Annotated in this window: 53 protein-coding genes and 7 tRNA genes; 28 read left to right on the forward strand and 32 right to left on the reverse strand. The window is 37.6% G+C overall.

What is annotated here, in order from left to right; all coding sequences use genetic code 11:
* Positions 1 to 1,040, forward strand: a 1,040-nt coding sequence (locus tag LC419_RS21020) for a PDZ domain-containing protein (RefSeq protein WP_223609182.1), incomplete at its 5' end; no start/stop codon positions are given.
* Between the two features lie 61 nt (positions 1,041 to 1,101).
* On the opposite strand, the gene blaIND is transcribed toward LC419_RS21020, so the two are convergent.
* The 6 genes from blaIND to pepE form a co-directional block, all read right to left on the reverse strand.
* The gene (gene blaIND / locus LC419_RS21025) at positions 1,102 to 1,836 is read right to left on the reverse strand and encodes an IND family subclass B1 metallo-beta-lactamase (protein WP_223609183.1); all 735 of its coding nucleotides are present in this window, start codon (positions 1,834 to 1,836) and stop codon (positions 1,102 to 1,104) included.
* Between the two features lie 273 nt (positions 1,837 to 2,109).
* Positions 2,110 to 2,997: a hypothetical protein gene (locus LC419_RS21030; protein WP_223609184.1), complete on the reverse strand. Its 888-nt coding sequence runs from the start codon at positions 2,995 to 2,997 to the stop codon at positions 2,110 to 2,112.
* The gene (locus tag LC419_RS21035; RefSeq protein WP_223609185.1) at positions 2,997 to 4,148 is read right to left on the reverse strand and encodes a HAMP domain-containing sensor histidine kinase; all 1,152 of its coding nucleotides are present in this window, start codon (positions 4,146 to 4,148) and stop codon (positions 2,997 to 2,999) included. The genes LC419_RS21030 and LC419_RS21035 overlap by 1 nt, the downstream gene beginning before the upstream one ends.
* 6 nt (positions 4,149 to 4,154) lie before the next feature.
* On the reverse strand, positions 4,155 to 5,525 hold the full coding sequence (gene dacB / locus LC419_RS21040) for a D-alanyl-D-alanine carboxypeptidase/D-alanyl-D-alanine-endopeptidase (RefSeq protein WP_223609186.1): 1,371 nt from the start codon (positions 5,523 to 5,525) through the stop codon (positions 4,155 to 4,157).
* Between the two features lie 56 nt (positions 5,526 to 5,581).
* Complete coding sequence (locus LC419_RS21045) at positions 5,582 to 6,142, reverse strand: hypothetical protein (protein ID WP_223609187.1); 561 nt, start codon at positions 6,140 to 6,142, stop codon at positions 5,582 to 5,584.
* Between the two features lie 19 nt (positions 6,143 to 6,161).
* Positions 6,162 to 6,854 carry a dipeptidase PepE gene (pepE, locus tag LC419_RS21050; RefSeq protein WP_223609188.1) on the reverse strand — a complete coding sequence of 231 codons (693 nt, stop codon included), beginning with the start codon at positions 6,852 to 6,854 and terminating at the stop codon, positions 6,162 to 6,164.
* Positions 6,855 to 7,052: 198 nt separating this feature from the next.
* Between pepE and LC419_RS21055 the strand changes: the two genes are divergently transcribed.
* Positions 7,053 to 7,619 carry a hypothetical protein gene (locus tag LC419_RS21055; RefSeq protein ID WP_223609189.1) on the forward strand — a complete coding sequence of 189 codons (567 nt, stop codon included), beginning with the start codon at positions 7,053 to 7,055 and terminating at the stop codon, positions 7,617 to 7,619.
* Between the two features lie 575 nt (positions 7,620 to 8,194).
* Here LC419_RS21055 and LC419_RS21060 read toward each other — a convergent pair.
* The gene (locus LC419_RS21060) at positions 8,195 to 8,683 is read right to left on the reverse strand and encodes a YdeI/OmpD-associated family protein (RefSeq protein ID WP_223609190.1); all 489 of its coding nucleotides are present in this window, start codon (positions 8,681 to 8,683) and stop codon (positions 8,195 to 8,197) included.
* A 140-nt stretch (positions 8,684 to 8,823) separates the two neighbouring features.
* Here LC419_RS21060 and fsa point away from each other — a divergent pair, with 140 nt between their 5' ends.
* Entirely contained in the window at positions 8,824 to 9,477 is a 654-nt protein-coding gene (gene fsa / locus LC419_RS21065) for a fructose-6-phosphate aldolase (protein WP_223609191.1), read from the forward strand.
* Positions 9,478 to 9,539: 62 nt separating this feature from the next.
* Here fsa and LC419_RS21070 read toward each other — a convergent pair whose 3' ends face one another.
* The 5 genes from LC419_RS21070 to LC419_RS21090 form a co-directional block, all read right to left on the reverse strand.
* On the reverse strand, positions 9,540 to 10,301 hold the full coding sequence (locus tag LC419_RS21070; RefSeq protein WP_223609192.1) for a TlpA disulfide reductase family protein: 762 nt from the start codon (positions 10,299 to 10,301) through the stop codon (positions 9,540 to 9,542).
* A gap of 246 nt (positions 10,302 to 10,547) precedes the next feature.
* Positions 10,548 to 11,102 (reverse strand): sugar O-acetyltransferase, encoded by a 555-nt coding sequence (locus LC419_RS21075; protein WP_223609193.1) that lies wholly within the window; start codon positions 11,100 to 11,102, stop codon positions 10,548 to 10,550.
* Between the two features lie 256 nt (positions 11,103 to 11,358).
* Positions 11,359 to 12,249 (reverse strand): GLPGLI family protein, encoded by an 891-nt coding sequence (locus LC419_RS21080; RefSeq protein WP_223609194.1) that lies wholly within the window; start codon positions 12,247 to 12,249, stop codon positions 11,359 to 11,361.
* A gap of 68 nt (positions 12,250 to 12,317) precedes the next feature.
* Positions 12,318 to 14,297 (reverse strand): M56 family metallopeptidase, encoded by a 1,980-nt coding sequence (locus LC419_RS21085; protein ID WP_223609195.1) that lies wholly within the window; start codon positions 14,295 to 14,297, stop codon positions 12,318 to 12,320.
* A gap of 6 nt (positions 14,298 to 14,303) precedes the next feature.
* The gene (locus LC419_RS21090; RefSeq protein ID WP_223609196.1) at positions 14,304 to 14,669 is read right to left on the reverse strand and encodes a BlaI/MecI/CopY family transcriptional regulator; all 366 of its coding nucleotides are present in this window, start codon (positions 14,667 to 14,669) and stop codon (positions 14,304 to 14,306) included.
* 421 nt (positions 14,670 to 15,090) lie between these two features.
* Here LC419_RS21090 and LC419_RS21095 point away from each other — a divergent pair, with 421 nt between their 5' ends.
* From LC419_RS21095 to LC419_RS21110, 4 genes are all read left to right on the forward strand, one after another.
* Complete coding sequence (locus LC419_RS21095) at positions 15,091 to 15,960, forward strand: RimK family alpha-L-glutamate ligase (RefSeq protein ID WP_223609197.1); 870 nt, start codon at positions 15,091 to 15,093, stop codon at positions 15,958 to 15,960.
* 460 nt (positions 15,961 to 16,420) lie between these two features.
* Positions 16,421 to 17,002: a hypothetical protein gene (locus LC419_RS21100; protein ID WP_223609198.1), complete on the forward strand. Its 582-nt coding sequence runs from the start codon at positions 16,421 to 16,423 to the stop codon at positions 17,000 to 17,002.
* A gap of 80 nt (positions 17,003 to 17,082) precedes the next feature.
* Entirely contained in the window at positions 17,083 to 17,682 is a 600-nt protein-coding gene (locus tag LC419_RS21105) for a Crp/Fnr family transcriptional regulator (protein ID WP_223609199.1), read from the forward strand.
* A 90-nt stretch (positions 17,683 to 17,772) separates the two neighbouring features.
* On the forward strand, positions 17,773 to 18,921 hold the full coding sequence (locus LC419_RS21110) for a PHB depolymerase family esterase (protein WP_223609200.1): 1,149 nt from the start codon (positions 17,773 to 17,775) through the stop codon (positions 18,919 to 18,921).
* Positions 18,922 to 19,002: 81 nt separating this feature from the next.
* Here LC419_RS21110 and LC419_RS21115 read toward each other — a convergent pair whose 3' ends face one another.
* Together LC419_RS21115 and LC419_RS21120 are read right to left on the reverse strand one after the other, a co-directional pair.
* On the reverse strand, positions 19,003 to 19,569 hold the full coding sequence (locus LC419_RS21115) for a hypothetical protein (RefSeq protein WP_223609201.1): 567 nt from the start codon (positions 19,567 to 19,569) through the stop codon (positions 19,003 to 19,005).
* Positions 19,570 to 20,073: 504 nt separating this feature from the next.
* Entirely contained in the window at positions 20,074 to 20,523 is a 450-nt protein-coding gene (locus LC419_RS21120) for a GNAT family N-acetyltransferase (RefSeq protein ID WP_223609202.1), read from the reverse strand.
* A gap of 89 nt (positions 20,524 to 20,612) precedes the next feature.
* Between LC419_RS21120 and LC419_RS21125 the strand changes: the two genes are divergently transcribed.
* The 3 genes from LC419_RS21125 (at position 20,613) to LC419_RS21135 (ending at position 23,221) form a co-directional block, all read left to right on the forward strand.
* Entirely contained in the window at positions 20,613 to 22,061 is a 1,449-nt protein-coding gene (locus tag LC419_RS21125; RefSeq protein ID WP_223609203.1) for a PLP-dependent aminotransferase family protein, read from the forward strand.
* Positions 22,062 to 22,132: 71 nt separating this feature from the next.
* Entirely contained in the window at positions 22,133 to 22,384 is a 252-nt protein-coding gene (locus tag LC419_RS21130) for an Ada metal-binding domain-containing protein (protein ID WP_223609204.1), read from the forward strand.
* A gap of 72 nt (positions 22,385 to 22,456) precedes the next feature.
* Positions 22,457 to 23,221, forward strand: a complete 765-nt coding sequence (locus LC419_RS21135) for a GLPGLI family protein (protein ID WP_223609205.1) — start codon at positions 22,457 to 22,459, stop codon at positions 23,219 to 23,221.
* A 288-nt stretch (positions 23,222 to 23,509) separates the two neighbouring features.
* Here LC419_RS21135 and LC419_RS21140 read toward each other — a convergent pair.
* From LC419_RS21140 to LC419_RS21170, 7 genes are all read right to left on the reverse strand, one after another.
* A tRNA-Met gene (locus tag LC419_RS21140) sits at positions 23,510 to 23,582 on the reverse strand.
* A gap of 39 nt (positions 23,583 to 23,621) precedes the next feature.
* A tRNA-Met gene (locus LC419_RS21145) sits at positions 23,622 to 23,694 on the reverse strand.
* A gap of 39 nt (positions 23,695 to 23,733) precedes the next feature.
* Positions 23,734 to 23,806, reverse strand: a tRNA-Met gene (locus LC419_RS21150).
* Positions 23,807 to 23,844: 38 nt separating this feature from the next.
* A tRNA-Met gene (locus tag LC419_RS21155) sits at positions 23,845 to 23,917 on the reverse strand.
* Positions 23,918 to 23,956: 39 nt separating this feature from the next.
* Positions 23,957 to 24,029, reverse strand: a tRNA-Met gene (locus tag LC419_RS21160).
* 39 nt (positions 24,030 to 24,068) lie between these two features.
* Positions 24,069 to 24,141, reverse strand: a tRNA-Met gene (locus LC419_RS21165).
* 39 nt (positions 24,142 to 24,180) lie between these two features.
* Positions 24,181 to 24,253: transfer RNA gene (locus tag LC419_RS21170), tRNA-Met, on the reverse strand.
* 101 nt (positions 24,254 to 24,354) lie between these two features.
* On the opposite strand from LC419_RS21170, the gene LC419_RS21175 reads away from it, so the two are divergent.
* The 8 genes from LC419_RS21175 (at position 24,355) to LC419_RS21210 (ending at position 31,606) form a co-directional block, all read left to right on the forward strand.
* Complete coding sequence (locus LC419_RS21175) at positions 24,355 to 24,966, forward strand: L-threonylcarbamoyladenylate synthase (RefSeq protein ID WP_223609206.1); 612 nt, start codon at positions 24,355 to 24,357, stop codon at positions 24,964 to 24,966.
* Between the two features lie 36 nt (positions 24,967 to 25,002).
* On the forward strand, positions 25,003 to 25,704 hold the full coding sequence (locus LC419_RS21180; protein WP_223609207.1) for a CPBP family intramembrane glutamic endopeptidase: 702 nt from the start codon (positions 25,003 to 25,005) through the stop codon (positions 25,702 to 25,704).
* 5 nt (positions 25,705 to 25,709) lie between these two features.
* Positions 25,710 to 26,468, forward strand: coding sequence for a peroxide stress protein YaaA (gene yaaA / locus LC419_RS21185; protein WP_223609208.1), 759 nt, complete (start codon positions 25,710 to 25,712; stop codon positions 26,466 to 26,468).
* The gene (prmC, locus tag LC419_RS21190; protein WP_223609209.1) at positions 26,469 to 27,320 is read left to right on the forward strand and encodes a peptide chain release factor N(5)-glutamine methyltransferase; all 852 of its coding nucleotides are present in this window, start codon (positions 26,469 to 26,471) and stop codon (positions 27,318 to 27,320) included.
* Between the two features lie 28 nt (positions 27,321 to 27,348).
* Positions 27,349 to 28,815 carry a two-component regulator propeller domain-containing protein gene (locus LC419_RS21195; protein ID WP_223609210.1) on the forward strand — a complete coding sequence of 489 codons (1,467 nt, stop codon included), beginning with the start codon at positions 27,349 to 27,351 and terminating at the stop codon, positions 28,813 to 28,815.
* Positions 28,816 to 28,886: 71 nt separating this feature from the next.
* The gene (locus LC419_RS21200; protein ID WP_223609211.1) at positions 28,887 to 29,912 is read left to right on the forward strand and encodes a serine hydrolase; all 1,026 of its coding nucleotides are present in this window, start codon (positions 28,887 to 28,889) and stop codon (positions 29,910 to 29,912) included.
* Between the two features lie 6 nt (positions 29,913 to 29,918).
* Positions 29,919 to 30,278, forward strand: coding sequence for a DUF4180 domain-containing protein (locus tag LC419_RS21205; RefSeq protein ID WP_223609212.1), 360 nt, complete (start codon positions 29,919 to 29,921; stop codon positions 30,276 to 30,278).
* Positions 30,279 to 30,358: 80 nt separating this feature from the next.
* Complete coding sequence (locus LC419_RS21210) at positions 30,359 to 31,606, forward strand: hypothetical protein (protein WP_223609213.1); 1,248 nt, start codon at positions 30,359 to 30,361, stop codon at positions 31,604 to 31,606.
* Positions 31,607 to 31,755: 149 nt separating this feature from the next.
* Here the strand turns inward: LC419_RS21210 and LC419_RS21215 are convergent, their stop codons facing one another.
* The 7 genes from LC419_RS21215 to LC419_RS21245 all read right to left on the reverse strand — a co-directional run bounded on the left by LC419_RS21215 (position 31,756) and on the right by LC419_RS21245 (position 40,469).
* Entirely contained in the window at positions 31,756 to 32,748 is a 993-nt protein-coding gene (locus tag LC419_RS21215) for an NAD-dependent epimerase/dehydratase family protein (RefSeq protein WP_223609214.1), read from the reverse strand.
* Positions 32,745 to 33,530, reverse strand: coding sequence for an SDR family oxidoreductase (locus LC419_RS21220; protein WP_223609215.1), 786 nt, complete (start codon positions 33,528 to 33,530; stop codon positions 32,745 to 32,747). Before LC419_RS21220 ends, LC419_RS21215 begins: the two co-directional genes overlap by 4 nt.
* Before the next feature lie 142 nt (positions 33,531 to 33,672).
* Entirely contained in the window at positions 33,673 to 34,782 is a 1,110-nt protein-coding gene (locus tag LC419_RS21225; RefSeq protein ID WP_223609216.1) for an AraC family transcriptional regulator, read from the reverse strand.
* A gap of 30 nt (positions 34,783 to 34,812) precedes the next feature.
* A complete protein-coding gene (locus tag LC419_RS21230; protein ID WP_223609217.1) occupies positions 34,813 to 35,466 on the reverse strand; it encodes a rhomboid family intramembrane serine protease in 654 nt (217 codons plus the stop codon).
* Between the two features lie 11 nt (positions 35,467 to 35,477).
* Complete coding sequence (locus LC419_RS21235) at positions 35,478 to 38,066, reverse strand: DNA gyrase/topoisomerase IV subunit A (protein ID WP_223609218.1); 2,589 nt, start codon at positions 38,064 to 38,066, stop codon at positions 35,478 to 35,480.
* Positions 38,067 to 38,072: 6 nt separating this feature from the next.
* Positions 38,073 to 38,549, reverse strand: coding sequence for a hypothetical protein (locus LC419_RS21240; protein WP_223609219.1), 477 nt, complete (start codon positions 38,547 to 38,549; stop codon positions 38,073 to 38,075).
* Positions 38,550 to 38,585: 36 nt separating this feature from the next.
* On the reverse strand, positions 38,586 to 40,469 hold the full coding sequence (locus LC419_RS21245) for a DNA topoisomerase IV subunit B (protein ID WP_223609220.1): 1,884 nt from the start codon (positions 40,467 to 40,469) through the stop codon (positions 38,586 to 38,588).
* A 160-nt stretch (positions 40,470 to 40,629) separates the two neighbouring features.
* Between LC419_RS21245 and LC419_RS21250 the strand changes: the two genes are divergently transcribed.
* From LC419_RS21250 to LC419_RS21280, 7 genes are all read left to right on the forward strand, one after another.
* Positions 40,630 to 43,542 (forward strand): histidine kinase, encoded by a 2,913-nt coding sequence (locus LC419_RS21250; protein ID WP_223609221.1) that lies wholly within the window; start codon positions 40,630 to 40,632, stop codon positions 43,540 to 43,542.
* Positions 43,511 to 44,242 carry a LytTR family DNA-binding domain-containing protein gene (locus LC419_RS21255; RefSeq protein WP_223609222.1) on the forward strand — a complete coding sequence of 244 codons (732 nt, stop codon included), beginning with the start codon at positions 43,511 to 43,513 and terminating at the stop codon, positions 44,240 to 44,242. Before LC419_RS21250 ends, LC419_RS21255 begins: the two co-directional genes overlap by 32 nt.
* A 108-nt stretch (positions 44,243 to 44,350) precedes the next feature.
* Positions 44,351 to 44,554: a hypothetical protein gene (locus tag LC419_RS21260; protein WP_223609223.1), complete on the forward strand. Its 204-nt coding sequence runs from the start codon at positions 44,351 to 44,353 to the stop codon at positions 44,552 to 44,554.
* 170 nt (positions 44,555 to 44,724) lie between these two features.
* Entirely contained in the window at positions 44,725 to 45,960 is a 1,236-nt protein-coding gene (locus tag LC419_RS21265; RefSeq protein WP_223609224.1) for a T9SS type A sorting domain-containing protein, read from the forward strand.
* Positions 45,961 to 46,002: 42 nt separating this feature from the next.
* Complete coding sequence (locus LC419_RS21270; RefSeq protein ID WP_223609225.1) at positions 46,003 to 47,067, forward strand: hypothetical protein; 1,065 nt, start codon at positions 46,003 to 46,005, stop codon at positions 47,065 to 47,067.
* A 206-nt stretch (positions 47,068 to 47,273) separates the two neighbouring features.
* A complete protein-coding gene (locus tag LC419_RS21275) occupies positions 47,274 to 50,180 on the forward strand; it encodes a histidine kinase (RefSeq protein ID WP_223609226.1) in 2,907 nt (968 codons plus the stop codon).
* Positions 50,149 to 50,880, forward strand: a complete 732-nt coding sequence (locus tag LC419_RS21280) for a LytTR family DNA-binding domain-containing protein (protein ID WP_223609227.1) — start codon at positions 50,149 to 50,151, stop codon at positions 50,878 to 50,880. The genes LC419_RS21275 and LC419_RS21280 overlap by 32 nt, the downstream gene beginning before the upstream one ends.
* 3 nt (positions 50,881 to 50,883) lie before the next feature.
* Here the strand turns inward: LC419_RS21280 and LC419_RS21285 are convergent, their stop codons facing one another.
* Complete coding sequence (locus LC419_RS21285; RefSeq protein ID WP_223609228.1) at positions 50,884 to 51,429, reverse strand: DUF2867 domain-containing protein; 546 nt, start codon at positions 51,427 to 51,429, stop codon at positions 50,884 to 50,886.
* A 310-nt stretch (positions 51,430 to 51,739) separates the two neighbouring features.
* On the opposite strand from LC419_RS21285, the gene LC419_RS21290 reads away from it, so the two are divergent.
* Both LC419_RS21290 and LC419_RS21295 read left to right on the forward strand, forming a co-directional pair.
* The gene (locus tag LC419_RS21290) at positions 51,740 to 52,546 is read left to right on the forward strand and encodes a hypothetical protein (RefSeq protein WP_223609229.1); all 807 of its coding nucleotides are present in this window, start codon (positions 51,740 to 51,742) and stop codon (positions 52,544 to 52,546) included.
* A gap of 111 nt (positions 52,547 to 52,657) precedes the next feature.
* Positions 52,658 to 53,806, forward strand: a complete 1,149-nt coding sequence (locus LC419_RS21295) for a methionine aminotransferase (RefSeq protein ID WP_223609230.1) — start codon at positions 52,658 to 52,660, stop codon at positions 53,804 to 53,806.
* Between the two features lie 3 nt (positions 53,807 to 53,809).
* Here the strand turns inward: LC419_RS21295 and cls are convergent, their stop codons facing one another.
* From cls to LC419_RS21310, 3 genes are all read right to left on the reverse strand, one after another.
* Positions 53,810 to 55,234 (reverse strand): cardiolipin synthase, encoded by a 1,425-nt coding sequence (gene cls, locus LC419_RS21300; protein ID WP_223609231.1) that lies wholly within the window; start codon positions 55,232 to 55,234, stop codon positions 53,810 to 53,812.
* A gap of 221 nt (positions 55,235 to 55,455) precedes the next feature.
* Positions 55,456 to 56,220, reverse strand: a complete 765-nt coding sequence (locus tag LC419_RS21305) for an SDR family NAD(P)-dependent oxidoreductase (RefSeq protein ID WP_223609232.1) — start codon at positions 56,218 to 56,220, stop codon at positions 55,456 to 55,458.
* Positions 56,221 to 56,319: 99 nt separating this feature from the next.
* Entirely contained in the window at positions 56,320 to 57,258 is a 939-nt protein-coding gene (locus LC419_RS21310) for an AraC family transcriptional regulator (protein ID WP_223609233.1), read from the reverse strand.
* A 132-nt stretch (positions 57,259 to 57,390) separates the two neighbouring features.
* On the opposite strand from LC419_RS21310, the gene LC419_RS21315 reads away from it, so the two are divergent.
* The gene (locus tag LC419_RS21315) at positions 57,391 to 57,552 is read left to right on the forward strand and encodes a bacteriocin (RefSeq protein WP_223609234.1); all 162 of its coding nucleotides are present in this window, start codon (positions 57,391 to 57,393) and stop codon (positions 57,550 to 57,552) included.
* The last annotated feature ends 119 nt before the right edge of the window (positions 57,553 to 57,671 follow it).

The following is a 57,671-nucleotide window of genomic DNA, read 5'->3' on the forward strand; positions in this document are numbered from 1 at the left end:
GAGCATTGGAGCACCATGAATCTACCAGTGTGGTACTTCCTGAAATGATGCCGAAAGAAGCGATCGACAAAACGATTACAGATGTTGTTTCGCATGAATTCTTCCACACGGTGAATCCTTTGAAAACACATTCTGAAGAGATCCATTATTTTGATTATGCAGATCCGAAAATGTCTCAGCACTTATGGATGTATGAAGGAGGAACAGAATATTTTGCCAATCTTTTCCAGATTCAGGAAGGTTTGATCAATAAGGATGAATTCCTTCAGAGAATGAACGAAAAGATCACCAATTCCAAGAATTACGATGATACGATGCCGTTTACGGTGATGAGTAAAAATGTCCTGCAGGACCAATATAAAGATCAGTACAGAAACGTATACGAAAAAGGAGCTTTGCTGGCTATGTGTCTGGATATTGAACTTAGAAAACTATCTAACGGGGAAATGGGCTATCGCGATATGATCAGAAAGCTGTCCCAGAGGTTCGGGGAAAATAAACCTTTCAAAGATGACAAACTGATCGATGAACTGGTAACCGTAACCGGGTATCCTCAAGTAAAGGATTTCTATAACAAATATATCGCAGGAAACCAGCCTACACCCTATGCAGAATATCTGAATATGGTAGGCGTAGAAGCGAAAAAGAAGGATACACCTCCATTGTTCTGGTTCATTAAAGACCCGAATCAGACAGGTTATAATGATAAGAACAATACGTTTATCTTTGATGAAAGCTCAGCATTATCCCCTTTTGCGAAAAGCGTAGGATTCAAGATTACAGATGAGATTCTTGCTCTTGATGGAAAAACAATCGATATTCAGAAAATGCAGGATTTTATCAATTATGCTAAATCAATTAAGGAAGGGCAGAATGTTACCGTTACCATCCTTAGAAAAAATGGTGATAAGACTGATAAAATAGAACTTAAAGGAAAAGCTATTTTAGACAAAATGACGATTGAAAGTCTTCAGTATAAAGCCAATCCTACCCCGGCAGAACTGAAACTGCAAACTCAGTGGCTGATAGGAAAGAAATAACACATTGAAAAATTAATAGTTAATAAAAAAGCGGAGAAAATTTCTCCGCTTTTTGTATTTCTTATTTACCGCTTTGCTTTTCTAAGAGTTCTAGCGTATGCTTTACATGGTCGTTGCCTTTCCACTCATCATGGCCTGGAATTACTTTGGCGCTGGCCGGATATTTAGCTTTCAGATTTTGCATCGTCGTTGGCCATTGCTGAACATTGGCTTCTCCTGTGTAACCAAGATCAACTGCAGAACTGCTTTTTACTAAGCACCCACCGTCCAGAACATTATATTTGGGAAACCATACCACTACATTATCCGCAGTATGTCCTTCTCCAAGGAAATCAACTGTAAATTCCTCGCCTCCGATTTTATATTTCTTTCCAACTTTTATCAGTTGAGTTGAAGTGATTTTACCTTCTTTCTTCAACAGTTCATTCGTTTTTGCTGTTGCATAAGTGCTGATTCCCTTATTATTGTAAAAACTCAGGTCTCCGGCTCTGTCAGAATGCGAATGGGTTGCAAATACAGCAATCACCGGTAAATCATGACGTTTCTTGATGGTATCCATAAGACTTTGATATTGGGATTTCTGCCATGGAACATCAAATAACACGACCCCTTTCTTTGTAATCAGATAAAGCGCGTTGGTTGAGTATTCTTTACCCCCAAAAACTCCGAATGTTTTGTATAAATACAGGTTGGGACTAAGAGGTGGCTCGATCTCAAAATCGCGTACCTGCTGCGCATTAAAAAAATTAATTAAGAATAAAAACAACATTGTAAAGACCTTAACACTTTTCTTCATAATTTTTTATAGTATTAAATTGATTTGTAATGTGATATAAGATTTAAGAACCAAGAGCCAAGATTTTAGACATCAGATTTCAGATATGTTTCGGGATACGGGTTCCGAGATTTGAACAAGCAACTAAGTTACTTTTAAACTCTAAAACATTCCGATTCTCAAACCTAGACCTCGAATTGAACGAACCGCGAAACTAATTATAATTTCGATAAAATGAGGAGAATGAAAAGGGGTTTAACTTTTTTTTAATAGAAGACAGCAATTATGAAGACTCTATCTCTTTAAATTTGCTTCCTTTTCGTATTTTAACCTGCATTTATTATCCTTCAAAAGACTTTCAAAGAGGCTTAATTGTGCCCTAGAGCCTTTTAAGGTTTCAAAAATTTTATAAATAAGACTATTAGATTTAGGATCTTTACAAAACCTAGCGGCTAAAGATAAATATTCATGGTCTAAATTTTCTATTTTTACCAGCGATTCTAAGAAAGGAATAAATTGTTCATCAGGAAACACCTGAATGGCAGCAAAAGAATTAATTCCAAAACTTTTAATAAGATCAATATCTTTTTCATTTTTAAGTGAAGCAATAAAACTTAGCAGAAGGACCGATCTGTTCTCAATTGTTAATTTTCGGACCTTCTTATAATACTTATCTGTACTTGGAATTTTATGTTGAATATTTTCAATTAAAGATAAATTTAAGGGCTCTGATCTAAAAACATACTCTACTAAGTCCTCTGATAATTCGGAACTAGTTTCATCATAAGTTAATTTATCAAAGAAAATACATTGAATCGGGTAAAGTTCCTCTCCCGGAAGTAATTTAATTTCATCTGTAAAATGCACCGTTTCTTTAAATAGCTTTAGCTTATCAATTTGATTTCTATTGAAAATTTCTTTTAAAACTTCAATTTTGATAAGAGGTCTGGAATCATTTTTATAGATATAGACTAATTCATGATCTTTAGCCTTTAGTGCAAGATCCGATCTGAATCTCTGAAGTTGGTTGATATCTTTACTATTTTTTTCTGAGATGTGATGTGTGGGTATTTTATTGTAAGCTTCACATATACTGTCCGTAATACTATAAATTTCCTGCCTTACTTGAGAATTAATTACAAGGAAGAATAAAAAAAACAATACAAACAAAACACGATTCATTACGCTTTTTTAACCGTTATTCTAAATGTACTTCCCTTTCCTACCTCAGTCTGGGAAATTTTAATATCTCCGTTGTGGTATTCGTGAATAACCCTTCTAGCAAGGGAAAGTCCTAATCCCCAACCTCTCTTCTTTGTTGAGTAGCCTGGTTTAAAAGCATTTCTTGCCTGCTGCTTGGTCATTCCGCTTCCAGTATCTTTGACTTCGATCAGTATATTTTTGTTTCTTTCAAAAACGTACATATCCAGTGTTCCTTCTCCTTTCATGGCATCTACCGCATTTTTCACAAGGTTTTCGATCACCCAGCTCATCAGGATCTTGTTATGGGGAACCAAAATGGTATAGGTGGGAAGATGGAGCGTGAAATTGATCTTCTTTGAAATTCTTGTCTTAAGATAGTCGTAATTTTCTGAGATGGTTTCATTAAAATTCAAATCATTAAGTTCAGGAACAGAACCGATTTTTGAAAAACGTTCGGAAATCGTCCTGAGTCTTTCAATATCTCTTTCAATTTCGTGTATGCCTTCAGATTCCGGGTTATCCAGCTTCATAATCTCCATCCAACCGATCATCGAGGAAAGCGGAGTTCCGATTTGGTGTGCCGTTTCTTTCGCCAGTCCGGCCCAGAGATAGCCTTCATCCGTTTTTTTGATCGTTCTTAAAAACCAGAATGAAAACAGGAAATAACATAAAATAAAAAAACCTAATATATAAGGTGAATACCGTAAATTATTAAGTATCTGCGAGTTGTCGTAATACACAAACTGATTATTACCGTCAGGCACCTTAATTTCAATAGGCGGATAGCTTTTCGCCATTTTCTTGGCCAGAATGGTAACCTGTAAAGGATCACTTTCAATCTCCTGAGGAATATTTTTATGAACCATCGGTCGGTCATCCCTGTCCAGGACAACCATGGGAATGGTGGTATTCGAGCTGTATATTTTGAGGATCAATTCCTGAACTTCAAGACTCGGTGTCACTTCCTGCTGAAATTTCAGGGCACTTACCAGAATATCTACCCTTTTGATCTCTTCTTTTCTCAGAAAGTTGATCAGAATCGTTGAGGCCACTACAATGGTCACCACCACAATGGTCATCAATAAAAATATAATCCAGTTATTCAGTCTGGCCAGTATGGATTTCCTCAAAGCTTTTTATTTTAAGACATTCAGAATTTTCTGCAGTTCTGCACCCCCGCTTCCCTGATAGTTATTAATAATGATTGAAAATACATATTTTTTGCCATCTTTCGCGGTATGGTAGCCTGCAAAAGATTTGGTATCTCTCATGGTTCCGCTTTTCATCTTCATTCCATTGTCCTGAACCGGAAAACCGTCATAATAGGCATCAAACCAAGCTTGTTTTTTGGCATAGATCAAGGCCTGAACTTCAGCTTTGGCAGCTACGTAATTTTGAGGAGACAGTCCGCTTCCGTCTGCAAAATTGATCATATTCGGATTGATCCCTTTTGATTTCCAGAATTCTTTCAGATAAGCTACTCCGCTTTTAAAGCTGGAATTCCCTTTTTTTTCTTTTCCTAAGGTTTTAATGAAAGTTTCACCGTAAAGATTAACACTTTTTCTCAAAAACCAATAGACCATTTTATCTAAAGTTGGCGATTCGTAGGTAAGAATTGTATTTTTAGGAGCTCCCGGGATCGTTTTTCCTTCTAATTGCAGTTGTGAACCTGTGATTGCTTTTCCGGAGATTTCAACCCCTGATTCTTTAAGCCATTGTAATGCCTCAGTTCCCAACTGCAGTGGCGGATTGGGTAAAGCACCGGAAACCGTGACTGTTTTTCCGGCTGGCAGCGTTCCATTGATCAAAGCAACGTCAGAATAAGGTGCCGTAAAAATGAGACTTTGATCTGAGCTTCCACCGGCTTTGAGGTCATTCAGCCATTTTATATGGTCAAGCGGATAGGAAAACCCTTTGAATTCTGTGCCATTAATATTGATGTCAAACTGATTTTCTCTCCAGTTGATTCCCCAGACTCCCGCTCCGTAATAGTTCCCCAGATCATCCCAGGGCCATCCTCCCGGAATGGTCTGATGGTCAAAATAGGAATCATCAATCACCAGATTCCCTGCAATCTTTTTTATGCCTGAATTTTTAAGCGCTTCAATGAATTTCTTCTTAAAACTTTCCGGTTTATATGCTTCATACCGCCAGCTTCCAAGGGTTGGATCACCATTGGAACCGATGATCAGATCTCCGTTCAGCGTTCCTGATGAAAGATTCCCTGAATAACCGGCCGTTGTTTTATAGGTGTAATTTTTTCCTAATATTTCAAGAGCAGCCCCAGCTGTAAATATTTTCTGGGTAGAAGCCGTTGAAAGCCCTTTATTCCCCTGATATTCGTAGATCAAAGTACCGCTTTCGTCTGTTACGTAAAACGATAAACCGGATGAAACAGCACCAGAAGAATCCATCAGGTCTTTGGTAGCTTTATCCAGTTTCTGCGCCATATTCTGAGCAGATAATATCTGAACCGACAGTATAAGAACTGCAAGTGTTTTTTTCATTACAAGCTTATTTATTCAAATATAGAAAAGATTCTGCCTTAATTCAAATCTCCCCATTAACTTATGAAACCTGACAATTTTCTTTCTAAAGTCCAGGTTCCGTTTACTTTTTTTAACAATACTCTTTCTCCGTTTCCGCATAAACCACCACAGTAATGACCATAACTTACGATTACTTTAGATTTATCAGATGAAAATAAAGGTTTACCAACAAACATAAAAGATGTCTTTCCATGCTTTTTATTAAACTCATCCCAAAAATGTTTCCCTTCTGATTTGTATGCCAACAATTTTGCTTTATGAACGATCCTTAAATTCTGAATATATTTTGGGTTAAGAACGAACCCTTCAGAATCTTCGTACTGTTGCTTTATTGATTTAATATCTTTTTGATTAAAGTCATTTTTTAATATTTTAATGTCTAAAAAGTAATCATCACTTTGATGAGTTTTATAATTTACATCTTCCGTAATAACTTTTATATTTTTAATATGTTCGGTTTTTACTTTAATGACATAATTAATAACATCATATATCTCTTCATCTGAAATTGTTGGAACCTGTGATCTACAAGTTCCAAAAAATAAAACAAAACAGATGAGTAATCTTTTAATCATGAAAATAATTTTAGAATTACTAAATTGAAGTCCCCGCCTCTATTTCATATGGTTCTTTCCCTTTTTCAAAGATTCTGGTCAATTCACTGCCTTCTACGGTGATCGTATTTCCAATTCTTCTGATCCAGTTTCCTTCACGAAGGCCAACGACCTTCAGATCATTTTGAGTCAGGAATTCTCTGATCCTTGTTTCTCTGGTTTCGCCATTGTGCTTCAATTCAGGATTTGGGTCAAGATAATGCGGATTGAGATTGAACGGAACAAGTCCCATACATTCAAAACTTGGCGGATATACGATAGGCATGTCATTCGTTGTCTTCATATTCTGGCCTCCGATATTGCTTCCGGCGCTGCATCCCAGATAGGCTTTCCCGTTTTCTACATTATCTTTAAGAACAGACATCAGGCCTTCTTCATGCAAAGTTTTCACCAGTAAAAATGTATTTCCACCTCCTGTAAAATATCCCTGAGCATTATTTAAGGCTCCTTCTTTATTGTCAAATTCGTGAAGACCTCTTACTTTAATATTAATAGTTTCAAAAAAAGAACCGGCTTTTGCCGTGTAATCGTCATGGGAAATTCCACCAGGTCTGGCGAAAGGAACGAAAATGATCTCATCTATTCCTTTATATAGCTGTATTAATTCTTCTCTTAAGTATTCCAGATATTCACCACCGAAAATAGTGGATGTTGAGGCTAATATGATATTCATTGAAGTAAGGAAATTATAGTGATTATTAAAAAATGTTTGAATCACAAAGATAAACTCAATCATCAACGAATCAAAAATTAAGCTAAAAAAAAACAATTATCCGTTAATATTTTCCAAAAAACCTTAAAGCTTCTAAAATTTGAGACTTTGTGGAATTATTATTGAATTTTAGAATGTAGAATTTAAAAATGTAAGATTATGAAAATGACTAAAATCAATATCAAAAACCTATTTTTAGGATTGATCCTTGCAGGAAGTGCAAGTTTTGTAAATGCACAAACGACTCAAACAGATACAGCAACTGCCACAACGGCGACGACAGCTGCAACCACCACTACACAATCAAACCCAGCCATTGACGCTCTTAAAAAGCAAATTGAAGCCAATCCAAAAGATACGGATGCTTTAGCAAAATTAGCGACAGCTTATCAGGATGCCTCAGATTGGACCAATGCCATAGATACCTGGAAAAAGATATCCGCTTTACTACCGGATTGGGCTCCATCTTATTACAGTCAGGCCTACGCGTATCAGTCTGCTAAAGACGATGCCAATGCAAAACTGGCTTATGAAAAATATATTGCTACCGTAAAACCTGCAGAAGTAGATCAGAATAAGAAAAACCTTGCTTATGCCTATTTCTATATTGCTTTTGCAGAACAGAAAAGTGATCCTGCCAAAGCAAAAGAGCATATTGCCAAATCTATACAGTATGATCCAACCAATCAGGATGCTGTAAAACTTAGTAAAGTTTTAAACTCATAATAAAAACAAAATCCCAAATATATGGGTTGCCCCTAAAAGTTAGACTTTTAGGGGCATTTTATTTAAATATATAGTAAAGTGGCCGCTTAATCAAATCAATGAAATTGAATCCCTCATTGTACCCGTCACAATCAACGATATTAAATCAAACTTCGCATTTAAACAAACTCTAATGAATTGCACATCTTCATAAATTAAGCTATGTATTATTTTTTACCACGCAAAGAAAACAAAGAACTGATAAACAAAGGCGTTTCACTTATTTACATACAGAATTTTCACTAAAAATCAGAAAATCTAATTTTTGAGGTTTTCCAGACATTTTTTGTTTTACTTTTTTAAATGGCGCTATTTCAAAAACCTTTGTTTATCCTTGCGATTATTAAACGTTTAAAACGATCACACGATCAACGCAAATTCTACCTTTTACCTATTCCTTTTCCAATAATTTAAATGAATATTTTTATTCGATGAAGCGTATGGAGAAAATGTTTGCTTTTTAAGTGGCGCAGTCTCGTTCTTCTCATCTTAAAACCAGTTCATATTGTTTTGAATGCTGAAAATGATGATTTATTCTAATCAATTCTTTTCCCAAAGAAGTCTGTTTCTCCATGAAGATGGCGAATAATTTTTTCAATATTCCTTTCGATGCTGGCTTCCGTTTTCAGGTTGTTGATGTAGCGGATCAGCTCGTTTCTTCTTGATGGAATCAGGTTTTCAAAATTATGGGAGGCTACCGTACTACCTTTAATCGCTTCATCCAGCTTGGGATGAATGGGTATACTTCTGTCCGAGTCATCAAATTCTATGACAATTTCGAGCGTTTCTCCTATTCTTTTGGGTGAGTTTTTCAGCATCACCAAATTGACATACAGCCGCCATTCCCCCAAATATTTCATCAGGTTCTGCTGAAATTCCTTTCCATTGACCGTTCCCTTCACCGGAATCGGGCTTTTATCCTTACCTGAAGCCTTGAAAATTTCATTCAAAATCTCTTCAGGAACGAAAACAAAAGGATTAATACCTATAATTTCCAGTATGGCTGTAAAACTGTTGTTTTTCATGTTTAACAAAGATAATATTTTATGGTGATCTAGCTTATGGCTTCTGGCATCTGGCATCTGGCATCTGGCATCTGGCAAAATTAAAATTTTCCACTCACGAAGGGAATCATTATCTTTGCAGGAATAAATCTATCAACGAAATGAAATTTTTTATTGACACAGCTAATCTGGAACAGATCAAAGAAGCAAGAGACCTTGGAATTTTAGATGGGGTAACCACTAATCCTTCACTAATGGCTAAAGAAGGAATTCAGGGAAATGAAGCGATCAAAAACCATTATAAGGCGATCTGCGAGATTGTAGACGGAGATATTTCTGCTGAAGTACTTTCTACTACGTACGAAGAAATGATCAAAGAAGGGGAAGAATTGGCAGCTATCCACCCGAATATCGTGGTAAAAATCCCAATGATCAAAGACGGGATCAAAGCATTAAAATATTTCTCTGATAAAGGGATCAGAACGAACTGTACACTTATTTTCTCTGCAGGACAGGCGCTTTTAGCGGCTAAAGCAGGAGCTACTTACGTTTCTCCTTTCTTAGGAAGACTGGATGATATTTCTACAGACGGACTGGGTCTTATTCAGGAGATCAGATTGATTTTTGATAACTATATGTATGAGACTGAAATCCTGGCAGCATCTATCCGTCACTCTATGCACATCATCGACTGTGCTAAAATCGGGGCAGACGTCATCACTTCTCCACTTGCTCCGATCTTGAGCTTATTAAAGCACCCATTAACGGACAGCGGACTGGCTCAGTTTATTGCCGATTCTCAGAAACTGGCTTAAATCAGCGTTTTTTTAAAATATAAATCCGCCTTACAATTTAATGTGAGGCGGATTTATTATACTTACTTTAAAAGTTTTTCAATCGTATCATCTACTTCATGCACTGCTTGTGATGACAAACCATTGATAGAAAAAGCAACTTTTGAGTCTTTATCAATGACAATATGTGTCGGATAGCTGTTTACTTTATAATCATCAATAATCTTTTTAGCATTCGGTACCAAATGGTATTTAAATTCTTTTTTAGTTAAAAACTTCTGTAAAGCTTTTTGATTATCAAAAGTAATTCCCAGAAAGACAACATCTTTTCCTGAATATTTATCTACAAGTTTATTAAGTTCAGGGATTTCCACCAGACAAGGCTTGCAGCTTGTAAACCAAAAATTGATCACAACTATCTTTCCTTTCAGTTCTTTCAGACTGAAACGTTTTTTCTCAAAATCTACAGCAGTAAAATCTTTTGCAGGAGTTCTGGGCTGCTCCGGCTTTTCACTTCTGGCCTTCGCAATATATTCTTTTTGTTTAGCTTTTTCTTCTTCTGATAATTGTTTCAGATAAATGGCCTTTATTTCTCCAGCTGTATTTTTATAGAATTCAACATTATAATCATCACTTTGAATAGCCTGCATCATTTCCATTCCCTTTACCCTTGTTCCTTCCGGTAAATAAACCGGGATACTTTCACCATCAAACTGAAGTTCTTTACTTCTTAATTTTAATTCATTTTTATCCAATTTAGTTAATCCTTTCAAAACATCATTTCCTGACGACTGACCCATACAATACAGAGGAGCAAGACCGACAAGAAGAATTAAGATTTTCATTGTGTTTTTAAATTTTCCCATTTTCGTTTTTATATCTATTAATAATTACATTTAAACAAATCAATTACCTTAGAATCAATTTGATGTAAAATTATTAATTTTATTCCATATATTTTACGTTTTGTATTTATTACTACATATTACCTAATTATAGAAAAACAATTAGATGTAATTGAAATTTTATTTAATAATATAAATATTAACACTGTTTTAAAAGATCAATTTTAATAGGACTAAATAGCTTTCTTATAACTTTTTAATGACTTTACATGGATTCCCCACCGCAACGGCATGGTCAGGAATGTTTTTGGTAACTACACTTCCCGCTCCAATTACTACATTACTTCCGATCGTCACTCCTGGAAGAACCACTACATTTCCTCCCAGCCATACATTATCTCCTAATGTGATAGGATGGGCGTATTCAAGGCCTTCGTTTCTCTGTTTGGCATCAAGCGGATGTCCGGCGGTATAAAAACTGCAGTTGGGTCCGATGAAAACGTTATCTCCGAACGTTACCTTTGCACAGTCTAAAATGGTCAGATTATGATTGGCATAAAAGTTTTCTCCAACTTCAATATTATAACCGTAATCACACCAGCAACTAGGTTCAATACAAATATGTTCCCTGGTTTTTCCGAGAATCTTTTTGATTAATTGATTCCTGTTTTCGGCATCAGAGTTCTTCAGCTGATTATATTCCAGACATAGGTCTTTAACAGCAATTCTTTCGTTGATGAGTTCCTGATCATAATTAGCATTATATAAAAGTCCCGCCTCACATTTTTCCTTTTCTGTCATATTTTTAGGATTCAAAGTTTAGGGGTTGAAGATACGATAATACCAAAAAAAACAGGATAGTCATTAATAACCATTCTTTTCTGTATTAACAATTACATAAACTACTTTATCAGCTCATGTTTTTAACGACAATTCATTGACATTTTTCTTTCTCTGTTATGATTTAAGTTTAAATTTTAAGCATTCAGGATCATAAAAGAAAACAGGATGATTAGAAAAATCACCCTGCTTTCTTTTACCATTGGAAACCAGTTTATTACTTATAAAGTTCCGGTTCTATTTTATTGTTGTTTTTTAGTATTTCCTCCTTAGCTCTTTTTTCAATATTCCTGTACATTTCATTCATATCAATGCTTTTCCCATCCGCATTTTTCATATTGACTACTGCGCCTGCGGGCAATGTACTCATCGTTTGCTTCATATCTTTTGTAGGATCTGTAACGTAGTCTTTCCATGCTTTTTTAAACTGTTTTTTATTGACCTCGATTTCTTTTCCTCCTAAGCCAATCATGGTAAGCCCTGGTATCTGCAGGTCTTCTTCAGAAGCTGCTTCCGTTTTCTTATTGCCTATTAAAGTCATAATGTGAGATCCGGTTTTATCTTCAATTTTTACGATAAGCCCAGGGAGTCCATAAAATTTATATGGCCCGTCCTGAATGGGAATATCTGTTGCAAACCATGCAGTCCAGCTTCTTCCTCCATAGTTGGTCGTGGCCTTCTGGGTATTGTACTCTCCTATTTTTTCCTTATCCGGAAGAATTTTCCATTCCGGTTTCTGATCTTCTGCCACTTTATAGGTAGTATTCCCTACTTTTTCAGAAAACGATACACTATAGTCCGGATACTTTTTTGTAACGCTTGAAAAAATAGTTCCCGGCTTTATATTTTTCTTGATATTGATGCTTCCTCCAAATCCGCCTTTCATCTGTTTGGCAATATCTGCTTTTGTGGCAGAATCTGAAATAAATTTTTCACGGCTATAATATTTAGATCCGCTTTTGTCTATATCTAAAAGCATGATATCACTTTTCACTTCCGCCTTATTGGTAGAATCCGCGATGTATTTGTAGTCATAAAAGAATCTGTTGACCTGTGCATTGGCGAACACACTCAGAAATGCCAATACAATAAAATAATTTCTTTTCATAATTGATGTATTTTTCCTCTAATTAAAAAAGCTTTGCCAATCAATCATTGACAAAGCTTTAGGGTACTTTATTTCTTTGTCTGAATTCTTATCTCGTCGCTTTTGTTTTTTGAGGAGTCTTTATTAATGATGATCGCTTGTATTTTTTCGGGTTTCAGTGCATCCAGCTCACTTTTACTGATCTCTTTTCCGTCCAGAAATATTTTCATATCCTCTGAACCACTCACTTTAAATTTTTTTACTCCATTCATCGCAATGCTTCCGTTGGAATCTCGCTTGATGTAATCGGCCTCCATGATCATTGTTCTCGCCTTTGAATTGAGATTATTCAAGTCCGTTCCGTTATAAAAATAAACGTTTGCACCTCCATTTTCTGCCAGCCTTTTGGTCACTTCCAGTCTGATTTTTTCACCCATTTGTCTCGCTTTTTCACCATCTATTCTGGATCCTTCTCCGGCTATTCTTAAAGCTTCCCCCTGAATCCTGGCAATTTCGCCGTTCTGTCTGGCTTTCTCACCTGCTCTTCTTGCAACTTCTCCCTGCAGCCTTGCTTCTTCCCCTTTTTGTCTGGCTTTTTCACCTAACTCCATGGCTTCAATTCTTGCTTTTTCAGCTTTTTTTCTGGCTGCTTTTCCTTCTTTCATAGCCTTTCTGGCTTCTTTTTCTGTAACCGGGCCCCAGTTCTGATAACCGGCCGTATTATTAAATCTGAATACTCTCACTCCATTAGCTTTGGGTGGCATAGGAGGTGATGTTGGAGCTTCTGGAAACTCTATCCTAAGATTGGATAAATCCGGGATTTCTACCCCCATATTCTCAAGAGCTTTGGTTTTGTTTTTCCATTCGTCCGATTTGAAAAAATCATTTACTCTTTTGGCTTCTGCCGCAGAAGTCGTCATCGCTATTTTAAAGTCATCGGAACTGGTAATGGCTCCTAATTCTCCTGAAAGTTCACTGATCTCATCGATCTTTTGTTGGAATTCTTTGCTTTCAGGTTTCAGATTTTTTAAAGCCTTGCTTTTTTCTTCAATTTTCTTTCCAAGCTCTGTCAATTTTTTCTCGCTGGAAGACTGTCTTGAATATTTAGGCTCTATAACTTCTTTTCTTTCGATTTTTTCAGGTCGTACCGTATCTTTTTTGATCTGTGCAACGGCATCTTCAATTGCTATATTGGTTTCCTTAATTTCTTTGTTCTTGGCATTCACCATATAGGCAAAAGCCACTGAAAATAAAACCGGTAATGCAAAAATTCTACGCGCATATCCGAATTTGGTTTTGGGTTTTTGTAACATTTTGAGTCGTTTTTTTAGATTTGAACTTAGAAACGGACTGGCTGCAGGCAACTGTGTTCCGGAAAAGTGGCTTGCTAAAAGCATCTGCGCAAATGCTTTGGTGTCCGATTGTCTGACGGCTTTTTTATCCGCCAGGTATTCGTGGATCAGGCTGATCTCTTTTTTAATGATATGAAAAAACGGATTGAACCAGAAAACAGAAGTGATGATCTCAATAAATATCTTATCGAAAGAGTGTTTCTGCTCAATATGGACCATTTCATGTTTTAAAATCTGTTCTCCTACCTCAGAATTCAATGTGATGGTATTTTTCCAGAATAGATTTTTAAAGTATGAAAACGGAGCTTCAGTCAGGTCTGTACGGTAAAAATTGATCCCGTCAAAACTTTCTTTTTGAAACTGTTTCTTAAGTTGCTGGATCTTAATGACTCCAAAAATCAACTTCCCTAAAAAATAGAGAGAAACCAGTCCCAAAGCTGAAAAAATAATTCTAAAATAAGTGTGGCCATTGTCTATGTTTTTTTCTGAATTAAAATTCTGTATCTTATCAAGAAGCATATAGAGGTCACTATTCACTTCTATCGTAAAATCATCCACCCTGATGAGGGGCAGCAGCAGCGATATCACCATCGCACCCAACAGATAAAATCTGTTATAATGATGGAATGTCTTGTCTTTTAAAGACAACTGATAATACAAAAACATTACACCGGAGCTTAGAATTACTTTTCCAAAGTATAGAAGTACAGTTTCCATAGTCTGCTAATTTTTCTTTTTGAGTTCATCCAAAAGCATTTCAAGGTCTTCCACGGTCATTTCATTCTTTTCCACCAGAAAGGAAACCGCACTTTTATAGGAACCTTTGAAATAATTTTTCACGAGACTTTTCATCGTTTTCCCGGAATACTGTTCTTTGGTGACCAACGGGAAATACTCATGCTGTCTTCCGTATACATGATAGTCTACGAATTCTTTATCCTTCAATACCTTTAAAATCGTGGAGACTGTATTTGTATGCGGCTTCGGTTCGGGAAATAAATCCAGAACATCTTTCAGAAATCCTTTTTCCAGTTTCCATAAATACTGCATTACCTGCTCTTCCGCTTTCGTTAAATTCTGAATTATCATATCCTTTTCATTTATCATTATAATGATGTAGAATTTTCATAGAATTCTATATCACTAAGAAATTAGTTATACAAATGTAGAAATAAATATGAATCAAACAACTAATTTTTTAGTGATAAAAGATAGCCAATTATAACACATTGAAAATCAGAAAGATAAATTTTATTAAAATATGTTAAATTTTTAATACTCTTATTTATTACCTGTTTAATAGGCATGAAAAGCTCCGATTAAGCTATACATTCTTAAAACTTGGTTAAAAAAAATACGGGTTAGATAATTTATATTCCGATTCAAACAATCTGATCTCATACAAACTTCTTTTACTTTTATAAAACGATCTGTATCTATCCAAATAGCCCAAACTGTAACTATTTAGATTGATCCTGTTTAATGATATTTGTATTAAATGGGAAAAAATATGAAAATTGCGCTGGTTGGTTATAAAAAACAGGAAAAGTTGACACAGGGAGTTGCCAATGATGAGGATTCAGATCTTTTACATTTTTTAATTGGTAAAGGGCTAGATGTTACCTCGGTCATCTGGAATGATGAGAATGCAGACTGGACCGGTTTTAATGTAGCTGTCATTAAATCTCCATGGGATTATCACAACCATTTACCGGCATTTTTAAATTGGCTGAATCAACTGGAAAAACTCAATGTCAGGGTCTTAAACCCGGTGGAGATCATCCGGTGGAACAGTCATAAAAAATATCTTAAAGATATCGCCCAAAACGGACTGCCGGTCATTGCAGCAGAGTATATTAATAAAGGTTCTGATTTTGACGGTCGCTTTTTTGATTTGTTCGGGACTGATCAGTTGGTTGTAAAGCCCTGTGTAAGTGCAGGCGCTCAAAATACGGGCATTGTTACTCAAAACAATCTTAAAGAACGTAAGGAGGAAATCGGGCAGCTCTTAGAAACGGAAGATTATATTGTACAGCCTTTTGTGGAGGAAATAAAAAATGGCGAGTGGTCGTTTCTGTTCTTCAATGGTGAATACAGTCACTGTTCATTAAAAACACCCAAGCAAAATGATTTCAGGGTACAGCACTATCACGGCGGCAGCATCAGTTATCCTGCACCTGATCCGCTTCATATAGAACAGGCGGGAACCTATCTAAAAAGTCTGGCACAACCTACACTTTATGCCAGAGTGGACGGTGTTCTTATCAACAATAAATTTACATTAATGGAGCTGGAATTGATAGAGCCCTATTTATTCCTTAATGGGAATATTGATTTACTGGAAAACTATTATCAGGCATTAATGGCTTTGATTTCATAAATTGAAGCTGGAAATTGTTATCTGGTATTATTTTTTCTGATATCATACCTTACCTCCTCCAGCTTTAAACTTAAATTATCCCATGCTTAGATTAAGCTAATGATTATTACCACGGCAAATGAGCCTTGTCTCCACTTTTGTTTTCTGCATATAATACAGGATGAGTAATTTTGACTTTTTAACCATGTCAAGGTTTTGAACCTTGACATGGATAGTAGCGAAGATTGTTTCTCAATAAATATGATTCAGATTTAAATAAGTCGAACAATAAATGGAACTTTAATTTTCATTACAGCCACTCATTCAGTTTAAAAATAGCATTAATAAACATCCTGCAATCATCATTTGTACAATAATGAACTCATTATATTAAAGATTTGTTAAAATTTATTAAAGAAAATTAAAATGAACTTGTTTAAAGTGAGAAAATATATTTATTTTAGTGCTTTAAAAATTTCTCATGAAAAGATATAATTTATTGATTGTACTATTACTTCTTATTTTTAACGTGACTGCGGCTCAAAAGAAAAATTCTCCGGCGGCAGATCTCAGTATCTTAAAGGAAACCAAAACCAAAATCGAAAATACGGTTCCATTGGTCATCAAACATCTTCAGGCTATCGCTGATAAAGAAGGAGACAACAACATTGTCACCAACGGGAAAACGGCGTTAGGAAAAGAGTATGGGATTCTGGAATCCGAATGGTTCCTGTACAGAAATAATATGAAGAACTGTATCCTGAACAATTCCTCCAAAAAAGCTAAAAAATGTATGGATTACCATACGCAATACCTGAGAAATACATTCATCAACTACGGAAACTATATCTCAAACCTTACCAGAAAGAACGGATATCTGGGTGTGGAAGGGGATACAAAATTTGATTTCAAACCGGCTGACATTACTACCAAACTGAGCGAAGCTTATTTCAACGCACAGGAAGCAGCAGGAAGAATGAAAGGTGATCAGAAAAAAGACTTTTTGGGACAGACCATGTCTGATGATAACAAGCTTACACCTTTCGGTCAATTAGCTCAATAATATTAACGTATACCATAATGAATCCCACTTTAAAAAAAGTGGGATTTTTTTAAGCCTCTACTCCATTCAATTTTTATCCCATGCTCAATATTTTTACTGCAATCAATTCCTACATCAGCTCAATGATCAATCATGAAGATACCTCACCCGTTTCTTTATCTCTGGAAGCGATGATGGCTATTTTCACAAAACTGAAAAAAGAAGAACTTCCCCGGAACAGTATTGTGGTAAAACCCAATCAGATTTGTGAACATATCTATTTTATTGAAAAGGGAGCAGCACGAATTTTCTACTATAAGGATGAAAAAGATGTAACGGATGGTTTCAGAGGAGAGGAAACCTTACTTCTGTCTATCATAAGCTTTATCCGTCAGAAACCTGACAAAAGGGGGATCGAGCTTTTAGACGACTGTATTTTATGGAAGCTCAGCTATCAAGATCTGGAAGAACTTTCTGCCACCTATCCGGATATTCAGTACTTATACAGGATGATCATGAGCAGCGTTTTAATCATGACCCAAAACAGAATAGACCGAATGCTTTTTCAGACAGCAGAAGAAAGATATGATGATTTTGTAAAATCACATCCGAGAGCAGCTGAACTTCTTACTCTTGGTATGATTGCTTCTTTCTTAGGAATAACACAGGAAACGCTAAGCAGGATCCGCTCGAAAAAGTAATATTTGACAAATGTCAAAACATTTATTTTTTAATTTGATTTTTGTCAAATTGACTATGTAAGTCCGGGTAATATCTTTGAAAAAAAAGATATGACCAAAAAATCAATTCTGTTTCTATTCTTGCTCATCACCGGTATTTTTTACAGCCAACAGTGGCAGACGGCAACTTTTCAGCATGCTTCCGGACTCCGGGAATATTCTATTTACGTTCCTTCCAATTATAATGCTCAAAATCCCGCTTCGCTGGTTCTCACCCTGCACGGATTGGGAGATACCATGGCTAATTTCAGAAATATTGGTTTTGCTGATCTCGCCGAAACCCAAAATATCATTGTGATCTGCCCGCAGGCAATAAGTGATCCTTTATCAGGAACAGCCTGGAATTCAGGCGCCGGATATTCTTTTTATACACCCAATGCCAATGTGGATGATATCGGCTTTATAAGCGCACTGATAGATAAAGTACAGCAGGATTACAGCATCAACAACAATAAAGTCTTTGCCTGTGGGTTTTCTATGGGAGGATTTTTGACGGAACGGCTGGCTCTGGTTCTGAATAATAAAATAAAAGTATTTGCTTCTGTGGCCGGAACTTTCGGAAACGGAATCCTGCCTGTCGCTCAGGGAACGCCCGGACGTCCGGTGTCTATTGCCCATTTTCATGGTACCGCTGATGCCACTATCGGTTATACGAACAATAATTTTGGAAATTCTGTGGATCAGTTGATCAGTTACTGGAAAACCAATAATTCATCAAACGGCACTCCTGTATACACGGCGCTGGCCAACACGGCCAATGACGGATATACAGTAGACAACTACCGATATACCAGTCCGGTCAACAGTTCCGTAATTGAGCTTTTTAAAGTCAATAATGCCGGCCACACATGGCTTACCTCACAAAATGATATTTCTTACACCCAAAAGATCTGGGAGTTTTTCACTCAGAACAGCAGTTTGGCAGTCTCGGATGTGCCTGCTCCTGTTACATTCTCCGTCTCTCCCGTTCCTGCGAGGGACTATATTACCCTTAGGTTTCCAAAGAACTACTTCAATATAGAGCTAGAAATAACAGATCTTAACGGTAGAAAAGTCCTGTCTGAAAAAGTAACTTTAGACAGCAGCAATCAATATACGCTCTCTTTAAAATCTACCCATCTTTCTCATGGAGTTTATTTACTATCTGTAAAATCCAATAACGAAAAGAAGGTAACCGTTAAAAAGATAATCATTGAATAATCATCTTTCCTCAAATTTATTTAAACACCAATCATCATTTAAATATAACAGGTCTCGCTTTTTTTAAGTGGGATTTTTATTTTATTGTTTCGTATTCTCGATCTGCTTTCGGTAATTTTCACAAATTGCGGCTATCGTATTGGGATGTTCTTCAAATTTACCCAGCCTGATCGCATAATATTTAGGATTGAATTTCTCAAAATCAGCTTCACCTTTTTCTTTATTTTTTAATGTAACGATAAGACTGAACTTGGTGCTGGTCGTATAGCCGCCACCTTCAGTCGGTTCCTGGCGTTCGTAAGCATCGATATGAAATCCGGTCACTTTTGACCATGGAATTTTATGTTCATCCGGTATGGAAAAAGCGCCTTCAAAGTGCATGATGTCAACGATATTTCGTCCATAGCAGAGTTTTATCCTGTCTTCAGATAAAATGATGCTCTGTTTTACATCCCAGATATATCCGAAAAGGGTAACGATAGGAAAAAACAGCGTAACGATGATCAGAAAAATAATGAAAATTTTACCTTCATCTGCTAAAATCAACCATTTCACCAGGAAAAATAAGGGTACACCGCCAAATAAAGTCAGTAAAATCGAATCCGTGATGACTGATTTTTTCCGCTCTGTGATGATAATAGTTTCCATAAGCCCGGGATTTTGATGGTAAAAAGATGAAAAAATTAACCTTACATCTTAGTGTACCAAGTTAGTCTAAAAAACCATTACCCTTTGTCTTGAATAAAAAAAGAGAACCACCATGCAGTTCTCTTTGTAGTTAGGAATATATACTATTCTTTCATCATATATCCGATAAAAATCGCTTAAAATAAGTAGTGGAAAAAGATCCCCGCCATGAAAGCAGTTATGTACTAATCATAAAAACATTCGGGAAAAAGTAGAAAATGAAGGCGGAGATCTATTAAACATAAATAAAACTCTACAACCAGTCTCCTGATCAGTAAGAGCGGTACAAAAGTAAGCTTCCGATAGGTCCCGTTAAAAAATATTTTGTAGAATTAAATCGATAGCCGTGTAGAAGTAGTACTACTTTTGAGACAATATGGTGATTTGATGATGTGGTGATGTGGTGATGTGATTACTGACCACCAGAAATAATACCGAAATCCTCCAACTTCTAACTTCTAATCACTAGCTTCTCCACCAATGATAATAATTATGAAGTCCGTCATACTCAAATCCGCAGCGAGGATATAAAGTATTTCCGATATCATTGGTTCTTTCTGTTTCCAACATCAGTCCACAGGCGTCCGTTTCTTCGCACCATTCTTTGCTTCGGTTGATAAGTCCTACGGAAATCCCTTTCCCTCTGTAATCCGGATGTACGAACAGATCGCTTAACAGCCATTGCTTCTGCAATTTTGTATAATGGAATAATTTATAAAGCTGTACAAAACCTACTGCTTTCCCTTCTGAAAAAGCCAAAAATACATCTGACTCATGGTTCAGAAATCTTTCTTTCAGGAATGCTTTTCCTTTTTCTAGATCTGATTCCTGACGGTAAAAAATTCGGTACTGATTAAATAGTTCTGCCGCTTCATTTAAGTCTTCAAGGCCTGCTTTTTTAATGGTGTAATTCATTTCTGTCATTATTTTTTATTAACAGCACAAAAATATTTTTAAATAGGACTACATTTGTACTCCAGATTTTAAACTACAGGTAGTCCAGTATGCTTCCATTCGAACACATCATCCATATTAATAAAGAAAGTAAAACTGCAGTTTACAGACAGATCGCGATCTCTGTTATCACTGCGATAAGAAATGGTGTATTAAAATCCGGTTATCACCTTCCCGGAACCCGTGAACTTTCAAAAACATTGGGAGTACACCGGAAAACTGTAATAGCAGCCTACGAAGAGCTCCATGCACAAGACTGGATCATTATCATTCCAAGAAAATATACTGCAGTAGCAGACCGTATTCCGATATTAAGGCCCCAACAGTGGAATGCAGCAGATGTTCTTCCCTCTTATGAACATCATTTCAACCTTCCTTTTAAAATTATTGATCAGAAAATAGAAAAAACTCATACTGAACCTCTTCCTGAAATCATCATTGATGACGGACATCCGGATGTAAGGCTTTCTCCCATTGATGACCTTCTGAAAACCTATCGGTCCTACACGTCCAGAAGACACACCATCAAAAATGCCAATATCGGGACCGAACAGGGCAAGGTAAGACTTCGGGAAGAACTTGCCAACTACCTTTCTGAAACACGAGGTCTTAATATCCGTGCAGAAAATCTTCTGATTACTCACGGTGCACAAATGAGCATCTATCTCGCTGCACAGCTTATTCTAGGACCCGGCTCGAATATCATTGTAGGATCTCCCAATTATCCTGCAGCCAATGCAGCATTTGAACAGACCGGAGCAACACTTACAGAAGTACCTGTAGACGAAAATGGCATTGATACCGAAGCAATCGAAATCATTTGCAGGAAGACAAAAATCAATGCGGTGTACGTCATTCCCCATCATCATTATCCAACTACCGTCACACTCAGTGCAGCCAGGAGAATGAAGCTGCAGGAACTTTCAACCGTTTACTCTTTCGCGATCATTGAAGATGATTACGACTATGATTATCATTATACTTCTTCACCCTACCTTCCTTTGGCGGGAAGCAGTCATCAGGGAAATATCATTTATATAGGATCGTTCTCCAAAATATTAGATCCTTCACTCAGAATAGGTTTTATGGTTGCCCCGGAAAATTTCATCAGCCAATGTACAGCTTTACGAAAAATCATTGATGTCGGAGGTGACGGATATATGCAAAATGCTTTGGCTCTTCTGATCAGGGAAGGAGAACTTAAGCGGCATCTTAAAAAGGCAAAAAAGATCTATCATCTGCGAAGAGACTTTCTCGATACTCTGTTAAAAGAGAAATTGAGTCGGTATATTTCATACGTACGTCCATCCGGCGGAATGGCTTTCTGGATTCAACTTTCGGCTGAATATCCTGTCCGTCGTTTATTGGAAATCCCTCAATTGAAGATTTTACGTGCTGATGAAAAACTCAATGCTTTCCGGTTTGGTTTTGCTTCAATGGACGAGAAAGAACTGAAAAAAACGGTAGATTTCTTACAAACTGCATTGGATGGTTTCTGAATATTAAGTCATTTCAGAAATACCACAGATTTCGGATTGTAAACACACAGATAACTTTAGATCTTTATCTGATGGAAAAACATACTGAAATATCGGGTATTGATTTAAGACGCAAAATCAGACGCGGAGAAATTCATTTTGCAGGGAACCGAAACCTGAAAATTTACGGATTACTCACCTGTTCTTCCGGTAAAAAAATGAAAAGGGAAAACAGAATCTTTTTTAGATCAGAAAAGGATGCATTGGAAAATAAATACCGTCCCTGCGGGCATTGCATGAAAGAAGAATATCAACTTTGGAAGAATAAGTCGTGTAAAAAATAAGATAATCCTAATCCCCTACTTGAAAATATCATTTTTTTAATACCATTGTAAAATGAATAGAATTGATCTTGTATGAGAATCAGAGCTTCTGTATTTTTTATCCTCGGTTTCCTATCTGTCAGTGCTCAAAAGGCGGTGATGGAGATCAATTATGAAACTAAAATCACTCAGGACAGCATCCATAAAAGTCAGATTAATATCTACTCCTCTAATTTATTGTCCAATACCCTGGAATCATCTTATTCCAGCAAGGAGGCGAAGGTTTTTTACAACAGAAATTCTAAAGAAATTATTCAAACGAGTTATGGAGGAATTCCAAAATATCCCAAATCGGTAAGCAGTGTTTATAAAACCAAAGATATTTTAATGGTCTCCATGCCTGTGGGCAGGTACTTTTTTACTTACGAGGAGCCTAAACTGAAGTGGGACATTCTGAATGACAGAAAAGAAATACAGGGCTTTAGCAGCCAGCTGGCCAAAACCACAACGGACACCGGGGAGACTTTTTATGCATGGTTTACTGATGAGATAGCGATTCCTGACGGCCCTTTCAGATTTAAAGGCTTATCCGGTCTGGTGTTAGAAGTGTACAACAAAAACAGAACGATTGAAATCTATGCCACCGATATTAAAAAATCGGAAGAACTCATAGAACCGTTGAATTACGGAAGCAATGTAAAGACCAAATCCAAAGAACAGTTTCTGGAAGCTAGGAAGAATTATCAGGAAAACCCGTCGATATACAATGGCAATATGAAGATATTTGATGAATACGGAAATGAAAAGACTAAAAAAATGACCGATAGAATCAGGAGCCATACTACTTTTCTGGATTAAATTCGGAATGATTGCTTTCTTCTTATTTATTTTAAAACACAAAGTTTCATCTTAATAATGTATTGCTTTGAGTGTTAAAAAGATAGAATCAATCAGAGATTGATTTGATGAAGCGAGCGTTTTATCCATCAGCTTAATCAACGACTTAGTCGAACTCTTTGCATTCCTCAAAACTATACGTTACCAGGATGAACCTTGCATTAAAAAAAGTCATAGTTAAAGAATATTTTACCTAAATATACACAACAAAAAAAAGAAGCAATAAAATTATTGCTTCTTTCGTTCTAGTAGCGGGAACCGGACTCGAACCGATGACCTTCGGGTTATGAGCCCGACGAGCTACCTACTGCTCCATCCCACGGTGTATTTTTAGAGTGTTTACCGAAAACACTTAGCTTAGTAGCGGGAACCGGACTCGAACCGATGACCTTCGGGTTATGAGCCCGACGAGCTACCTACTGCTCCATCCCGCGGTATATTTTTAGAGTACTTACCGAAAGTACTTAGCTTAGTAGCGGGAACCGGACTCGAACCGATGACCTTCGGGTTATGAGCCCGACGAGCTACCTACTGCTCCATCCCGCGGTATATTTTTAGAGTACTTACCGAAAGTACTTTCTTAGTAGCGGGAACCGGACTCGAACCGATGACCTTCGGGTTATGAGCCCGACGAGCTACCTACTGCTCCATCCCACGGTGTATTTTTAGAGTGCTTACCGAAAACACTTAGCTTAGTAGCGGGAACCGGACTCGAACCGATGACCTTCGGGTTATGAGCCCGACGAGCTACCTACTGCTCCATCCCGCGGTATATTTTTATAGTACTTACCGAAAGTACTTAACTTAGTAGCGGGAACCGGACTCGAACCGATGACCTTCGGGTTATGAGCCCGACGAGCTACCTACTGCTCCATCCCGCGGTATATTTTTAGAGTACTTACCGAAAGTACTTAACTTAGTAGCGGGAACCGGACTCGAACCGATGACCTTCGGGTTATGAGCCCGACGAGCTACCTACTGCTCCATCCCGCGATATTGGATTGCAAATATACGACTATTTTTTAAAAACCCTAATTTTTCTTTTAAATAAAGGACTTTTATGAAAACTATTTTATTATTTGTATCTTTGTTTTATGGCAAAAATACTTAAAATTTACCCTGATAACCCTCAGGAAAATCTTGTGAATGAGGTGATTAAAACCTTAAAAAATGGCGGACTGATTATCTATCCTTCTGACACAATCTATGCCTTAGGATGTAATATTTTTGACATAAAAGCCATGGAAAAGCTGGCCCAGATCAAGAAAGTCAAGCTGGAAAAGTCTAAATTCTCGATTATCTGTAATGATTTAAGCCATCTTTCAGATTTTACAAGACCTATCGACACTTCTGTGTTCAGGTTTTTGAAAAGCCATCTTCCGGGGCCGTTTACGTTTATTCTTGATGCCAATAAGAGTCTTCCTTTAGCCTATAAGAATCATAAAACAATCGGTATTCGTGTTCCAGACCACCCGATTCCACAGCTTATCGTGGAAAAACTGGGACATCCCATCGCTTCAACCTCTATAAAGGATGATGACGAAATCATTGAATACTCTACAGATCCGGAACTGATCGCAGAAAAATACGATCATCTGGTAGACATCGTCATCGATTCTGGTTACGGGGATAATATAGCTTCAACCATTGTGGATCTTACTTCCGGAGAACCGGAAATCATCCGTCAGGGAAAAGGAACTATTTAATAAAATATTAATTGTAGAGGGCTGATCATTTGGAATATGAGTTTAAACGGAAAATATGCACTGGGAATTCTTTTGACCTTTGTGCTTCTTGCCGCGGTAATGCTGTATGTTTTTCCGCTCATTTATTTCATCACTGAAGTAAGGGAATTTAACGCAACTAATTTTTTCTATACAAGATTCGCGCTCTGGGTAGTGCTGGGATTAATCTTTCTTTATAGCCTTTTCATCGAAAAAAATACTTTTCTGCTATGGAAGGATAAGAAATACTCCACTCTGTTTTACGTCAGGGCAGTCATTGCATTATATCTGATCTGTGCTTTCGGAGGTTCTTTTCTGAATCTTGTCATTCAGCTTTTGACCCGGGAAGGGATGAGCGACAAACTGGTTCAGTTCTCTTCTGTTTTTAAAAATAACTATCCGTTGATTATCTTTATCTGCTTTACTGCGGGTGCCGTGGAAGAATTTCTGATGCGGGGATATATTCAGCCGAGACTTGAAAAAATATACCGTAGCCCGTACGTTGGCATTATAGGTTCTGCTGCGTTATTTGGGATTCTTCACAGTACCTACGGAACGATTGGACAGGTGGTAATTCCTTTCTTTATCGGAACCGTTTTTGCTTTGTTTTATAAAAAATATTCAAATATTAAGATTCTGATCATCTGCCATTCTATGTACGACTTTGTGTCTATGATGATTATGAATTTTATTGACATTAAACATTTATCTGCATTCTAAACATTATGAAAATTATAACTTCTCCAGCGAAACTGATGAACGTTGAGAATTCAACCGACTTACTGAGATCTACAACTCCGAAATTCATCGAAGAAGCTGCATTTATACAATCCTATTTAAAACATAAATCACCAAAATATCTTTCCGAGCTCATGGAAATATCGCCTAAGCTGGCTGATGAAAACTGGGAACGAAACCAAAGATGGAAAGATAAACCGACGGCAAAAGAATCCGCTCCTGCGATGTTCGCCTTTACCGGTGAAGTCTACAGAGGGCTGGATGCCAAGACCCTGGACAAAAATGCGGTAGACTACTTACAGAAAAACTACAGAATGCTTTCCGGACTGTATGGTTTACTTAAGCCTTCTGATAAAGTGATGCTTTACCGGTTGGAAATGGGACGTCATTTCGAGTTCGATCAGTATAAAAACCTTTATGAATTCTGGCGAGAAAAGATCACGGAACAGTTGAATTCTGAAATGAAAAAAGGCGAATTCCTTCTTCACCTGGCCAGTAATGAATACGGAAAAGTGATCGATAGGAAAAAATTAAATCATCAGGTGATTGATTTTGAATTTTACGAACTGAAAGAAGGAAAGCTGAAAACCATCGTCGTATACACCAAACACGCAAGAGGTCTTGTGGTAAGATTCTGTGCGGAAACCAATGCGAAGACGCTGAATGATGTAAAAGCATTCAACTACGAAGGCTACCTGATCGATGAGGAAAAATCTACGGACACAAAACTGGTTTTCACAAGATAAATGACAATATCAGCATTCAAAAAATATTTTAAAACTGAACTTTCCGAACTGTATACTGATTCGGAAAGTGCTTTTTTATCTGCCATTTTTATACAGAAAACAGTAGGTTTCGATTCATTTCACCAGAGAAGGCTTTCGGATCAGGAACTCCTCATGGATGATGAAAAACAGCTTATTCAAATTGTTTCCGATTTAAAAACAGGCAGACCCTATCAGCAGATTCTGGGAGAAACTGAGTTTTACGGAATGGTATTCTTCGTTGACGAACATGTCCTGATTCCTCGTCCTGAAACGGAGGAACTGCTTGAAATAGCGATTCAAAAGATTCATGATTCAGAACTTCTTGTTCAGGGCTTAAGAATTTTGGATATCGGAACCGGAAGCGGGGTGATTCCGTTGGTTTTAAAAAAGCATTTCCCTGAAGCGGAAGTCTCATCTATTGATTTTTCTGAAAAAGCTTTGGAAACGGCTAAGCGAAATGCGGAACATCATCAGCTGGAAATCAATTTCATTCATGGTGATTATCTCAACTTCGAATTAGCTGAAAGTTATGATATTATTATTTCCAATCCTCCCTACATAGGAATTGAAGAGGAAACACAGATCGCTGATTCTGTCAAGGAGTTCGAGCCCAAAATGGCACTTTTCTCACCAGTTCAGGATGCTTTGATCTTTTATCGGAAAATCGCAGACGATGCTCAGCAACATCTGAAAGACAACGGCCTTTTATTTTTGGAAATCAATCAGAAACTCGGACCAGAAACCCTTGAATTATATACCGGACATTTTTCTAAAGCCGAACTCATCAAAGATTTATCTGAAAACGACCGCTTTATTGTTGGAAAGAAATAATTTAATAAAAACTATAAACTCAAATTCAATGAAAAGATCTCTTATACTGTTATCTTTTGCTTTATTATCAGGCAATGCCTATTCTCAAAATATTTTCCCTGTCAAATTAAACAGTTGTAAAGTTGAAAAATTTTGTCTCGACTGTGGGGATATCAAAGCCGGTTATGATAAAAAAGATTTTCAGAACGTAACTGACAGACTAAACTCATCTCTTAATCTGAAAGGAATTTCAGGGGGAATAAAGTTTCAGGTTTTAATAGATTCAACAGGAAAAGCATGTGTATTAAGCCATACAGATCAGTCAAATAATATAATTACTCAAAAAATCATTGATGAATTAAACAGTTTTAAGGGCTGGAAACCTGCTGCTACCAGCAATAAAACGGAAGAAAAATCATCTATTACGCTTGCCTTCTTAATCAAAGACAATACGATCAGGGGTCAGGTGGAGCGTGTAGACATGAACGTTTTTAAAAAGTCTTTTGATACGCCTAAAAAACCAGAAATATTTAATAAAAGCTACAAGTATAAAAACGAAAATTTAAATCACTATAAAATAACAGTCTGGAATTCTAAGAATTCTAATTTACCCAACAATATGACTGATCATATTGCTATAGACGGAAATGGATTAATCTGGCTGACGGTAGATGAGGGACTGGTAAAATTTGACGGAAATACTTTTATTAATTCTGAGCAAAATATTACGGATAAAGGAAAATTCTTTGCTTATTATGAACTGGAATCTGACAATAATAATTTGAAATGGGTTTATGGAAAAAGCAATATCTATAGTTTTAATGATAAAGAGTGGACAATATATGATCCTAAAGTTATTGGTATTGATGGTGCTTATGAAATCATCAATAATGCAAAAACCGGTGAAGTCTTTTTTTGTTCAGATGAAGGATTAACGATTTTTAAGGATGGCAAATGGTCAAATATCAACAAAGACAAGGTAGATGCATTGCCATCAAACAGAGTTTCATATGCGAAAAGAGATTCTAAAAACAGGCTATGGATTGGCACTTTTAGCGGCTCAATTATGATTGATGAAAATGGTAAAGCCAGCAGCTTCGAAAGCTCAGATACAGTATTAAAAGGCAAATCCATCACCTCGATGGATGAAGATGAAGAAGGTAATTTATATTTCACTTTATATGAAATTAACCGAGCCGATAAACAGAAAGTAAATAATAACGAGGGAATTGCCATCAGGTATAATGATGGAACTATTAAGCAATTTACAACTGAAAATTCAGGAATGCCTTTTAATCATGCTAATTGTATTTTGTATGATAAAAAAGAAAAAATAGTTTGGATTTCTACTGACAGAGCAGGCTTGGTACGTTTTGACCTGAAAGAAAACTGGGAAAACTATCATAATGAAAATTCACAAATTCCCACATCCTACATTTCTACCATGAAATTCGATAAAAATGGAAATCTATATCTCGCAACACGACAGGGACTTGTAAAAATAGAAAGAAAATAAAAACTGAAAACGACCGCTTTATTGTTGGAAAGAAATAAGTACTTTTATCTTCTTAATCCATACACAACTCTATGCGGAAATCCTTATTCAGTGTAATGCTCGGCATTATCTCTATTGTACAGCTTTCATCGTGTGAGAAAACCCCAAATAATACGGTCAAAAGTTATTATGACAAAGGAGAATTCAACGGTTCTGTTTTAGCTGTAAACAATGGAAAAACAGTTTGTGATACGGCATTAGGGCTTAGCAATATGGAGAAAAATATAAAGCTGGAGAAAACCACTCCGGTCTATATTGCTTCTTTAAGCAAGCCTTTTACCGCTGCTTCCATTATGTTGCTGCAACAAAAGGGGTTACTGAATTATGACGATAAAGCATCAAAATATATTGAGCTGCCTGCATATGCCCAAAATGTAAGCATCAGGCAGCTTTTAAACCATACTTCAGGAATAAAAGATTACGAATCTATTATTTTCAGCAAAAAAGGACTGACCAATCAGGATGTGCTGGGCTGGCTGAATGGTTTAACTCAACTTCAATTCCCCTCAGGAAGCAAGTTTGAATACAGCAACAGCGGTTTCATTATCCTGTCTTTGATCATTGAAAAAGTTTCAAAACAATCTTATGGAACCTTTCTCAGTGAACATATTTTTGTTCCGCTGGGAATGAAGAATACCTGGGTATATGATTCCTCAACTGCAAGTAAAAACAGAGCTACGGGATACAATAAAAATAAACAGTTGGATGATTATTCGATTCTAACGACCGGAGATGGCGGCATCTACTCTACTCCCGAAGATCTGCACCGCTTTGATCAGGGATTAAGGAATTTCAAACTAATCAATAAAAGCAATACGGATCTCATGTATACACCTGCTAAACTGACGGACGGGAAACTATCATATTACGGTTTCGGATGGTTTATTGAAGAATCTGATGGTAGAAAAACCGTTAGCCACACTGGCGGATTGAGTGGTTTCCGAGCGATATTCTGGAGAGATTTGAAACGTAATAGTTGCATCATAGCGCTGACCAATCAGGGGGATGCATTTCCACTGGATGATTTTTTAAAAGATATGAAAAGAACCTTACAATAAAACCGTATGCAGATCAAATCTCACGACATTAATACCATCAAAATTGCAGAAGTTGTTTCTGACGAAATCTTCATCAAATCAGCTCAGGATGGATTGGATCTTCTCGGAGACATTTATTATCAGGGCTTTGATAAGGTGGTAATTTACGAGGAAAACATCACACCTGAATTCTTTGACCTGAAAACGAAAATAGCCGGAGATATCCTGCAAAAATTCTCCAATTACCGTATAAGCCTTGCCATCGTAGGAGATTTTGAAAAGTATCCGGGTAAAAGCATCAGGGATTTTATTTTTGAAAGCAATAAAACGAAACATATCAACTTTAAGGAAACACTGGAAGAGGCTTTGGAAAGGCTGGGAAGGTGAATAAAAAATTAAATTTTTATCCTTGAAATAATTATAGGATCATTTGCGTTATACATTCAATTTAAGATTTTATTAACACAATGATCAGAAAAATAGTTCTCGCCGCTGCCACTGTATTAAGCTGTTCTCTTACCGCTCAGGAATTTGCCACTTATAAAAATGGTTTCATTTATGGTGAAGAGACGATGAATAAGCTTGGGAAAATTGTTGATTCACTCAATCTAAAATACAAAACCTGTGATCTGAACCAGGTTTTTTATTCCAAATTACAAACCAAAGGTTATTCTGTCAAGCTAAAGTCTGGCCCGATTACCCAGGCTAAAAAAGATATGGATCTGAATATTTCATTTGATGATTTTATTAAGAAATATCCGGAAACAGTGGTTAAAAAGGATCTTTTACTGATCAAGTCCAAAACAATAAACTACAGAGATAAGGAGGTAACAGAAATAAGAGAAGTGTCTATTAATGATTATGACGAGATGGAAATAGAGATTCCATATAAAAAAGAACTTCACACCAAGCCTGCAAAAAATAAATGGGTGTATTCCTACAACAAAAAAACTTCATATTCCGAAGAATATATTGAAGCCTTTTATCTTTTGGATAATTTTAAAAGTATTCCCCTGGCTCCCAAATATTCAAGACAGATCATCTATTCCGACTGTCTTATCGATACTTCTTCTTCCAAGTTAAAAAAAGATGCCAAACGAGGAGGATTTCCCAATGAGATTCCCAAAAACTGGAGAAAGCTGTCTAAAACTGAGAAAGAAAAACTGCTTGATGAGCTTAGGTCTGTGCAGGTTGTAGGATCATGCAGTCAAGATGAATCTCCAAGAGTACAGGGCGTATATCTGGCTTTGCTATCAGCAGAAACTGCGAACTGGCCGGTTTTCCTGAAATCTCATCTGGACATTATGAACGACAGGTTTGAAAGAGCATCAGATGCCAGCTACGCCAGAGAAAGACGGCAGACTTACATCAAAGAACTTGAAACACTTAACATCAATGTTCCCGATCTTATTTTAGGGACTTCCTTCAGAATGGAAAATCCTGCCAACAATCATTATTATGCCAGTATTTCAAGATCTGGAAGAGCGGTTGCAGAATCTAAAGACCGGGAACTCTTTCTCTCTCAGCTTCTTTCTATGATGGGGGATGAAACGCTGGATGATTATAACAGGATCATATCCTATTTTTTCTATGTGAACTGCAATCATTATATTAAAAATGAAAGAGAGAAAAAGATCAACAATATAAAGCTGATGAGGGCTGTACAAAAGCTTCCCAAATATCTTGCAGATCAAATTAAACCGGAAAAAATCTAGGAAGTATTTTCTAATTTGTGTTTCTGTGAAGAAAAGCTAACCACAGATGCCACAAATTTTCACAGATGTTTTCACAAATTAAACCTGTGAAATTTTGATGTATAAACTTTCTTTTTTTTGCTAAGAGAAACAGTGATAGGCAGGCCATTTTAGATCTGCCGCCCTACCTTAATTTCGCTATTCTTCCTTTCAAAAAAACGGATTGCATCTTCAACGGCTTTATCAACCGGCTGATACCTAACTCCCAACTCTTCGGAAGATTTCCGGTTTGAATAAAAATTATTGATTCGCAGCGCTTTCATATTGGGAGAACTCAGACTGGTTTTTATCTTCAGTTTTCTCAGGAAGTCTCCGATCATCCCCAGCATCGCCAGACCGGCATCAGGAATTGGAATCATGAGGGGAGTCTGTCCCGTGATGGTATTTACTTTTCCAAAAAACTCTTTGTAGGTCAGGTTTTCATTGGCCAGCAGGTATTTCTCACCATTTTTTCCCTTTTCAACAGCTTTGATAATTCCTTCTGCTGCATCTTCGGCATGAACAAAGTTTTTCCCTCCTTTAGGATAGAAAACCAATCTCTTTCTCCAGGTCCAAAAAATGATTTTCCCCGAACTTGGCTTGCGGTCGTAGGCCCCAATCATAAAAGTCGGATTTACAATAACCACCTTTGTTCCTCTGTTCTGCTGAAGAAGGTAATTCTCGGTTTCCAGTTTGCTTTGAGCATAATACGAATGGGTAAATGGATAAATCTGAGGCGCTTTTTCACTTCCCCAAACCGCAGAACTTCCATATCCCAAAGTATTGGCTGTGCTTACAAACAAAAATTTCTCTACTCCGGCCGCCGCAGCCTGAGTAAACAGATGAACGGCAGCATCGTAATTAGTCTTTTTATAATCCTCATAATGCAGCAGATCCTGACTGGTTTCTGCAGCTATATGAATCACAGCATCCACATCCTGCAGGTCGTCTGAAATATCAGAGAACAGATCTCCTTCTACGAGTCTGAGATTTTCATTTTCTTCGCCCATCCAGCTGCTTTTTTTGCGCACCAGAGCAATAACAGTATAATCATATTGTAGTAATTTAATAATGGTATTGGTACCCAGAAGCCCTGTGGCTCCGGTCACGAAAACTTTTTTCATGCTTCAATTTCTTTTTTTATGGCACTGGTCATCAGAGGCAACTTGATCCATATGGGAAGGATTTTCATGACCAGCCAGCTGATGGGATTCACCATAATAACGGAATCTTTTTTGAAAAGTTGCCTGATGCAGTAAGCGGCCACTTTATTCGGATCTAAGAGGGTAAGTTTTCCTAAAATTCCCTGCTTTTCTATTCTTTTGCAAACGTCGATGTTGGTTTTCATGGCACCGGGATTCACAACGCTAACAAAAACATTGGTGTCCTTCAGCTCTTCATGCAGCCCTCTTGAGAATGAATGGATAAAGGTTTTGGAAGCCGGATACACTGTTTTGAAGCCTATCGGAGAAAACGCAGCCATGCTGGATACATTTAAAATATAGGCTTTCGGCTGTCTCAATAAATTGGGCAACAGCTGATGAGTGATCAAGGAAGTGGCAGCTACATTAACCTGTAAAATGGTATTGATATAAGATGGTGATGCCTCTACAAACTTTTTGGTCCCGCCAAGCCCGGCATTATTGATCAGGATATGAATCTCAAAAGACTGGTTCAGCCATTCTGTAAGTTTCATGACATTTTCATTCACGGAAAGGTCTACTTCATAGTAATGGGCTTTGATCTGATAGGTCTCTTCAAGCCGGTGAGCCAGTTCTTTTAAATGCTGCCCCGGAAGACTTACCAGAACCACATTGATATTTTTACCGGCAAGGTTTTCTGCAAATGCTTTTCCCAGTCCCTGACTTGCTCCCGTCACTACAGCATATGATTCTTTGGTTTTCATAAAACAATTTTATGGTACAAAGCTATCCTGAAATGAACCTCTCTATGTTCAGGATTATCTGAGTGAACCTATTTTCAAACCAAAAATAAAACCACATAAAAAATTGAAATACAGTCAGTTATTCAAATTAGAACGTTAAAATTTATAAACCCGAACCATTTTTATACTCTGAAGGAGTCTGATCGGTCAGTTTTTTAAAGGTGGTGTTGAAAGAAGTTTTGGAATTGAATCCGGATTCGTAAGCAATGCCCAAAATCGAAAGTTTGCTCTGAGTATCTTTAAGTAGGTTTTTGGCGTACGCGATCCTGTATTCATTCACATACTGAAAAAAATTCTTTTTAAATCCGGTATTGATCACATACGACAGATGGTGTGTGGAAATAGACAGAAGTTCCGAAAGACGGATCAAATTGAGTTCACTGTCAAGATAAGGCTTTTGCTTATTCATGATTTCTTCAAGCTGGATTTTGATCTTTAGGAGTTCTTCATCAGAAATCAGTTTCTTTTTCACCTCTTCCATTTCCGGATCTTCATCGATTGATATCAGTTCCTCACGCTGTTTTTCTTCCAAAGGATAAATTTCTTTCTGTTTTAAAGAATAATAGCCCACAAAATAAATTACCAGCAGGAAAGCTCCGTTAATGAAGAAATTCAGGGCCGTGGAGTCATAAGATAAATTATAAACTACGTAGGCAATATTGATAATGAAAATAATAATCGTGATATATTCCAGCCAGTTCAGATTGATCCCTTCCGTATTGGCAGAAAACTGCTGGATTCTTTTCTTATGTTTCCGAATAGTGAAGTAGGAAAGACCGGTATAGAATAAGGCCTGGAAAAGGATTAAACTGATAAAGGCAACATTAAAAACGGTATTATCTTTAAATTCCCCGAAGCGCTGTAACAGAATATTGATCCAAAAGATGACGGGCAGAATCAGATATTTAAGATCTGTAATTTTAAATTTAAATGAAGGATTGGTGTAAAATAACACGCTGAAATAGAACATGATCGGCGTCAGAAACTGGATGATCTGAACCGAAATGATGGAATGAACCTCTACCTGAGAAGCTTTGACAAGGGTCAGGACTTCATCCAGCCAGAAACTTGACCATAAAAAAAGAAATATGCCGAACCAGAAATTGGCTTTCCTGTTGACCCGTAAAGGATTGGACAGTTTCAGTAAAGAAAGCAAAACCAATGAACCATAGATTAATACAACGATGAAACGGTTTAATTCTGATGTGTTCATTGGTTTTGATATTTTAAGTAAAGATAGCTTTTATCCTATTCTCTTCCTTACAAAAATTTCGTAGCCGAGATAGATCAATGGCAGCGACATAATTCCCAGATAAAGAGCATTGTGCATTGCCGTATCCGGAGCTACAGCCACCGCATACACCAATCCGAAGAACGCACCTCCAAGGTGTGCTGCATGGCCGATATTATCGTGCTGTCTAGGATTCATCATCATGTATACGGAATATCCGAAATACAGCAATCCGAAAATATATCCTTTAATCGGAATCGGAATAAAGAATATATAGATTCCGATATCTGGAATCATGGCTATGGAAGCAAATAATATCCCTGACACGCCTCCACTCGCTCCTACTGCAGAATACCATGGTTGTTTCTGATAAATATAGAGCGAGAGAAAATTCCCAAGCAATATAGAGCCCAGATAGACTATCGCGAACCCGACATTTCCGAAAGCCTGAATAACAATGGGTCCAAAGAAATACAGCGTCATCATATTGAACACCAGGTGCATTATATCCGCATGCAGAAACCCTGATGAAATAAGACGGATGTACTCTTTCCTGTGCAGAATAGGTCCTACACTGAATTTATATTTCTCGGTAATACCCGGATTGTTGAAGGCAACAAAACTGATAATGGCCGTAATGATGATAAATACGATTAGAATATTCATAAGTTTAATGCTTAATTTTCAGGTTCACCGCTTTCAAACAGATCCCCGATTACAGTCCGGTCGTCATCCACAATACCGTCTCCGGTTTCCGGCTCTTCATATACTTCCGGCTCCTCTTCTACGGGCTCCGGGATGTTTATATTAATAGTTTTTACTTTAAATTTAGTAAACTGGTTTCCGATCGCTTTGATTCCCTTCACCGTAATGAATTCATCAATATGGATGATTTCAGAATCGCGGTCCTTGCCTTTATCTTTAGCAAAAATAATTTCTGCTGACGCTCCGTTCGCTACAATGACATTCTCTATGAATGATTTCGGGTGCTCCGAAGGCATAAAAGTTTGCAGATTCACCGTATTTTCCAACAGGAACCTCTTGATGAAATACATATCTTTTTCTCCATCGTAATAGATGCAGGTCACTGGCTGTTGTGGTTTCCATTTTTCCAGCACCAGGTATTCATCATCGAAACGGTTTCCAAGGTCGAAAGAAACTAGCTTCACTTCCCCGTTTGTATTGATGGTCAGAATCCTGTCGTCTCCTTTGAAGCTGCCCAAAAGGGTTCCTCTTGCATCTGCGTTCAGTCTTCTCACGGTATCATCGAACCAGATTCTTCTTGGAGCCAGTGTAGAAACGCCTTCCTCTTTCATATCTACCTTTTTCACCGAATATTTGGTCACCAGATTTCCTTTGGAATCTCTTCCTTTGATCGCAAGATCGGAGAAATCGATTTCCATTTTGTTTTTCCTGATCCTTGGATTCGGTTTTAAAAGCACCGTTACAGTTTCTGCTTCACCATTAGGATTGGCAGAGAAATACAGTACTTCAGAGCCTTTTTTATCGGAAGCCAGCGGATAATCTGTATTTCGGGTTACCGCCGTTACGGAGAAACGTTTCATATAGTAAGGTCCGGCGGTGCCTTCGCGGTAGATCATGTTGTAGACCGTTCTTTTATCGTTTTTCTTCCAGATGGCAACGCTCAGAAGGTCTTTTCCGACGAATATTTTCGCATCCACCTTGACCACCTTCATGGTTCCGTCTTTTCTGAATATAATGATATCATCAATATCCGAACAGTCGAACAGATACTGATCTTTTTTCAGCGATGTTCCGATAAAGCCTTCCTCGAAATTGGCATAGAATTTTTCATTGGCTACGGCTACTTTTGTTGCATCAATGGTATCAAAAATTCTAAGCTCGGTTTTTCTCTGTCTGTCTTTTCCGTATTTCTTCTGAATATTTAAATAATAATCAATAGCGTAAGGAATAAGATTGACAAGGTTGTATTTTACCTGCTCTATTTTCCCTTCAAGGGCGGCTATATTTTCTTTAAATTTATCTAAATCGAATCTTGAAATTCTCTTTATCCTGATCTCGGTCAGTTTTAAAATATCTTCCTCCGTTACGGCTCTTAAAAGATGCTTGGTATGAGGTTTTAATCCTTTATCAATCGTTTTCAGCACATCTTCCCAGGTCTTTACTTCTTCAATATCATGGTAAATCCTGTTCTCGATGAAGATTCTTTCCAGTGAAGAGAAATGCCAGCTTTCCTGAAGCTCGTGCAGTTCAATTTCAAGTTCCTTTTTAAGTAAAGAAACCGTGTGCTCCGTATTCATTTTCAGGATATCGGAAACATTCATAAACATCGGTTTGTCACCTACGATGACACACGCATTCGGAGAAATAGTCACCTGACAGTCTGTAAAGGCATACAGTGCATCAATGGTTTTATCCGGCGACACGTCGTTATGAAGATGAATCAGGATCTCTACGGTATCTGAAGTATTGTCTTCAATCTTTTTGATCTTGATTTTTCCTTTTTCGTTGGCCTTCAGAATAGAATCGATCAGGTCGCTTGTTGTTTTTGAGAAAGGAAGCTCAGAGATCACCAGCATATGCTTGTCGGTGTGGGTTATTCGGGCTCTCGCTCTTACTTTACCCCCTCTGTGTCCGTCATTATATTCTGAAACATCAAGATACCCTGCCGTCAGGAAGTCCGGAAAGAGCTCAAATTTCTTTCCTTTCAAATGGGCTACGGATGCGTTGATCAGTTCATTAAAATTATGTGGAAGGATTTTTGTGGAAAGTCCTACCCCGATCCCTTCCACTCCTTGTGCAAGAAGCAATGGGAATTTAACGGGAAGATCGATGGGTTCGTTATTTCTTCCGTCATAGGATTTCGCCCATTCTGTGGTTTTCGGATTAAAGACTACTTCCAGCGCAAAAGGAGTCAGCCTCGCTTCAATATACCTTGCCGCAGCAGCAGAGTCTCCGGTATAGATGTTCCCCCAGTTTCCCTGAGTATCTATCAGAAGTTCTTTCTGCCCGATCTGTACCATGGCATCGGTAATGGAAGCATCTCCGTGCGGGTGATACTTCATGGTATTCCCTACGATATTGGCTACTTTGTTGTAACGGCCATCTTCCAGTTCCCGCATAGAGTGCATGATCCTTCTCTGAACGGGCTTGAGCCCATCATAAACGGAAGGAATCGCTCTATCCAGAATCACATAGGAAGCATAATCCAGAAACCAATCTTTATAAAGTCCCGAGACTTTTTTCAAGCTCTCACCTTCGTGCGAGTTTTCTTCTGTCGTCATCTGTTTTTAATCATTTTTCTCCTCATTAGCTTTCACTACTTTATTCAGAGAGAGTTTTAAATCGTTAACTTCTTTTTGGCTCAAATACGATATTTCATATTTAAGTATGGTAGACCCGCTGTTTTTACTTGAGATCGTGATGTATAATCTTTTGATAAAGAACACCCTTATGATCTCATACCTGATTAATTTATACTTCGGAAACTCATCATGAAGAGGCCTGTCCAAAAAAGGAATAATATTCCTGTTTTTAAAATTCAGAGCTTCTCCGTCACTATCATATTCAAAGATCTGTCTGCCGTTCAGGTGAAAAGTCACCAGCATCAAGATCGGAAGAACAAGAAGGATATAGCTTTCTTTTCCTACAGCATGAAATCTGTATTCGTTCAGTAAAAATGCGGCAATCCCAAATATGACCATCATCAGCAGCACCGTGTGTACAAAATTGTAAACTGAAGCTTTATTGCGGTTGCTAAGTCTCATTTTAGGTTTTTATGTTTATTAGTTTAGTTTTTTTTTTTAACCTGCAGCCTCATCCAATATCTCCTTCTTCTCAATATCCGTATCTTCAACCACCAGGTTCTCGAGGATAAACACCTGTCTGTCCGGTGTATTTTTACCCATATAAAATTCCAGTAATTGGTCTATTGTCTGATCTTTACCTATCACTACAGGTTCCAGGCGGATATCTTTTCCGATGAAATGTTTAAACTCATCAGGAGAAATCTCTCCCAGTCCTTTAAATCGGGTAATCTCCGGATTTTTTCCCAGTTCATTCAGCGCTTTGATTCTTTCTGCTTCGGTGTAGCAGTATCTTGTTTCCTTTTTATTTCTTACCCTGAACAATGGGGTCTGAAGGATATAAAGGTGACCGTTCTTGATCAGGTCCGGGAAGAACTGAAGGAAGAATGTGATCATCAGAAGGCGGATGTGCATACCATCCACATCGGCATCGGTAGAGATAATCACCTGGTTGTATCTTAAGTCTTCCAAGCTTTCTTCGATATTCAAAGCAGCCTGGAGAAGATTGAATTCCTCATTCTCATACACCACCTTTTTCGTCAGTCCGTAGCAGTTCAAGGGCTTTCCTTTCAGTGAGAATACAGCCTGAGTTTCTACATCTCTGGATTTTGTAATGGATCCGGATGCAGAGTCTCCCTCGGTAATAAAGATCTGTGTTTCTCCTTTTCTTTCGTTTTTCTGGTCGTTATAATGCTGTCTGCAGTCTCTTAATTTTTTGTTGTGCAGAGATACTTTTTTAGCTCTTTCCCTGGCCAGCTTCTGGATTCCGGAAAGTTCTTTACGCTCTCTCTCGGAGATCAGGATCTTTCTCTGGATCGCTTCGGCTATTTCAGGGTTTTTATGTAGGAAATTATCGAGCTTGCTTTTCAGGAAATCAATGATAAAAGTCCTTACGGTAGGTCCGTTCGGGCCCATATCATTAGATCCCAGTTTTGTTTTGGTCTGGGATTCAAATACAGGTTCTTCCACGTTGATGGAAATAGCTGCTATAATTGATTTTCTGATGTCTGAAGCATCAAAGTTTTTATTGAAAAATTCGCGGATTGTCTTTACATACGCTTCACGGAAAGCATTAAGGTGTGTTCCTCCCTGCGTGGTATTCTGCCCGTTAACGAAAGAGAAATACGTTTCCGTCTGCGATTTGTCCGAGTGGGTGATCGCCAGTTCTATGTCCGTATCTTTCAGGTGAATGATGGAGTACAGAATTTCGTTTTCCATCTCTTCTTCCAAAAGGTCTTTCAATCCGTTTTCAGAATAATAGGTCTCACCGTTAAAAATAATTTTCAGTCCGGGATTCAGATACGCGTAGTTACGCAGCATCTTTTCTATATACTCTTTTCTGTATTTGAAATGAAGGAAGATTTCTCCGTCCGGAACAAAAGAAATTTCCGTACCATTGCGGTCTGAAGTATCTTTTTCTTCGTGGTTTTCAGTGATCAATCCTCTGGAAAACTCCGCCATCTTCATTTTTCCTTCACGGAAAGATCGTACACGGAAATATTCTGAAAGGGCATTTACAGCTTTGGTACCTACACCATTCAGTCCTACAGATTTTTTGAAGGCTTTGCTGTCATATTTCCCTCCCGTATTCATCTTAGAAACGGCATCTACTACCTTTCCCAGTGGGATTCCACGGCCAAAGTCACGGATACTGACTTTCCCGTCGTCCACTTTTATTTCGATTCTTTTCCCAGATTTCATTCTGAACTCATCGATGGAGTTGTCCAGAATTTCTTTCAGCAGGATGTAAATACCATCGTCAGCAGAGGAGCCGTCTCCGAGCTTCCCGATGTACATTCCGGGGCGCAGACGGATGTGTTCCTGCCAGTCGAGGGTTCTGATATTATCTTCGGAGTAGATTGGATTTATTTCTTGTGACATATATGATTTCAGCAAACATACAAAAGTACGAAATTGTACAAAATTATCCGAATTTTTTCAATTCGATTTTTATCAACATTTAACCTGAACCTTTGCATTATTATCATGCAAATTATATATTTACCATATTATTCAATATCATGTGAAAAAAACAGTTCTTTTGCAGTTATTTTATTTCGTTTTGCTATCTCCCTCATTATTTTTTCCACAGATTCCCGGAATGGTCAATTATAATGAAGAGGATGGCCTCAACAGTTCATATACTTATCACCTGCGGCAGGATAAAAATGGCCTGATCTGGATAGGCAGTGACAACGGATTATTCAGATTTGACGGAAAAGATTTTAAGCAGTATGGAAAACAGGAAGGATTGAAGAATATTGATATTATATCCTGTGAGCCTTTGCCCAACGGTGAGGTTTTTATACTTCCTTTCCTGAATGATTTTGCTTATCTGAAAAACGGGCGGGTGATCAATTTAAATATTAACGATTATCTGAAAAACCAGTTTTCAGGCTCAATTCCCAAAATCACGCGTGATGGAAACAGACTTTATTTATACAGCACACAAAGTCCACGGAATATTTTTATTTATGAGAATGGAAAAGTAAAGAAAAACCCAATCCTTTTAAATTATAATAAAAGAGAATTTTCAACGGTAAAATATGACTTCCGAACTCAGAATTTATATTTAAATAACAGTATTACCGGAAAAATATTAATTTACAGCCTAATTACCCGGAAAGAAAAAGAGATCAGAATAGATCCGGGAAGTATAATCTGTGAAAAGGATGATTTTTTTGTGTTTCAGTATCAGGGAAAAATTACGGTCTATCAACGGACTGATGCTCTTCATATAAAGAAAATTCACTCCTACGATACAAAAGAGAACATCTTCTACGGTGTTATTGATAAAAATAATAAACTTTGGCTCAATGTTCAAAATGGCGGTGTTCTGTATTTTAATCAATCACTGCTTGAAAATAAAAAATATCTGGCACCACCTGTAAAAATATTAAACCAGCACGTCATCAACAATGTTCTGGTGGATAAAGATGATAATGTCTGGTTCAATTCCAGAAACAGCGGTGTTTTTTTTATCCCAAAAGCTCTTTTTACCAATCACATCAATTTATCGGTGAAAAGCAATTCCGAGTATATCAAAGCGATCGCTAAAGATGATCAGAATATTATCTTGGGCTATAACAATTCCTATGGAGCCATTATTTACAGGAATGGTAAGATGCATGATATTACGCTTGATGCAAACAACAAGGATGAAAACAAATCCATCTATCTGAACCATAACTTATCTATTTTCGGTATGGCCGCTAAGATCGTCGTTCATGATCTTTCTACAAACAGGAGTAAAGAACTGAGGTATAGCTTAAAAAACATCGTTCCTTACACTCAGAACTCGGTCTTTTTCTGCACGTCCGGCAGCTTAATGACTTACCATTTAAAAACCGGAAAAATAACCAGCCTTCTTGATGAACGAGTATATACGGTTCTCCCTTTTGATACAGATAATTTATTGGTTGGTAACTTCAGTGATCTGTACAGGTTCAATATTAAAACTAAAAAAAAGTCTTTGTTCCTAAAGGGATATTATTTTACAGATCTAAAAAAACTAAGAGACAATCTTTATCTGGGAGCAACCAACCTCAACGGAATTATTATTTTTAACGATAAGGGCATTGTAAAGAAGATTGAAAAGAAGAATGGTTTAATCAACGACCAGGTTAAAAAAATAGAGATAGAAAACCAAAATACGTTTTGGGCCAGCACCAATTCCGGCATCTCCCGAATTGAATTCACAGACGATCATAATACGGTGATCACCAACCTCACCCAGACAGATGGGCTGCCATCGAATGCGGTCTCAGGCTGTGTTATCAGAAACGACACCATTTTCATTGGTACATCTAAAGGCCTTGGAATTTTTTCTATAAAAAAACTGCTGGCTCAGGAAAAATCGATACACAAAAAGGTTATTATCAATTCTATAACTATTGAAAACAATGAGCATTATAATCTAAGCGAAAACCTGACCGGCCATTCCAATAATAATGTTACTTTCAAGCTCAGCTTTCCCGATTACGCTTCACAAGGGAAAATAAGTTATAAATATAAAGTGGAGGGGCTTGACGAAGCCTGGCAGGTAAGCAATTCCTCAACCATTATATTTAATTCCATTCCTCCGGGGAAATATGTATTCCGGGTCTATGGATTGGGTTATAATGGAAAGCAGTCTTATATTTCGTCTGATCTGCTTTTTGAAATCAAACCCAGATTCTGGCAGACCTGGTGGTTCATGGCGGCTTTGGCGATTATTATCATCATGATAATCACTTTGATTATTAATTCGTGGCTGCAGAAAAAGCGTAATAAAAAATTAGAAAAGTTCTTTCATGAAAAGAAAATTGCGGAGCTGGAACTGCAAGCTATCAAGGCACAGATCAATCCTCATTTTATTTATAATTGTCTCAATTCCATTAAATTTCTGCTGTTCAAGGAAGATTATCAGGAAACGGAAAACTATCTGGATATCTTTTCACAGCTGATTAGAAAAACGCTTCATTACTCGGAAAAAACCTTCATGCCTATAGAGGAAGAAGTGGAATATCTTTCTCTTTATATGGATATGGAAAAGCTTCGCCAAAACGAACTCTTTGATTATGAATTCCATATTTCTGAACAAGTCAATAAGAGATGGGCTATCCCTTCCCTATTAATTCAGCCTTTTGTAGAGAATGCGATCAAACATGGAATTTCCAGCCTGAAAAACGCCAAAGGCTTCGTTAAAATATCTTTTGACCATGCAGATTCTACTCTCTGTATAACGATTGAGGATAATGGCACAGGAATTAAAACTAAAGACGAATTTTCCGTCAATACAGACTCTTTTGGATTAAAATTATCTCAAAAAAGAATCAAAACCTTTCAGCAGCTTTTTGAAACCCATATTACTTTGGAAATCAATAATCTGTCTGAGAAATCTGAAAAACAAGGAACACAAGTTAAACTATACATCAGCCCCTATGAAAACCAAAACACAAATCTGCATCATTGACGATGAGAAACATGGAAGAGATTATATTGTTCTGTTATTAAAAAAGGAATTTCCAGAAATAGAGATCAGTTTTGAAGCTTCCAGCGTAGAAGAAGCCTATATTTATCTTACGAAAAACACTCCGGATATTTTATTTTTAGACATCCGGCTGAATGATGGTACTGCTTTCGATCTTTTATCAAAATTCAAAGAGATTACGTCACAGATTATTTTTATCACAGCCTTTGAAAACTTTGCGATTCAGGCCATTAAAAACGGAGCTACCGATTATCTTTTAAAGCCAATAAAAAAAATTGATTTTGTGATAGCCGTCAATAAAGCTTTGGAAAATATCAAAAAAATACAGCCGGCTCACAACAATACATTACAGGATAACAAGATCATTCTTTCTACCCTGCAGGGCTTCAGAGTGATCGGTATTGCGGATATTGTCCGCTGCGAAGCAGATTCCAGTTACACTACTTTTTATCTCATCAATAAGACCAAAATAATGGTATCCAAGACCCTTCACGAGTTTGAGATGGTCCTTCCTGACCTTAATTTTTTCAGAATACATCATAAGCACCTTATTAACGTTGATCATCTTCAGGAATATATTAAAGGCAGAGGCGGACAGGTTGTTATGAGTGACGGTTCTGTTCTGGATGTATCTTTCCGCAGAAAAAATGATTTTCTTCATAAAATAGGAAACGTAGATTAATCGTTTTTTCCGCATTTACTGGCTCAACCTACGCATCTGTTAATTGTATCTGTTTTTTGTTAAGGCACTTCTCTATTTTCGTCATGTTAATCAATAAATAGAAACATTATGAAAACAATTACAGGAAAAGTACTTAAGAAAAATCAAATGAATTCCATTTCAGGAGGAACTGCTTTTATCACACCTAGCAATCCGGGGGCAATTAATTCTCCTCAACCTCCTATCTGTCAAAATCCACAACAACCTATTGGAGGAATTCCCGCTATTTACACAATGCCGTGGGGTGGTCTTCCATGGGTGGAGCCTAAATAGTGATGAATTAAAAAATAGATTCCAGCCGTGCGGCTGGAATCTATTTTTCCAAAGAAAAATCATCCGGCAATGAATCATCGGATGATATGACCTACTCACCCTCACAAAATATTAATTTTAAAGTTTTTATTGGCTTTTGATGTATAAAACCAATATACATTATGGTACGTATGTATTTTTTAGCAATATACTTGCTTTTAGGCTGCCTTGTATTCGATGCGCAGGCTCCCTGTTCTGATTTCAACGCTTCCTCCAATCCCGCAGGCAACTGGGCTCCCTCACCTTATCCCAATGGAAATGTAACCGTAAATTTCGGTTCTGCCAATGCTTTGGATGGGTCTCAATATCTCATTTTAGGTGATTTATCATTTGGTTCATGGTATCAAAATGCCACAGATTACAAAGATCTGGGGAAAAGATTTCTGGGGCAATGTTTGTATTTTGACTTTTATCTTAAAAATGACAGCGGCTACGGACAGCCCTATCATCCGTTTATCACGCTCTCAGACGGTGTCCGCAGTGCTTCGTTTGTCGCCAGCGTAACAGTAACTCCCGGAAGCGGATGGGTTCGGGTTAAAGCTCCTATTCAACTTTCCAGCGGAGGGGTTCTTCCCAGCAATTCGGAAGGAGCATGGATATTGAACGATCCTACTTCCACGGCTGCTGATTTTGATAATATCATCCTGTATTCAAGAATATTATCCATTACTCCGGATATTACCACCACACAAAATGAAATCATGTTTTTTGACAATATTTGTGTAAAGCCATGTGACGGATGTTCCGCAGACTTTAATGTTACGATGTCGTACAGTACAATAGGCACAACTGCCACAGCTTCTTTAACGCTGATAAATCCAATTCTTTTTTCTACACCGGGTAATCCGGGTCCAACATATACGATAGACTGGGGAGACGGGACTTCTTCTGCCTACATTTACCCGACGGTAAGTCATAGCTACGCTGTTGCAGGCAATTATACCATATGTGTTACTGAAAGCCGGGGCAAGTTTTCTACATGCAAAAGATGTTTCACTTTTTGTTATAAACCGTCCCCTGTTGCCACAAGAGATGAAAGCACAACAACCATGACAAAGTCTCCCTTTACGGAAGTACGGGCAGTTGCAAAAGCAGAACTTCAGTCTGGTGATCACAAAGGCTTTTCTCTGGTTCCCAATCCTGCCAATAACTATGTAGAGCTGCAAACAACCTTTACCGGAAGAGAAGCTGTATTGGTAAGACTTATAGATATATCAGGAAAAATAGTTTTAGAAAAATCTGAAGTCCTTGAAAACGGAAATCAAAGCATTAAGCTCAATATTGAAAAAATGAATCAGGGAAACTATATTGTCGAGCTGCAGTCAAAGGACAAAATCAGTTCACAAAAGCTGATCATTTCCCAATAGCTTATTCATCATTTATGAATAAAAACATTTAAAATAATTATTATGAAAACAAGAAAATCATCTGTAATGATACGGTACGCAGCAAAAAAAGCCGGTTTTAAAACAAACGTTCGGGAAAATATTGTCACAGCACAAAGTATGTATATGTATAAGGTATTTTTCGTCGTGCTCATATCTGTAATATCCTTAGGATGCCAAAAAACTCTCGATGATATTACTGAGCAGCCTTTAGAACAATATAAGCGGGTAAGCAGCCATAAGAATGCAGATAATGATCCGAGGAAAATGTTAAAATTTGAGACATTGGATAGCTACGAAAATTTTTTCGAAAATGCAGATTTTGCAAATCAGATCAAAGAAACCACAGATTATTCACCGCTTCGTAATACCATTGATGAGATTAATCATTTAAGTGAGTCTGAAGATCCTGAACTGGAGAACAATCCTATTATGAAAGACGCCATTTATGAGAACTATGGGCTCCTTCTGGATATTTTAAATCAGAAAAAGCTAGTGCAGCTTGGAAATTATATTGTACGGGTAGATCTTGCTAATGACAAAATTTATACGATCTCCAGGACGATCCCTAATGCGGTAGATATTATTCTTAACAATCCAACCGATGAATCTGTTGTTACTTCACATAGTCCTAACACTGAACTGGTTTCTTATGTATTTAATTTTATTGGGTGTAATGACCGGTGGGCAAACAAAAGACAAGAAAAACTAGATGAGAGTAATCAAGGTGTACATTGTACTAAAAACAGAAAAAGAACAAAAAAAGAATTGACTTATCAATCGGCGGGAATTTATTTTTCGATCGTAGGTGAAGCAAAAGGTCAAAAACGTACCCTCATATGGTTTAGTGATAACAGCCAATATCCGGACATTTCTTATTTTTCTTACACTTTCAAAAGAAGATGCGGCGGTTCGGAATACTGGGGCGGAGATCCGGACAGCTGGGGAAACAGTATAGCATGGTCTCATGATGGGAATAAGGCTACATTCAGGCCCTACCAAAGTACCTATGCTTTAAAAGAATTTAATGTATATGCTAATATTGTCGGGTGTGGAGGCACTCATACTTTGCATATCGAAGATTATTGATTTTTTGTCATAGACATACATAACTGATTACAAACAGTAGAAATCTCAGAATTTCTACTGTTTTTGTTTTCATTCCAGACACTACTTATTTAAAAAAATGTTCTAAATAATATTCCCAGCTATGTGTTGTATTATTATCAATCAAATTCTATATTTACATCATTATTCAATGTGATGTGAAAAAAATATTTATACTTTTCTCATTTTTGTTCATTTTACTATCTCCATCATTATTTTTCGCGCAGATTCCCGGAATGGTCAATTATAATGAAGAGGATGGCCTGAACAGCTCATATACCTACGGGCTTATACAGGACAGAAACGGATATATCTGGATCGGGAGCGATAACGGCCTTTTCCGTTTCGATGGAAAGGAATTCAAGCAGTTCAGCAGCAAAAGCGGTTTAAAAAATATTGAAGCACTGTACTCCTATCCTATGCCGAACGGTGAAATTTTCATTGCCACTTTTTTAAATAATTTTGCTTATCTCAAAAACGGAACAGTCATCAATTCGGACATGAACAGTGAACTTAAGAAGATAAAGTTCAAACATAATCCTGATTATGCCTACGGTAAAAATGAATTATACATGTTTTCCGCGACGGATCCTGATGATATCTTTGTCTACCAGAACGAAAAAGTGACCAGAATTCCTTTGGACCCCAAAAGAGATACGGCACAGGTACGCTATACATTTGGATTTGATCCTCAAAACAAATTACTTTATTTCTATGATCAAAGCAAAGGAAAAAATCTCAAAGCATATAACATCGTTTCTAAAAAAGAAACCACCTGTAACATTTCCGTAGAAAAGAACACTATTATCTTTAAGAGAGACCATTATTTCATTTTCCGAAATAAAAAAAATATAGATATCTACGAGCTTCACAATAAATTTTTCTTTAAAAAGATCCACAGCCTTACCCTTGAAGAAAATGTATATCGAATAGTGATCGATAAAGAAATGAGAATATGGGCATGCCTGGAAAAAGGAGGCGTCCAATACTTCAGACAATCTCTGAAAGACAGCTCCCCCCTTACCATTCCTATCAAAATAATGGACCAATACATCATCCACGATATTCTTGTAGATAAAGACAACAACGCCTGGTTTTCAACCCGAAACAACGGTGTATTTTTTATAACCGACAGATTTTTAAAAAATTACATCCATCTTCCGGTCAAAAATAATTCATCCTATATCAAAGCCATTGCTAAAAATAAGCAGGGTATTTTCCTCGGTTATGATGAAGCGAGGAGCGGTATTTACCGTCATAAAACAATCACAGATCTTGTTTTTAAGAAAAACATTAAGATTGAACATAAAAGCATCTTCTCTGAAGGCAATACGGTCATATTCGGGCTTACAAAAAATATTGTTCAATATAATACAGAAACCGGAGAAAAACAGTTTTTGAAAGAATGTGTTCTTAAAAATATTCTACCCTATACATCCGGATCCGTTCTGCTCTGTACTGACATGGGGCTTACAGCTTATAACTACCGTACACACACTTACAAAGAAATACTTCAAAACGAAAGGTTCTATACTGCGCTTCTTTACGACAAAGACAGCCTGTTTGCAGGAACCTTCAAGGATCTTTATAAGCTGAATACATCAACCAAAAAGAAAACTCTGTTCCTGGAAGGGTACTATTTTACCGATATAAAAAAGCTCAGGCCGAATCTGTACGCAGGAGCAACCAACCAGAACGGAATTATCCTTTTTAGCAACTCAGGAATCCTTAAAACCATTACCGAAAGCAGCGGTTTACCCACCAGCCAGATCAAAAAACTGGACATAGAGAACAGACATGTCATCTGGGCGAGTACCAACAGCGGTCTCAGCAGAATAGAGATGATCGGACAGGAAATAAAGATTGATAATTTCACCCAGACAGACGGCCTTCCTTCAAATGTTGTAGCCGGATGTGTGATCTCTGGTGATACTATTTATGCCGGAACTTCCAAAGGATTGGGAATTCTTTCCATCAAATACCTGCTCAGTCAGAAAAAATTCATCAATAAAAAAGTAATTGTCAATTCCGTGGAAATCGGAGGAAAAGAGATTTTTGATACGCGCCAGCCACTAATAGGACAGACGCCGGATAATGATGTCACTTTCCATGTAAGCTTCCCGGATTTTACTTCCCAGGGAAATATAAGTTTCCGCTACAGGCTCGAGGGCACCAGTGGCAACTGGCAGGTAAGCAGTTCTCCGAAGATTATTTTCAATGCACTGCCGCCCGGCAATTATACGTTTAAAGTTTTCGGTATCGGATACAACGGCAAGCGTTCTTTTGCGGCTACTGAACTGCATTTTGAAATCCGTCCGAAATTCTGGCAGACCTGGTGGTTCAAGACTATGATCATCAGCCTGGGTGCTGCTGCATTGTTTATTTTTATCACTGTTTATTTTCAGAAAAAAAGAAATAAAAAACTGGAGACGCTGTATTATGAAAAGAAGATTGCAGAGCTGGAACTACAGGCCATTAAAGCGCAGATCAACCCGCATTTTATCTATAACTGCCTCAATTCCATCCAGTTTCTGCTATACAAAAAAGATTATCAGGAAACGGAAAATTATCTGGAAATATTCGCTCAGATGATCAGAAAAACCCTGCATTATTCGGAGAAGACATTTATGCCAATCAAAGAGGAAGCAGAATATCTTACGCTTTATCTGAATATGGAAAAACTGAGACTTAAAGACCTGTTTGACTACTCTATCACGATATCAGAGAACGTAAATGAAAATTGGGTCGTCCCTTCCCTGCTGATCCAGCCTTTTGTGGAAAATGCCATCAAACACGGCATTGCAGGATTAACGGATAGAAAAGGAAACATTCAGGTTTCATTTGACCATACCGGAAATTCACTTTGTGTCGTTATTGAAGACAACGGGATCGGGATCGGTAATGGAAAACAAAAGAGAGCTGATTCTTTCGGGGTCAAATTATCTCAGAAAAGAATTGAAACATTCCGGCAGCTTTTTGATACTTATATCCTGCTGGAGATTTATGATCTTTATAAAAAAGAAGAGAGACCGGGAACCCAGATTAAACTATATATAAAGCCTTATGAAAACCAAAATACAAGCATGCATCATTGATGATGAACAAGACGGAAGAGACTATATCGCTCTTCTGCTAGAGAATGAATTCCCTGAGATCCAGACGGCATTTCGGGCATCAAGCGTGGAGGAAGCCTATATTTATCTTTCTAAAAACACTCCGGACATTATTTTTCTGGATGTGCAGCTTAAAGACGGTACTGCTTTCGATCTTCTTGCCAAATTCAGGGAAGTAGATGCCCAGATTATTTTCATTACCGCATTTGAAAATTTTGCGATCCAGGCCATCAAAAACAGTGCGGCCGATTATTTACTGAAGCCCATCAAAAAAATGGATTTCATTATCGCCGTTAATAAAGTTTTGGAAAACATAAAGAAAAGTAAAAATTCTTCAGCGGTTTCCCTGAACGAAAACAAAATCAGCCTTCCGACGCTTCAGGGTTTCAGATTGACCAACATCAGCGATATCATTCGTTGTGAAGCAGATTCCAGCTATACCACCTTTTATCTTACGGATAAAACGAAAATCATTGTTTCCAAAACCCTGCATGAGTTTGAAGAGCAGCTTTCAAAGTATAATTTTTTCCGGATTCACCACAAGCATCTGATTAATCTTTTTCACCTTAAGGAATACATCAAAGGCAAAGGCGGTCAGGTGGTAATGGCAGATCATTCTGTTCTGGATGTATCCGTTCGCAAAAAGAATGATTTCTTACATAAGATTGAAAATTTAGAATAAAAACTAAGGCGCAGAAGAATATTCCAGTTTTGTAATCATCTTTTTCAGCATTACAGGAACGATCAGCCGGTGAAAAGGACGTACCGGCAGAAAGTACAGTATTCCCAACCAGTTGTGGTATTTTACCGTGGTTGAAATCGTTAAAGAATTCCCTTCAGTATGGTGACTTGCTTTATCATAAAGAATTGAAACCCTGAAATCCAGATGTTTATCATTCTCACCCATGATAATTTCACGATCAGTTTTATCAAATATTGTGAAGATTCCAACCTGCGCTCCCACTTCAATTTTAAAATCTTCAGGCTCCAAAGGTATATTTCTGTCTGCTCCGGTTTTCAGCCCGAACATTTTAACAATGCTGTTCCTGAAAGAAAACATTTTCTTTCCCCATTGAGGAGTGCTGATGAAAAAAGTATTGCCTATTTCTGCGATACTGAAATTCCGTTCTCCATATAACCCTTCCCCTCTAAAACTGTCCGTATAGTCGAAAAATGCTTTTTCTTTTGACAAAACAGATGCTTCAGGTAATTCGGTCTTTTCAATTTTCATCGTATCGGCTTTTAGGAGATTTTAGTTTTTATCATCACAAATGTAAGAGGCCTGTGATAATAAAGAGGTGAGCAATCTCAGTTTTACCATAAAATATATTCCGGATTATTCTTTTAAATCAAGATCTGAAATCACACTTATCTGTCGATCAGATACACTTATTAGAAAATCGTCAACACTTACCAATTCACACAGTTGGGAATTTTAAAACCCTCTTACTTTTATTCAGAACTAAAAACCGAAGAGATTTACAAAAACCTCCGGATCTGATCATCCCTAAAAAACTAACCAACCATAGAACTTTAATACCATGAAAATCAAAAACATCGTAATTCTAGGATTGTCCGCAGGCCTTTTCTTTTTATCGGGATGCCGCGACAGCAACGAACAACTTGAAGAACAAAAAACTGCTCCAACTACTTTAAGTAAATCAGAACCATCCAACCTGCCTCCTCCTCCACCGGGAATCAGGGAAGAATTCGCCCAGGACGGCATTGATATTGATAAAATAAGAGTCAATTATTTCTCTGATGGTCAACAGGTTGACGTCATTGCGGATCTGGAAGACAAATATCCGGTAGCCTCGTTGGTGAAAAACCCAGTAGATCAGTCTGCACTGATCACTGTAAGGACTTTTTCTTCAGAAGAAAAATACCTGCAGTACGGCGACCAGAACGGCTTGAAATTCCGTGAAACCAAAGCATTCAATGAAATCATACAGAAATATGCCGAAGCCAACGGTCTGGTTCAGGTGGCAGAAGCCGGAGAACAGCTTCCTGACAGCTATTATGCTTTTGAAAAGCATCAGTATCAGGCTTTTTTCGGAGCATTTAGTCCGGGATGGCTGCGGGTTTATGATGATATTATTCCTTATGGTTCCAACAAATATGTGATGTCCCCATTTACACCTACACTGGGATTCTGGTTTTTTGATAACTGGAATAATAAAATAGGATGTTATAAAAGACAGCACATCTATATGGTGGAACACCTGTATGACAAAAAGTTTTTCAGAAAACATTTAGTTTCTCTTTCCGGATGGGGAGGCTCTACCGTGATGTTCTGGGGAATCCTTGGCTATGTCAATAACAGAGTGGAATCTATGATCCTGTTTTAAAATAAAGCAAAATAAATAACAGGCTGTTTCGAAAGAGGCGGCCTTTTTTGTATTCTTCTGTTTCATGGTTGCAAAAAATAAATTAAATTCGGATCAACAAAATTGATCTTCATGATACAACTTCCTTTATCCAAGCTTTCTAATGTAGGAACTACCATTTTCAGCCAGATGACACAACTCGCCAACGAAAATGAGGCCATCAACCTTTCTCAGGGATTTCCGGATTTTATGCCGGATGCTGAACTGCTGGACCATGTAGACCATTTCATTAAAAAAGGTTTCAACCAGTATGCTCCGCTGGGAGGGATGATACCTTTAAAGGAAGAGATCGCCAGAAAAATTGAGAACAGCCACCAGGCAGTGTATCACCCGGATTCTGAAATAACGGTTACCGCAGGAGGTACCCAGGCTATTTTCACCGCCATTGCCACCTTTGTGAAAAAGGATGATGAAGTCATTATTTTTGAGCCGGCATATGACTGTTATGAGCCTACAGTAGAGCTTTTCGGAGGAATTGTAAAACGTTTTGAGATGAAAGCTCCGGATTATGACATCAACTGGAATACCGTAAAAGGCCTCGTGAGTGAGAAAACGAAAATGATTATTCTGAACAATCCGAATAATCCTTCAGGAAAGATATTGAAAGAAAACGATCTGCAGGAACTGATTAGCATCGTGAAAGACACCTCCATCTTTATTCTGAGCGATGAGGTGTATGAAAATATTGTATTTGACGGAAAGCAGCATTTAAGTATCTGCCAATATCCGGAACTTAAAAAGAGAAGTCTTCTTGTAGCTTCTTTCGGAAAGCTGTTCCATGTCACAGGCTGGAAGACGGGATATTGTGCAGCGCCTAAAAATCTTACCGACGAATTCAGAAAGATACACCAGTTCAATGTTTTCTGTGTGAATACACCCATCCAGCTGGCTTTGGCAGAGTACATGAAAAATGATGATCATTACAATCACCTGAATACATTCTTCCAGGAAAAGAGAGATTTTCTGAGACAAGGGCTTGCGGGCACTTCTTTCGGACTTCTGGACTGTGAGGGAACCTATTTCCAGGCGCTTAGCTATGATAAAATTTCCGATAAAAATGATTTTGAATTCGCTTCTGACCTGACCATCAATCATAAAGTGGCAAGCGTGCCTTTTTCATCGTTTTATAAAAACAAAAGAAATGATCACGTCATCAGATTATGTTTTGCGAAAAAACAGGAGACCTTAGAAAGAGCAATAGAGAATCTTTCCAGACTTTAAGATTTAGATCAGCGGGGAAAGCAGTCTGGCCATATGCTCAAAGAACACTTTTGATTTTGGCCTTTTTCTCCAGAATTCAAGGGAAATTTCTTCGCAGTCATTCATATCTTCATGAAAAAGATCCTGGAGTTTCCCATTTATTTTTTGATCAAAAACCAATGCATTTACCTCGAAATTCAGTTCCTGACTTCGCACGTCCATATTCGCTGTACCTACCGATGAAAATTGATCATCGATGAGCATTGTTTTGGCGTGGATAAAACCTTTTTTGTAAAAGAAAATCCTCACATTATTCTCTAAAAGTTCTTCATAGTAAGAATAGGCCGCTGCGTTTACGATAACAGAATCACCTGATTTGGGAACCATCAGCCTTACATCAACGCCGGAAAGAGCAGCCTGTTTAATGGCATTCAGCACAGTCTCAACCGGGATAAAATAAGGGGTAACAATATAGATTCTTTTTTTAGCAGAAAGCACAGCAGAAGTTGTACTCAGCATTATGGAAGGCTTTGTATCCGGTCCGCTAGCTGCCGTCTGAATCAGTGAAGTTCCTTCTTCTCTCTTTTTTGTAAAATAAAGCTGGGAGATCTCAGGAATTTTTTCTGTTGCAAAAACCCAGTTGCTGAAAAACAAAAACTGAAAATAGAAAGCAGCCTCTCCCTTCATATACAGATGAACATCTCTCCAATACTGCTTGGGATTAGGGTTAATATATTTATCCGAAACATTAATTCCCCCCGTAAAAACTTCTGCCCCGTCTACGATAATGATCTTTCTGTGATCCCTGTAATTGACGCGGTTCGCCAGAAGTCTGAACGTAATTTTATTTACAGGAGACACCTGTACTCCCCCTTCTTTCAATCTTTTCAGAAGCTTTTTTCCGATTTTTCCGCTGCCCATATCATCATACAGAAATCGGACAATCACGCCTTCTCCTGCCTTTCTGATCAGTAAATCGGCTAGCCTGTTCCCTATTCCGTCATTCTCGTAAATATAATATTCCAAATGAATGTGATGAACCGCTTTTTCAAGAACCTCAAAAACTTTTTCAAATTTCCCTTCCCCATTGATCAGCACTTCCGCATAATTCCCCTGTGACAATGGAGAATGCCCGGCATTATAAAGGAAATTAACCGTCGTCAGAAACTGATCTATATCTTCTTTGTGGCTTTCCAGTGTTTTATGATGTGTTTCTCTGATATATTCACTTACAGCCTGATAAACCTGCTCATTCCGTTCTATTTTAAAAGTATAGAATCTATTTTTCCGGTAATTGACCCCAAAAACAAAGTAGATAATAATTCCCACCACCGGAAGGAAAATAATCAGCATGAGATAGGCCAAAGTCTTGCTCGTATTCTTCGTATCCATAATAATTTTTCCAGCCAGAAAAATAATCGCAGCAAGATAAAGAACTTCAAGCCCCACAAGGACGTAGGGAAACTAGTTGAAAAATTCTTTAATCATAGGAATGGAGTTTATTATTGCTATTAAAGGTAGGTAAATTTGTTAAAAATTTCTTTATCCTCTCAATCTGTGATAAAAAATAAAACCAGCCCTTTTCAGAACTGGTTCTACTCATATGATAAGATTTCTTCGTTGCTTCGCACCCCGGAATGATAGGAGCATGTGAATTGATCTGTTTTCCACTATAAAAACATTCCACCAGAAGCCTCAATTCTCTGCCCTGTAATCCAGCCTGCGTCTTCAGTACAAAGAAAAGCAACTACCCCTCCGATATCATCCGGAAGTCCGGCTCTTCCTAAGGCTGTAATATTGGAGATCATTGAATTTACATTCTGATCGTCTCTCGTTCTTCCGCCTCCGAAATCTGTTTCAATCGCTCCCGGCGCGATGACATTGGCTTTGATTTTACGAGGGCCCAATTCTTTAGCCATGTATTTGGTCATCATCTCCACTCCTGCTTTCATGGAACCATAAACGGATGATCCCGGTAGCGCAAATCTGGCTAATCCTGATGAAATATTCACAATTCCACCTCCATCATTGATGAAAGGAAGCATTTTCTGTGTCAGAAAGAAAACGCCTTTAAAATGGACATTGACGATATCATCCAGCTGCTCTTCCGTCGTTTCCGTGATCGGAGCATACAAAGCTGTTCCTGCATTGTTGATCAGGAAATCAATGTTTGAACTTCCGGTTTCGGTTTCCAGATGACCGGTGATATTTTTCACAAACGCATCAAAGCTTTTCACATCTCTGGTATCCAGCTGGTAAGCGATGGCCTTTTGACCCAATGCTTTTATCTCATTCACCACAGCATCTGCCTCTTCCTTACTGTTTTTATACGTGATGATAACGTCCAATCCTTTTTGAGCGATCTTTAATGCTGCATTTTTTCCAAGTCCGCGGCTTCCCCCGGTGACTAATGCAATTTTTGTTTTTGTATTCATCTTTTATATTATTTGTTCTTAATATTTAATGATACAAAGTTGGAAAATTTTGCAGAATATGGGGTTGCCTGAATCAATCTTAAATTTGCAAAATTCAAATCATGAGCGAAATTCCATCGGTGTGAAAGATGTTTTTCTTTTAAAAAAGTTGGAAAAGTGGGCAATCTCCTCAAAACCCAATGCATAAGAAATCTCAGAAACATTCCATTTAGTCTGTCTTAAAAGGATTTTAGCTTCCTGTACCATTCGGTCTGCGATTAATTCAGTCGTGGTTTTTCCCGTGCTTTCCTTTAATTTTTTATTTAAATAATTGACATGCACGGCAAGACGGTCTGCATAGTCTTTGGCTGTTTTCAGCTGCAGCCTCTGTTCTGAAGATTCGATGGGAAACTGCCTTTCCAACAGTTCTATGAATAGTGAAACTACCCGTAATGAAGCATCATTGGCAGCCGATAATTTCGCGGCAGGCTGCAGCTTCTGTCCATAATGGATGAGCTCCAGGACATAATTTCTGATCAGATCATATTTGAATACATAATCTGAGTCTATTTCTCTTTTTATTTTCGTAAAAAGCACTTCTATTTCATCTGCCAGCTCATCATCAATTTCAAATAACGGAACATTTCCGGGTTGAAATATCGGCAGTTCTTCCAGTGAAAACCGTGATTGTGCCTTAATGAAAAAGTCTTCGGTAAATACACAGAAACTTCCTGACTGATCAGGATCTTCAGGAACCCAGTGATAGGGAACTTTCGGAGTGGCAAACAGCAAAGCGTTTTTCTTTATTGCGATGATCTTATCAGCATATTCTGCCCTGTTCCGGCCTCTGATAAGGCTGATTTTATAATACTTCCGTCTGTTGTACGGCATTTCCGAAGTCATTTTTACCCTTTCTATCGTCTGCCTGATATCGAAAACATTAAAGTGTCCGATATCTTTATGAAGTCCCTTTGGAAAAATACTTTCAAGGTCTTTTCCCAGCTTGGCGGTCATTTCTCTGTAAAAATCTTCAAGGGATGCATGAGCGATCTTATCCATAACTAACGATTTGTAAAATTCAAATATACAAAGTTGCTGTTATATGAAAATCAAATACAACTGAAATTTTAAAATGCCATTCAATTCATATTTTTTATACCTTGGCTTAACCAAACAACAACCTATACTATTATGAAAAATCAAAACTTAGAAAAAGGAAAAAAATTAAACAAAAAAGAATTACGAAGCATTACCGGCGGATTGATGATCTGTCGTGATCCAAAAACCAATCAGTGCCGGATTTTTTCACAAGGTTGTGCAGATCCGCAATGCAGGCCCGACCCATTGGATTAACCGATGAAACAAAATACCATTCCCATAGGAGTGGTTTTTTTATGAATATCACAGGGTAATCAGCCATACACCTATACAAAGACATAGTTTTTGTTTTTTATTTGAATATTTATCATAAC

The organism is Chryseobacterium sp. OSA05B, assembly GCF_019970065.1.
Taxonomy (GTDB): Bacteria; Bacteroidota; Bacteroidia; order Flavobacteriales; family Weeksellaceae; genus Chryseobacterium.

Bases quoted from the DNA above. Each gene is read 5' to 3' on its own strand.
- LC419_RS21235 (WP_223609218.1), bottom strand. From the start codon at position 38,066: ATGACGACAGAAGAAAACTCGCACGAAGGTGAGAGCTTGAAAAAAGTC.
- LC419_RS21295 (WP_223609230.1), top strand. From the start codon at position 52,658: ATGATACAACTTCCTTTATCCAAGCTTTCTAATGTAGGAACTACCATT.
- LC419_RS21280 (WP_223609227.1), top strand. From the start codon at position 50,149: ATGAAAACCAAAATACAAGCATGCATCATTGATGATGAACAAGACGGA.
- LC419_RS21305 (WP_223609232.1), bottom strand. From the start codon at position 56,220: ATGAATACAAAAACAAAAATTGCATTAGTCACCGGGGGAAGCCGCGGA.
- LC419_RS21085 (WP_223609195.1), bottom strand. From the start codon at position 14,297: ATGGAAACTGTACTTCTATACTTTGGAAAAGTAATTCTAAGCTCCGGT.
- LC419_RS21195 (WP_223609210.1), top strand. From the start codon at position 27,349: ATGAAAAGATCTCTTATACTGTTATCTTTTGCTTTATTATCAGGCAAT.
- LC419_RS21265 (WP_223609224.1), top strand. From the start codon at position 44,725: ATGTATTTTTTAGCAATATACTTGCTTTTAGGCTGCCTTGTATTCGAT.
- LC419_RS21310 (WP_223609233.1), bottom strand. From the start codon at position 57,258: ATGGATAAGATCGCTCATGCATCCCTTGAAGATTTTTACAGAGAAATG.
- LC419_RS21120 (WP_223609202.1), bottom strand. From the start codon at position 20,523: ATGAATTACACCATTAAAAAAGCAGGCCTTGAAGACTTAAATGAAGCG.
- LC419_RS21240 (WP_223609219.1), bottom strand. From the start codon at position 38,549: ATGAGACTTAGCAACCGCAATAAAGCTTCAGTTTACAATTTTGTACAC.
- LC419_RS21220 (WP_223609215.1), bottom strand. From the start codon at position 33,530: ATGAAAACCAAAGAATCATATGCTGTAGTGACGGGAGCAAGTCAGGGA.
- LC419_RS21285 (WP_223609228.1), bottom strand. From the start codon at position 51,429: ATGAAAATTGAAAAGACCGAATTACCTGAAGCATCTGTTTTGTCAAAA.
- LC419_RS21030 (WP_223609184.1), bottom strand. From the start codon at position 2,997: ATGAATCGTGTTTTGTTTGTATTGTTTTTTTTATTCTTCCTTGTAATT.
- LC419_RS21090 (WP_223609196.1), bottom strand. From the start codon at position 14,669: ATGATAATTCAGAATTTAACGAAAGCGGAAGAGCAGGTAATGCAGTAT.
- fsa (WP_223609191.1), top strand. From the start codon at position 8,824: ATGAAATTTTTTATTGACACAGCTAATCTGGAACAGATCAAAGAAGCA.
- LC419_RS21070 (WP_223609192.1), bottom strand. From the start codon at position 10,301: ATGAAAATCTTAATTCTTCTTGTCGGTCTTGCTCCTCTGTATTGTATG.
- LC419_RS21135 (WP_223609205.1), top strand. From the start codon at position 22,457: ATGAGAATCAGAGCTTCTGTATTTTTTATCCTCGGTTTCCTATCTGTC.
- dacB (WP_223609186.1), bottom strand. From the start codon at position 5,525: ATGAAAAAAACACTTGCAGTTCTTATACTGTCGGTTCAGATATTATCT.
- LC419_RS21115 (WP_223609201.1), bottom strand. From the start codon at position 19,569: ATGGAAACTATTATCATCACAGAGCGGAAAAAATCAGTCATCACGGAT.
- LC419_RS21125 (WP_223609203.1), top strand. From the start codon at position 20,613: ATGCTTCCATTCGAACACATCATCCATATTAATAAAGAAAGTAAAACT.
- LC419_RS21045 (WP_223609187.1), bottom strand. From the start codon at position 6,142: ATGATTAAAAGATTACTCATCTGTTTTGTTTTATTTTTTGGAACTTGT.
- LC419_RS21245 (WP_223609220.1), bottom strand. From the start codon at position 40,469: ATGTCACAAGAAATAAATCCAATCTACTCCGAAGATAATATCAGAACC.
- LC419_RS21205 (WP_223609212.1), top strand. From the start codon at position 29,919: ATGCAGATCAAATCTCACGACATTAATACCATCAAAATTGCAGAAGTT.
- LC419_RS21095 (WP_223609197.1), top strand. From the start codon at position 15,091: ATGAAAATTGCGCTGGTTGGTTATAAAAAACAGGAAAAGTTGACACAG.
- LC419_RS21230 (WP_223609217.1), bottom strand. From the start codon at position 35,466: ATGAATATTCTAATCGTATTTATCATCATTACGGCCATTATCAGTTTT.
- yaaA (WP_223609208.1), top strand. From the start codon at position 25,710: ATGAAAATTATAACTTCTCCAGCGAAACTGATGAACGTTGAGAATTCA.
- LC419_RS21200 (WP_223609211.1), top strand. From the start codon at position 28,887: ATGCGGAAATCCTTATTCAGTGTAATGCTCGGCATTATCTCTATTGTA.
- LC419_RS21075 (WP_223609193.1), bottom strand. From the start codon at position 11,102: ATGACAGAAAAGGAAAAATGTGAGGCGGGACTTTTATATAATGCTAAT.
- LC419_RS21215 (WP_223609214.1), bottom strand. From the start codon at position 32,748: ATGAAAAAAGTTTTCGTGACCGGAGCCACAGGGCTTCTGGGTACCAAT.
- LC419_RS21210 (WP_223609213.1), top strand. From the start codon at position 30,359: ATGATCAGAAAAATAGTTCTCGCCGCTGCCACTGTATTAAGCTGTTCT.
- blaIND (WP_223609183.1), bottom strand. From the start codon at position 1,836: ATGAAGAAAAGTGTTAAGGTCTTTACAATGTTGTTTTTATTCTTAATT.
- LC419_RS21290 (WP_223609229.1), top strand. From the start codon at position 51,740: ATGAAAATCAAAAACATCGTAATTCTAGGATTGTCCGCAGGCCTTTTC.
- LC419_RS21100 (WP_223609198.1), top strand. From the start codon at position 16,421: ATGAAAAGATATAATTTATTGATTGTACTATTACTTCTTATTTTTAAC.
- LC419_RS21180 (WP_223609207.1), top strand. From the start codon at position 25,003: ATGAGTTTAAACGGAAAATATGCACTGGGAATTCTTTTGACCTTTGTG.
- LC419_RS21225 (WP_223609216.1), bottom strand. From the start codon at position 34,782: ATGAACACATCAGAATTAAACCGTTTCATCGTTGTATTAATCTATGGT.
- LC419_RS21080 (WP_223609194.1), bottom strand. From the start codon at position 12,249: ATGAAAAGAAATTATTTTATTGTATTGGCATTTCTGAGTGTGTTCGCC.
- LC419_RS21105 (WP_223609199.1), top strand. From the start codon at position 17,083: ATGCTCAATATTTTTACTGCAATCAATTCCTACATCAGCTCAATGATC.
- LC419_RS21260 (WP_223609223.1), top strand. From the start codon at position 44,351: ATGAAAACAATTACAGGAAAAGTACTTAAGAAAAATCAAATGAATTCC.
- LC419_RS21315 (WP_223609234.1), top strand. From the start codon at position 57,391: ATGAAAAATCAAAACTTAGAAAAAGGAAAAAAATTAAACAAAAAAGAA.
- LC419_RS21110 (WP_223609200.1), top strand. From the start codon at position 17,773: ATGACCAAAAAATCAATTCTGTTTCTATTCTTGCTCATCACCGGTATT.
- LC419_RS21055 (WP_223609189.1), top strand. From the start codon at position 7,053: ATGAAAATGACTAAAATCAATATCAAAAACCTATTTTTAGGATTGATC.
- prmC (WP_223609209.1), top strand. From the start codon at position 26,469: ATGACAATATCAGCATTCAAAAAATATTTTAAAACTGAACTTTCCGAA.
- LC419_RS21270 (WP_223609225.1), top strand. From the start codon at position 46,003: ATGAAAACAAGAAAATCATCTGTAATGATACGGTACGCAGCAAAAAAA.
- pepE (WP_223609188.1), bottom strand. From the start codon at position 6,854: ATGAATATCATATTAGCCTCAACATCCACTATTTTCGGTGGTGAATAT.
- LC419_RS21060 (WP_223609190.1), bottom strand. From the start codon at position 8,683: ATGAAAAACAACAGTTTTACAGCCATACTGGAAATTATAGGTATTAAT.
- LC419_RS21175 (WP_223609206.1), top strand. From the start codon at position 24,355: ATGGCAAAAATACTTAAAATTTACCCTGATAACCCTCAGGAAAATCTT.
- LC419_RS21255 (WP_223609222.1), top strand. From the start codon at position 43,511: ATGAAAACCAAAACACAAATCTGCATCATTGACGATGAGAAACATGGA.
- LC419_RS21130 (WP_223609204.1), top strand. From the start codon at position 22,133: ATGGAAAAACATACTGAAATATCGGGTATTGATTTAAGACGCAAAATC.